Genomic DNA, 57,671 nt, shown 5'->3' with positions numbered 1-57,671 from the left:
TGCATCCGTGGCAGGCTGCCTATTTGCTGGAGCAGTCGTGGTGCCAGCGTCTGGTTGAAAAAGGCGCCCTGCGGGATCTTGGCGAGGCGGGCGCACAGTGGCTGCCTACCAGCTCTTCCCGCTCGCTGTACAGCGAAACCAATAGCGACATGATTAAGTTTTCCCTCAGCGTGCGGCTGACCAACTCCGTGCGCACGCTGTCGGTCAAAGAAGTTAAGCGCGGCATGCGCCTGGCGCGGCTGGCGAAAACGGCACGCTGGCAGGAACTCCAGGCGCGCTACCCGACCATGCGCGTGATGCAGGAAGACGGCTGGGCCGGGCTGCGCGATGAAAGCGGCGTCATTCAGGAAGAGAGCCTGATGGCCCTGCGCGTCAACCTGCTGTTTGATACGCCAGATACCCAAACCAACGTGCTGGTGAGCCTGACCCAGGCGGCACCGGACGGCGGCGACAGCCTGCTGGCGGCAGCGGTGCGCCGTCTGAGCCAGCGTCTGGATCTCCCGCTCGCCCAGGCCGCGCGCTGCTGGCTGGACGCCTACTGCGACCGCGTATTGCTTCCGCTGTTCAGCGCCGAGGCGGACTACGGTCTGGTCCTGCTGGCGCACCAGCAAAATATCCTCGTTGAGATGCAGCAGGATTTCCCCGTTGGGCTGATCTACCGCGATTGTCAGGGCAGCGCCTGGACCGAAGGGGCCGACGCGTGGCTGAAAGAGGCAGGTGAAACCGAGGTGGAAAACCGCTTCGGTGAGAGCCAGCTGCTGCGCTACTTCCCTTATTACCTGCTGCTGAACTCTACCCTTGCCGTCACCGCCGCGCTCGCCGCTGCCGGCTTCGACAGCGAAGAGAACCTGATGCCCCGCGTGCGTGACGCGCTGGCCAAACTGCGCATGACGGCGAAGCAGACCCGCTGCCTTGATTATGTGCTCGACAGCCCGACCTGGAACTGCAAAGGCAACTTCTTCTGCTACCTGCACGATCGCAACGAAAACACCATCGTCGATCCGGCGGTGATCTATTTCGACTTTAGCAACCCGTTTTATAAGGAGAAGGCGTGATGGCAAACGCGAATATCGTCCATTCCGGCTACGGCTTTCGCTGTACGGCCACGGAACAAAACCTGCCGCTGACGCTGGGTCTTGACGGCAGCGCGGTCCTTGCGCGTCTGGCCGGGCTCCCGGACGGCTGGCTGGTGGACGCCCTCGACCAGCTGTTTGTTGCCGCACCCGCCCTGACCGGCATTACCCTGTCGTGGGCCGCCTGGCAGGATGAACCTCAGGCGCAGGCGCTGTTTAGCCTCGCAAACGGGGATTATCTGGCGCGCGAAATATTCTGGCAGCTGCCGCTGTGGCTGAAAGGCGAACGTCCGCAGACGAGCGGCGGAATGCAGTTTGATGAAAGCCGTCAGCTGTACTTCCCGCTGCGCCCTCATCGTCCGCAGGGCGAAGTGTATCGCCGTTACGATCCGCAGATTAAGCGCACCCTGAGCTTCCGCGTGGCGGACGTGGCGCTGGACGGCGAGCGTTTTACCCGCTGGATGAACACCCCACGCGTGAACGCCTTCTGGGAGATGGCGGGCCCGCAGGCCGAGCAGGAAAACTACCTGCGCCGTCAGCTCGACTCGACCTATTGTTACCCGGTGATCGGCTGTTTTGACGACCAGCCGTTCGGCTATTTTGAACTCTACTGGGCGGCGGAAGACCGCATTGGCCGCCACTACCGCTGGCAGCCGTTTGACCGCGGGCTACATATGCTGGTGGGCGAAGAGAACTGGCGCGGGGCGCAGTATATCCGCAGCTGGCTGCGTGGCCTCAGCCACTATCTGTATCTCGATGAACCGCGTACGGCGCGCATTGTGGCGGAACCGCGCTTCGACAACCAGCGTCTGTTCCGCCATCTGGCGCCCGCCGGTTTTGACACGGTGAAAGAGTTCGACTTCCCGCACAAACGCTCCCGACTCATCATGAGCGAGCGGCACCGCTTCTTCCATGAGGTGGAACTGTGAACGCGCTCTGGCAGAAAGTGAACCGCGAGATGGTGGCGAAGATCCTCGCTGAACTGGAATATGAACGCACCCTGCGCGCCGAGCCGGTTTCGGCGGACTACTGGCGCATCAGTATGGGCAACGCGACCTGGCAGTTTAGCGCCACGCGTGGGATCTGGGGCTGGCTGCATATTGACCCTGATACCCTGACCACCGCCAGCGGCGCGGCGGTCGAAGCGGAAAACGCGCTGCTGCAACTGGCCACCGTGCTGGAGATGAGCGACGCGCAAACGGCGGAGCACATGGAAGATCTCTACGCCACGCTGCGGGGCGACATGCAGCTGTTGCAGGCGCGTGACACGCTGGATGCCGATGCGCTGATCCACCTCGACCCGGACGAACTACAGTGCCTGATGCGCGGTCACCCGAAGTTTATTTTCAACAAGGGACGCCGCGGCTGGGGGCTGGATGCCCTGCGCCTGTACGCGCCGGAATATCGCGGGCGTTTTCGTCTGCACTGGGTCGCCGTGCAACGCGATCGTCTGGTCTGGAGCAGTGACGCCGATTGCGATATCAACACCCTGCTCGCCAGCGCCATGGACGATGCCGAGCGCAACCGATTCGACGCCCGTTGGCAGGAACTGGATCTGGACGACAGCTGGCTGCCGGTGCCGCTGCATCCGTGGCAGTGGCAGCAAAAAATTGCCATTCATTTCCTGGCACAGCTCGCGCGCGGTGAGATGGTGGAGCTGGGAGAGTTCGGCGATGAGTATCTGGCGCAGCAGTCCCTGCGCACGCTGACCAACGCCAGCCGTCCCGCGCCGTATGACATCAAGCTGCCGCTGACCATCTACAACACTTCCTGCTACCGCGGTATTCCGGGCAAGTATATTGCCGCCGGTCCGCTGGCCTCGCGCTGGCTACAGCAGCAGTTCGCCAGCGATGCCACGCTGATTCACTCCGGGGCGCAGGTGCTTGGCGAACCCGCAGCCGGATATCTGTCGCATCCGGGTTATGCCGCATTGCCTGAGGCGCCGTACCGCTATCAGGAGATGCTGGGGGTGATCTGGCGCGAGAACCCATCCTGCTATTTACAGGATGGCGAACAGGCGGTGCTGATGGCCGCGCTGATGGAAACCGATAACGACGGGCGCCCGCTGATTGACGCATGGATCAAACGCTCGGGGTTAACCGCTGACGCATGGCTGGAAAAGCTGTTTGAGGCGACGGTGATCCCCTTCTATCACCTGCTCTGCCGCTACGGGGTGGCGCTCATCGCCCACGGCCAGAACGTCACGCTGGTGATGAAAGATTACGTCCCACAGCGCATTCTGCTGAAGGATTTCCAGGGCGACATGCGCCTGGTGGACGAGGATTTCCCGCAGGCGCAGAGCCTGCCGGAGCAGGTAAAAGCCGTCACCGCACGCCTCAGTGCGGATTACATCATCCACGACCTGCAAACCGGCAACTTTGTCACGGTGCTGCGCTTTATTTCCCGTCTCACTCTGCAATGCGGCGTGAGCGAAACCCGCTTCTATCAGATCCTGGCGCAGGTGTTACGTCGCTATATGGCCGCCCATCCGGATCTTGCGGCGCGCTTCGCGAAGTTCGACCTGTTTAAGCCGCAGATTATTCGCGTGATCCTCAACCCGGTCAAACTGACCTTCTCTGAACACGACGGCGGCAGCCGCATGCTGCCGAACTACGTCTGCGATCTTGATAACCCTCTTTTTCTGGTCTCCCAGGAGTCAGCGCAATGAAAACCTATGATTTCATCGGCATTGGTATCGGTCCGTTCAACCTCAGTATTGCCGCGCTAGCAGAGGGGCTGGACGGTTTTAGCTCGCTGTTTCTTGAACGCAAGCCGCACTTCTCCTGGCACCCGGGAATGATGGTACCGGACTGCCACATGCAGACCAGCTTCCTTAAGGATCTGGTCAGCGCCGTGGAGCCAACCAACCGCCACAGCTTCCTGAACTACCTGGTACAGCGCAAAAAGTTCTACCGTTTCCTCACTACCGAGCAGCGCACCGTCTCGCGCGAGGAGTTTGCCGACTACCTGTGCTGGGCGGCGGATAACCTGACTAATCTGGCCTTCAGCCAGCAGGTGCAGCAGGTCAGCTTTGATGAGCAAAACGGTCTGTTTGAGGTCGTGACCCAGCGGGATCGCTTCCTGGCGCGCCACGTCTGCGTGGGGATTGGGAAGCAGATCAATCTGCCAGACTGCGTCACCGCGCAGGACGACACCTGCTTCCATGCCAGCGAAATGATGCTGCGCACGCCGGATTTAGCAGGCAAGCGCGTCACCGTCGTCGGCGGCGGCCAGAGCGGTGCGGATCTGTTTTTGAATATCTTCCGTGGGGAATGGGGCCAGCCGCTGAGCCTCAACTGGATCTCGCGTCGCAACAACTACAACGCGCTGGATGAAGCCGCGTTTGCTAACGAGTATTTCACGCCGGAGTATGTGGACAGCTTCTCCACCCTCGGTGACGACGCCCGTCGCCAGATGTTGCAGGAGCAGAAGATGACCTCCGACGGGATCACCACGGAGTCGCTGCTGGCCATCTATCGTGCCATGTATCACCGCTTCGAAGTGCTGCGGGAAAAACCCTGGGCGCACCTGATGCCGTCCCGCTCGGTGACGGCGCTGACGCGCCAGGAGAACGGGCAGCGCCTGAGCATCCAGCATCACCTGGACGGCGGTCGCGAACAGCTGGAGAGCGACGTGGTGATTTTCGCCACCGGCTACCGCGCCGTGCAGCCAGCGTTTCTCGCCCCGCTCTCATCCCGACTGCGTCTGGATGAGGATGAAGCCTTCTGCATCAACAACGATTTTACCCTTGAATGGGACGGCCCGCAGAGCAACCGCCTGTTTGCCGTCAATGCCGGGATGCACCGTCTCGGTATTGCCGAACCCCAGCTCAGCCTGATGGCCTGGCGCGCGGCGCGAATTCTGAATCGCGCTCACGATGACGAGCCGTTTGAACTGGCAACCACCCCCGGCGTGATCCACTGGCGGAGCACCACCAGCCCGGAGAGCAGCCAGGTTTTTAAATCATTAATGAAGACCACCGAGTACTGACACACACATTCAGGATCAACATAACAATGAAACGTTCTCATCTTTGGGTTTTAAATCCGTGCTTACTTGCCATGCTTTCTACCTCTGCGTGGGCGGAAGAACAAAAGGAAGAAGATATTGTGGTCTCTGCCAGCCGGGCACATCGCAGCGTGGCAGAGATGGCGCAAACCACCTGGGTTATAGAGCGGGCGGAAATTGAGCAGCAGGTTCAGGGCGGGAAAGAGATTAAAGAGGTGCTGGCCCAGCTGATCCCCGGCATGGACGTCAGCAGCCAGGGACGTACCAACTACGGCATGAACCTGCGCGGTCGCTCCATGATGGTGATGGTGGACGGCGTACGTCTGAACTCGTCCCGCAGCGACAGCCGCCAGCTCGACTCTATCGATCCGTTCAACATTGACCGTATCGAAGTCATTTCCGGCGCCACCTCGCTGTACGGCGGCGGCAGTACCGGCGGGCTGGTGAACATCGTCACCAAAAAAGGCCAGCCGGAGACCGAAGTGGAGTTCCAGACCGGGGCAAAAAGCGGGTTTAACAGCCATAACGACCATGATGAGAACGTCTCCGCAGCCGTGAGCGGCGGCAACGACAACGCCTCTGGACGTCTGTCGGTCTCCTATCAGCGCTACGGCGGCTGGTATGACGGCAACGGCGACGAGGTGATTATCGATAACACCCAGACCGGCTTGCAGTATTCCGACCGTATCGACGTGATGGGAACGGGCACCATCAACATCGACGATCATCAGCAGCTCCAGTTAACCACCCAGTACTACAAGAGCGAATCCGACGGCAAACACGGGCTGTTCCTCGGAGAGAATTTCGCTGCGGTCACGGGCGATGCCAAAGCCTATAACAAAGACAACCTGGACTCTGACCGTATCCCGGGCACAGAGCGTCACCTGATCAACCTGCAGTACTCGAACACTGACTTCTGGGGGCAGGATCTGGTTGCGCAGATTTACTACCGTGATGAGAGCCTGACCTACTACCCGTTCCCGACGCTGAGCAAAGGCGCGGTGACCAGCATTGGCGCGTCCCAGCAGAAAACCGATTTTTACGGCGGCAAGCTGACGCTGAACAGCAAGCCGATGAATGACCTGACCCTCACCTGGGGTGTGGATGCCGATCACGAAACGTTCGACGCCAACCAGCAGTTCTTCGACTTAAGCAAAGCGGCGGCGAGCGGCGGCATGGAGCTGGACAACGCCTACAACGTGGGCCGTTACCCGGGATACAGCATTACCAACCTCGCGCCGTTCCTGCAAGCCAGCTATGACATTGACGCTATCACCCTGAGCGGCGGCGTGCGCTACCAGTACACCGAAAACAAGGTGGACGATTTTGTCGGTTACGCCCAGCAGCAGGCAATCGCCACGGGCAAAGCCACCTCCGCTGACGCGGTGCCGGGCGGGAAAACCGACTACAACAACTTCCTGTTTAACGCCGGGATCCTTGGACGTCTGACCGAACAGCAACAGCTGTGGTTTAACTTCTCCCAGGGCTTCGAAATTCCGGACCTGGCGAAGTACTACGGCTCCGGCACCTATCAGCTGGTCGATGGTCACTATCGCCTGCAAAACAGCGTGAACGTGAACGACTCAACGCTGGATGGTATTAAGGTCAATGCTTACGAGCTGGGCTGGCGCTTCACCGGCGATAACCTGCGTACCCAGGTGGCGGCCTACTACTCGCTCTCGGATAAAACCATCACCATCAACAAGAGCGACATGACCATCAACCTGGAAGACGACAAACGTCGTATCTACGGGATTGAAGGCCAGGTGGATTATTTCTTCACCGACAGCGACTGGAGCACCGGGGCGAACTTTAACGCCATCAAGTCCGAAACGCGTGAAAACGGGAAATGGGAGAAGCTGACGGTCGACAGCGCCAGCCCGTCGAAAGCCAGCGCATGGGTGAACTGGGCGCCGGGCGACTGGGCCCTGCGCGTGCAGAGCACACAAACCTTCGACGTGTCTGACGCCGACGGTAAGAAGATTGATGGCTATAACACCGTTGATTTCCTGGGCAGCTACGCCCTGCCGGTGGGCAAAGTCAGCTTCAGCGTGGAGAACCTGCTGGACAAAGACTACACCACCGCCTGGGGCCAGCGCGCACCGGGGCTGTATAGTCCAACCTACGGTGCACCGGGTCTTTATACTTATAAAGGCCGTGGACGTACGTTTGGTCTGAACTACTCCGTTCTGTTCTGATCCTGCGCGCCGCCTGTCTGCGGGCGGCGCGATTTGCTGTGCAATTTGAAAGCAAATTTGCTATTAAATCATCGGTTTGCTGAAATTGTCGGCAAACGAACAAAAACGGTGTTTTCCCCTTTGACAAGGCGCACGCAGGTCGATAATATGCGCCTCGTTCACACGATTCCTCTGTAGTTCAGTCGGTAGAACGGCGGACTGTTAATCCGTATGTCACTGGTTCGAGTCCAGTCAGAGGAGCCAAATTTGAAAAGCCTGCTTTTAAAGCAGGCTTTTTGCTTTTGTGGGTTCGGTAAATTTGCCGGGTGGCGGCTGCGCCTTACCCGGCCTACTGATTAGCGACTAAATCTGATAATCAATCGCCACTTCTTCCGGTTCCATCACCTGGCGTTTGATCTCATCCACGGACAGCCCTGCATTGCACAACTCGATAAATCGCCACACGTAGTTGCGCTGAAGCTGCCCGCGCTTTAGCCCCAGCCAGACGGTATTCGCGTCGAAAAGATGACGCGTATCCAGGCGCACCAGATTTCCGGCTTCATATTCTCCGCCAGACTGCTCGGCCACCAGGCCAATCCCCAGCCCTAACTCGACGTAGGTTTTGATCACGTCGGAATCCTGTGCGCTCAGCACCACGTCCGGTGTGAGCCCTTTACGCTTGAACGCTTCATCAATGCGCGAGCGTCCGGTAATGCCCTGCCGGTAGGTAATCAGCGGCCATTTGACGATCTCTTCCAGCGTCAACGGCGAAACCTGATTCAGCGGGTGATCGGCGGGTAACAGCAGGCTGTGATGCCAGCGGAACCACGGGAACGCCACCAGCAGCGGGTCGTTGCTCAGCCGTTCACTGGCGATACCAATATCTGCCCCACCGTTATGCAGCAGCACTTCGATTTCCTGCGGCGTGCCCTGGATCAGTTCCAGACGTACGTCCGGGAAGATCTCACGAAATGCTTTGATAACGGTCGGAAGACTGTAGCGCGCCTGCGTATGGGTGGTGGCGATTGTCAGCACACCTGACGCGTCGTTGGTAAAGAGATCTGCCAGCCGACGAACGTTGCTGGCCTCGTTGAGAATGCGCTCAGCGATGGTCAGCAATGCCTTGCCTGGCTCCGTCATGCCCAGCAGGCGCTTGCCGCGACGGATAAAAATCTCAATGCCTAACTCCTCCTCAAGCTCGCGGATATGTCGGCTGACGCCTGACTGGGAGGTGTAAAGCATGTTGGCGACCTCGGTCAGGTTGTAATCCCGCCTGGCCGCCTCACGAATAATTTTAAGTTGCTGGAAATTCACGATTCACTCCGGCGCATCTGACATAAGGCTATTGTTAGAGTCAGCCGGGCTGAAGAACAAATAATAAAAACCAGCATCTTATGCTTATTTGGAATATCAGCTGACCAGTTGCAGCTCGCGATTTTCCAGCGACGGCTTACTGACCAGAGACATCAGGATCTCTTTCACCGCCTGCGCCTGCGGTGACAGGGAGCCGCGCGCGGACATATTCAACGACAGCGGTAAGCTCATGGATGGCGTGGTGATGCGGGCCATCCAGCCATTCGCCGCGCTGCACAGTGAACGTGCGGCAGACTCGGGCAGTACCGTTACCCCCATGCCGCTGGCAATGGCGGCAGTCAGCGTGGAGATGGAATCAATCTCCCCGATAATCTTCGCCGTCAGACGGCGCAGCGAGAACGCTTCGTCAACGCGAACGCGCACGGCGCTGTAGTCGCGCGGCAGGAACAGGTTCATCTCTGCCACGGCGGTTAAATCAATGCTCTGGCCGGGGCAATCACGGGTCCCGACCAGATAAAGATCTTCCTTCAGCAGCGGCTGGCTGGTGATCCCGGCAACCGGTGAGCGATCGTACAGCACCGCCATATCCAGCTGACCGTTGAGCAGTTTGTCATTGAGCACGGAACCACTGTTCTCATGCAGATAAACCAGCACTTCCGGTAGCTCCGCGCGCACCGCCTGAAGCAGCGGCATGGTTACCGACGATGCGGCCGTTCCCGGCGCCAGGCCGATGGAGACATTCCCGCTCAGGGTCTGACCTACGTTGTGCACGGCCAGTTGCGCCTGTTCGCACTGACGCAGGATCGTACGGGCATGGGTATATAAAATTTTTCCCGCTTCGGTAGGCGTTACGCCGCGCTTGGTGCGGATCAACAGTTGCTGGTCCATTTCGCCTTCCAGAGTCGCGACCTGCTGGCTCAGCGCAGGCTGCGCGATATGCAGCACTTCAGCCGCCTGGGTCAGGCTGCCGATATCGACGATTTTTACGAAGTATTTCAGTCGTCTTAAGTTCATGTTGCCCCCTGTTCGAAAATAGCGTGCCGGTAACGGCTGTGTTGTTAAACAGGTTTTGCAATATGGATGCCAGGTTTTGGCAGCGAATAAATATCTTTGCTAAGCGGCTGAAAATAAGGAAAGCCAATCGCTGGTGCCTGTTTTCAGACAGTGACAACGGATTCCGATCTGCCCCATTCGGGGTATATCTGCACAATAATGGTGCATTCCGTTGGCAAAAACGTCAGTTTGCTGTTTTTGTCAGCAAACAGTCTAAAGTCGGCGATCCATCCTTTGACAAGGCGTACGCAGGTCGATAATATGCGCCCCGTTCACACGATTCCTCTGTAGTTCAGTCGGTAGAACGGCGGACTGTTAATCCGTATGTCACTGGTTCGAGTCCAGTCAGAGGAGCCAAATTTGAAAAGCCTGCTTTTAAAGCAGGCTTTTTGCTTTTCTGCGTTTGGTAAGTTTGTCGGGTGGCGCTCTGCTTACCCGACCTACGGTCCTGTAGGCCCGGTAAGCGCAACGCCACCGGGCATTGCAAGCCTCACCGGCATCCCCGACCGCCGTTCCAGCTCAGCGCCCGCCCCTTCACTTATCAGCTGCGTCCTTTGCGCGGCCGAAATGGGCAGCGGCACTTTTCGGGTTGATTCAAATTCCGCGCGATTGCGTGAAAGCGGCTCGTGAACCTCTACCCAGCGGCTACCATCCGGCTCGGTGGTCACTTTTACGGGCTGATCGATAAGCTGTACCCGCGTCCCCACCGAAACGTTATCGAACAGGTATTTGATATCGTTATTACGCAGGCGAATGCAGCCCTGGCTGACGCGCAGGCCAATGCCGAAATTTGAGTTGGTACCGTGGATCGCGTACAGCCTGCCGATATAAAGGGCATACAGCCCCATCGGGTTATCCGGCCCGGCGGGCACGAACGCGGGCAACGTTTTCCCCTCTTTCGCGTAAGCGCGTCGCGTGTTTGGTGTGGGTGACCAGGTTGGGCCTTCCTGCTTGCGCTCAACGGCGGTTACCCAGTTACGCGGCGTTTCGCGCCCGGCCTGACCAATGCCAATAGGCAGCACCTCAACCGTGTTGCTGCCGGGTGGATAATAGTAAAGACGCATTTCCGCGACGTTCACCACAATCCCTTCACGCACGGTTGGCGGCAGAATAAGCTGCTGCGGCACCACCAGCGCTGTACCGGCACGTGGTAAAAACGGATCTACCCCCGGGTTAGCTTCCAGCATATTGCTTAACCCTTGCCCGTGCTGCGCTGCAAACGCTTCGAGCGGCAGGGTATTGCCTTCAGGTACGGTGACAGTTATCGGCGCTCCCACCAGGCGGCTCCCCTCGGGAGGGAGTGGGTAGGTTACAGCAGATGCAGCGGGAACCAGTATACAAAGCGTAAAAACGAACGCGGCAAATCGAATCATAGTGTTCTGTACTCGGTCAAAGAGAAAGCCTGCCGGTGGGCAGGCTTAGCCTACTCATTCAGTTATCCTTTCGTCGTGCGCCATCTCCGGGTAAGGACTTTTTCCGCTTCAACAATCATGAACATTGCGAACCCGATCAGGAAGGTAATGATCCAGTAGCGGAACGGCAGCGCTTCGGTACCGAACAACATCTGCATAAACGGCGCATAGACGATCAGAAGCTGAAGGGCCAGAAGTACGCCGCTCACGATCCATATGCCCTTGTTAGCCAGCAGACCTTTACTCAGGGAGAAGCCGTCGGTGACGCGGCAGTTGAGCATGTAAAACCACTGGGCGGTGACCAGCGTTTGCAGCAACACGGTGCGGATGAACTCCGGCGAGTAACCGCGCGGTTGCAGCCAGGCCTCCAGCACAAAGGCGCTGATGGCAATCATCAGGCCGACAAACACCACACGCCAGATGGCGTAACCGTCCATCACGTGCAGGTTAGACTTACGCGGCGGCCGGTTCATGATGTCCTTCTCACCCGCTTCAAACGCCAGACCAAACGACAGCGTTGCCGAGGTTGCCATGTTCATCCACAGGATCAGTACCGGTGTTAACGGGATCAGGTTCCCCGCCAGCAGGGCAATAATGATCAGCAGGGCCTGGGCGATATTGCTCGGGATAACGAACAGAATGGTCTTTTTCAGGTTGTCGTAGACCCGACGCCCTTCATGGACCGCCCGGGCAATGGTGGCAAAGTTATCATCCGTTAACACCATATCGGCGGCTTCTTTGGTGACTTCAGTACCTTTGATCCCCATCGCGATGCCGACATCCGCCCGCTTCAGCGCAGGCGCATCGTTCACGCCGTCCCCGGTCATCCCGACCACTTCCTGCTTACTTTGCAGCGCCTGCACCAGACGGAATTTATCTTCCGGGCTGGTTCGGGCAAAGATATCGTATTTTTGCGCCGCCTCGCTCAGCTGGTGGTCGTCCATCGCCTCCAGTTCGCGCCCGGTAATGGCGCTCGCCGCGTTGCCAATACCCAGCATCTGACCAATGCTCATCGCCGTTTGTGGATGATCCCCGGTAATCATTTTCACGCGAATGCCCGCCTGCAAGCAGTCGGCAATGGCCGAAATGGCTTCCGGGCGCGGGGGATCCATCATGCCCGCAATGCCGAGCAGTATGACCCCCTCTTGCAGATCCGCATGCGTCAGCTCGCGCTGCCCGCTGGCGGCCGGTTTCCAGGCCGCAGCCACCATGCGCAATCCTTCGCGCGCATACTCTTCAATCTTCTCTTCCCAATAGTGCAGGTTGAACGGCTCCAGCCCGTTTTGAGTCTGCTGGTGCTGGCAAAGACGGAAAAGGACGTCCGGCGCACCGGTGATTAACATCACCTCTTCGTCGCCCAGGCGATAAAGGGTGGACATGTATTTATATTGCGAATCGAATGGGATTTTACTGCGCAATTCGGCGTCAATTGCCGGAAGCGGGATTTTTGCCGCCAGCACCTTCAGCGCGCCTTCGGTAGGCCCGCCGGTGATTTTCCACAGCCCCTGCTCATCTTTGATCAGCTGGCTGTCATTACAGAGATCGACGGTGCGCAGATAGCGCTCCAGCACAGACCCCTGGGTCACGGTTACCGGTGTTGGATCGTCAACAGGGTGAATATTGCCCACCGGCTCGTAGCTGTCTCCCTCCACGCGGTAGGTGGTGTCCGCGGTAATCACCGCTTTTACCGTCATCTCATTCATGGTCAGGGTGCCGGTTTTATCCGAGCAGATCACCGTCATCGCCCCCAGCGTTTCCACGGTAGGCAGCTTGCGAATAATCGCCTTGCGACGCGCCATCGCCTGCACGCCCAGCGAGAGGATGATAGAGATAATGGCCGGTAAACCTTCCGGCACCGCCGCCACCGCAAGGCTAATCAGCGACAGCACCAGCTCTGAAACGGGCATATCACGGAAGATAAGACTGAAAACGAACAGCGCCAGCATCATCACCAGAATGGTGATAAAAATGGTCTTGCCGAGCTTGTCCATTTGCACCATCAACGGGGTACGGTGTTTTTCAATGTCTGACATCATCTGGTTGATATGGCCGAGTTCGGTCTCCCCCCCGGTCGCCACCACCAGCCCTTTTCCCCCGCCGGAGCTGACGGTGGTGCCAGAATAAAGCAGGTTGTAACGGTCGCCTAACGGCAACTCCCCGTGGAGCGCATCGCTGCTTTTCTCCACTACCGTGGATTCGCCGGTAAGAATAGCTTCTTCCACCCGCAGGTTGTGCGCCTCTATTACGCGAAGGTCGGCAGGAATGCGATCCCCGGCGCGTATCACCACGATATCTCCCGGCACCAGCGCTGTCGTCGGGATAGTTTCATGGTTGCCCTGCCGGATGACCACAGCCTCGCTGGAGAGCATATTACGAATGCTTTGCAGCGATTTCTCCGCATTGCTCTCCTGAATATGTCCAATCAGGGCGTTGATGATGGCCACCCCAAGAATGACAAACATATCCACCCAGTGTCCCATTATCAGCTTCAGCAGCGCCGCCGCCAGTAGGACGTAAATAAGGACATCGTTGAAATGGGCCAGAAAGCGCAGCCAGCCAGGTTTACCCGGTTTTTGCGGTAAGGCATTTTCACCGTATTTTTCCAGTCTGGCGGTGGCTTCTGCACTGGTAAGTCCGTCCAGGCTGGATTGGATATTTGTCAGGGTTTCATCAACGGTCTGTTGATAATACGGATGGTGAGGCTTTTCTGTTATCATCGTTCCTTCCTCGGGTTCTTTTCAGAAATCACCTTGCTTTCATGTCATTAACGAATAACGAAAACAGGAACATGTGCATAACGAACGATACTCGCCGCCTCTGACCCTAATAAATGGGTTTGAATATTGGGATTGCGCGACCCCACAATAATCGCGCCGACGTTAAGTTCATCCGCCAGTTTGATTACCTCATCACGTATATTCCCGCTGCGAACATGTAGATGGACATTTGCTTCCGGCAGGCTGATTTTTTTTACCAGCGCGGCCAGTTTTTCTTTAGCATTATTAATCATATATTCATCCATCTTTCTCGCGTCTGCAATAAAACCGCGGGTCAGTTCCGCCGAGAACTTTGGCATAACGTACAGCAGATGGACATTACCCGATGCGCTTTGCGCCAGGAATTGGGCATGCTGTAGCGCTTTATCAGACAACGCTGTTTCGTATACATCCACCGGCACCAGAATCGTTTTATACATATCAAGCGTCCTTTTTATAACCAACACAACAGTGAGTGAATCAGGAGAGATCGCATCAAACCTATGGGTACAGGCGTGAATGCCTTTTACGGAAAAAAGGAATGGATGCTATTAAACGTAGCACAGGAATATCAGGATGTTATTCAAAGGGGATACGCTATCGTATCGCTTGTTTCGCCTGAGTATGTCACGCCACTAATAATGGTTATTTAACATTTATTTATTCACCGACTATGCTCATAGTCAGACATGCAACACGTTCATTCTCATTATCCCGCGCCACCTTCAACCTCATGGAGGAATGCATGTACGGTTTAAGCCTGATTCGCCTTGGTTTGTTTATTGCGCTTGCCATTATCGCCAGCACAGCAATCGGTTTATTTACCTATGTGGTCGTCTCGGCCCTGGCGGAATAGTGCCACCCCAGCATTGATGACGAAATAAATAAAACAATTATTATCAGGGGAATACTGTGAAGCGCTACCTCTCTCTTCTGCCTGCTGTTTTATTGCTGCTGACGGCGTGCGACCCCAAACCCGACCGCGCCGCGCCCCTGCCAAAAATGGTAAAAGTCGCAGAGGTGGTGAAGGCCGGCAACGCGCAGCAGCGCGTATTTCCCGCGCGTATCGAATCCGGCGACGCCACCGATCTCGCGTTCAAACGTGCCGGGCAGATTGAGACCCTGGACATTCGCCAGGGTGCCGTTGTCAAACAGGGGCAAAGGCTCGCCAGTCTTAACGATCGCGAAGCCCGGCAGCGTCTGAACGACAGGCAAACGGCGGCGACCCTGGCTCAGCGGCAATTCGACCGCTTCCAGACCCTGGCAGGACGCCAGGCCGTGTCGAAGGCCGAGATGGATGTCCAGCGCGCAAACCGCGATTCTGCAAACGCCGCGCTACAGATTGCTCGCGAGGAATTAAGCCAGATGACGCTCGTCGCCCCCTTTAGCGGGACAGCGGCCAGCGTACATGTGCGAAATCATCAGGTCGTCTCAGCCGGCCAGCCCGTCGTCACCCTGACCCGTACCGACCTGCTGGACGTGGTGTTCAGCCTTCCAGAGAACCTGTTTAACACCTTCGATATCCGCAATGCGCAGTACAAACCGGTAGTGAGGATCAACGCCCTGCCCGGTCGCGAGTTTACCGCTGTGTACAAAGAGCACTCAGGCAGTAGCGACAGCAACACATTGACCTGGCAGGTGATTTTAACCATGCCCCGCCCGGATGATTTTCCCGTCGTGGGCGGCGTCAGCGGAACGGTCACCATCAATTTAACCAACCTACCGGCGGGCGTGGGCAGTGAGGCGCTGGTGGTGCCGGTTGAAGCGGTCTTTAACCCGGATAACCGCCCGCGCAATGAGCCATACGTCTGGGTGGTGACGGGCGAAGGCGATACGTTGCACCTGGAAGATCGTAAGGTCAGTGTCGGGCAAGTCAGCGCTGAGGGGGTCGTCATCGTCGGTGGGCTTAAGGCGGGTGAACGCGTGGTGGCCGCAGGCGTTGGGGAGTTACATCCCAACCAGCCGGTACGTATCTGGACGCGTGAACGGGGACTGTAATGGATATCTCTCGTCAGTTTATCAGCAACCCGGTTCGCGTCTGGCTGACTATTCTGCTGCTGGGCGTAGGTGGCATTATTGCCCTGTTGAACATCGGCAGACTGGAAGATCCGGCGTTTACCATCAAAACGGCGGTGGTAATCACTCATTATCCGGGCGCGTCGGCGCAGCAGGTTGAGGAAGAGGTCACCCTGCCACTGGAAAACGCGCTTCAGCAGTTACCTTACCTGGATAACGTCAGCTCCATCTCCTCCAGCGGCCTGTCGCAGATCACGGTCAATATAGCCTCGCGCTACCACTCAAATGCGCTGCCGCAAATCTGGGATGAACTGCGTCGCCGGGTGGGAGATGCCGCCCGACAGTTTCCACCGGGGGTAGTGACCCCGTTTGTGAATGACGATTTTGGCGATGTGTTCGGCTTTTTCTTTGCCATTTCCGGCGATGAATTCAGCAATCCGGAACTGGTCCGGTATGCCGAGCAGCTGCGCCGGGAGTTGGTCCTCGTGCCGGGCGTGGGCAAAGTGGCCATCGGCGGAGCCCTCACCCAGCAGATTAACGTGGACATTTCTCTGAGCAAAATGGCCGCGCGCGGGATTACGCTTAACCAGCTTTCTGCCCAGCTCAGCAGGCTGAACGTGGTTTCCAGCGCGGGAGAGATCCCCTCCGGTACTGAGTCAATTCGTCTGCATCCTACCGGAGAATTCGAAAGTATTGACGAGCTGTCCGATCTCATAGTGACCCCGCCCGGCGTTGGGGCGGCTACCCGCTTACGGGATATTGCCACCCTGTCACGTGGGCTGGATGCGTCCCCTGCCAGCATCTACCATGCCAACGGCAGAAAAGCCGTCACCATGGGCGTCTCCTTTATCCCCGGCGTTAACGTGATCGACGTGGGACATGCCCTGGAGGCGAAGCTTGAGCAGATGTCAGCCGAGAAACCGGCAGGTATCCATATCGACCTGTTTTACGATCAGGCGGCGGAGGTCGGGCATTCCGTCAACGGATTTATCATTAATTTCCTGATGGCGCTGGCGATTGTCGTCGGTGTGTTGCTGATCTTTATGGGCTTACGCAGCGGGCTCATTATCGCCTTTTCCCTCGCGCTCAACGTGCTGGGCACGCTGCTGATCATGTATCTCTGGGGCATAGAACTACAGCGTATTTCACTGGGGGCGCTGATCATCGCCCTCAGTATGCTGGTCGATAACGCCATCGTGGTTGTCGAAGGGGTACTGATAGCCCGGCAGCAGGGCTCGCCTCTGCTTAACGCCATTAACGCTATTATTCGCCGCTCTGCGCTGCCGCTGCTGGGTGCGACGGTCATCGCCATCCTGGCTTTTGCGCCCGTCGGGCTGTCGCAGGACTCCACCGGCGAATACTGTAAGTCGCTGTTTCAGGTGCTGTTGATTTCGCTGATGCTGAGCTGGTTCTCAGCCCTCACCATTACGCCGGTGCTGATTAAATGGTGGCTGTTTAAACATGACGCTGCACCGCCAGACGCCGACAAAACGGATCCCTACGACAAACGCATCTATCGGATCTATCAGGCGGTGCTCAACGCGCTGTTACGGCGTAAAGCGCCAACGCTGATGGTGATGGCCGCACTGCTGGCTGCCGCCATCTGGGGCTTTGGCTCGGTGCGGCAGAACTTCTTCCCCTCATCCAGTACGCCAATTTTCTTTGTCGACCTCTGGCTTCCTTACGGGACCGACATTAACTGGACCGAGAAGATGACCGGTGATATCGAGAAAACCATTAACGGTCAGCCTGGCGTGGAAACTACGGTCTCGACGATTGGTCAGGGAAGTATGCGATTTATTTTGACCTACAGCGGACAGCGGCAGTACAGCAACTATGCACAAATCATGGTGAGAATGGACGACCAGCGTAACATCCCCGCCCTGACCCGCCACGTTGATGAGTACATCGCACGGAACTACCCGCAGGTTAATGCCAGCACGAAACGGGTGATGTTTGGCCCCTCCGGTGACAGCGCCATTGAAATACGTATTAAGGGCCCCGATCCGGACAGGCTGCGTCTGATCGCCAGCCAGGTAGACAACATTCTTACGCGCGATCCGGCGACGGACAGCGTCAGGAACGACTGGCAAAACCGCAGCAAAGTGATCCGCCCGCAGTACGTCACCGCGCTGGGACGTGAGCTTGGCGTGGATAAGCAGGACGTCGATAACGCCCTGGAGATGAATTTCTCCGGCAGCCGGGCGGGACTGTACAGAGAAGGAAGCGACCTGTTACCCGTGGTGGTGCGCCCGCCGGAAAGTGAACGGCTGGACGCCAATCACCTGAATAACGTCCTGGTATGGAGCCAGACCCGTCAGCAGTATATTCCGCTGAGCAACGTCGTCAGCGGCTTCGCGCTGGAGTGGGAAGATCCGCTGATCCTGCGTCGCGACCGCTCGCGCGTGCTGACCGTGCAGACCGACCCTGACCCGCTAAGCCAGCAAACGTCCGGCGATATTCTCGCCCGCGTGAAGCCGCAAATAGATGCCCTGCCTCTGCCCCACGGCTACAGCATCGAATGGGGCGGGGACGCGGAGAACTCCAGCGAAGCGCAGCAGGGGCTATTTACCACGCTGCCGCTCGGGTATCTGGTGATGTTTGTGATCACGGTGCTGATGTTCAGTTCGGTGAAAAACGCCGTCGCTATCTGGCTGACCGTGCCGCTGGCGCTGATCGGCGTTACGCCCGGTTTTTTACTTACCGGGATCCCCTTTGGCTTTATGGCACTGATTGGCCTGCTGAGCCTGAGCGGGATGCTGATCCGCAACGGCATTGTGCTGGTGGAAGAGATAGAGCAGCAGAAAGCGCAGCAGGATCAGCACAGTGCGATCGTTTACGCCGCCACGTCGCGCCTGCGTCCCATCCTGCTCACCGCCTTTACGACCGTGCTTGGCCTCGCCCCCCTGCTGCTGGATGTGTTCTTCCAGAGCATGGCCGTTGTGATTATGTTTGGGCTTGGGTTTGCTACAATCCTGACGCTGCTGGTACTCCCCGTAATTTACGCGTGTTTTCATCGTAAGGACGAAGCTGAACAACAATGAATGCGACAGGGCTGAACATCATCAAGACGCTGGGCTGTATGACGGCGGTCACCTTCTTCACCATCTACAACACCTGGGACCATTACGATTATGACTATCACTGGATCCTCGGTTTTTTAACCTTCATTTCGACCATCGCCACGCCGTTGTTTTTTGTGGTTGCAGGGTATCTGGATGGGCAATCCCGACACGGCACGCGCTGGCAGCTGGATAAGATCAAAAGCCTGGTGATCGTCTTTCTGTTCTGAGTAACCATTTACTACCTGTGGGAGCCCTATCAGCGCGGATATCTTATCCAGCCCTGGTTCGTGTTCGCATTTGTCGTGATTTACACTTTTCATCCGGCGGTGGAGTGGCTCAGCCAGCGGCGAACGCTGTTTTGCGGGGTGATTGTCACCCTGCTGCTTTTCTCATACGGGTACGATTTGCTGTCAGCCCTCTATCCTGATGTCCACGTGCTTTCATTGTCGCCGCAGTATCGCCTGTGGACGTGGCTGCTGTTTTATCTGACGGGGCAGCTCTTTTGCGATCCGCAGATTGCGGCGTGGATCGGCCGCAAAAATGTGGTCAGGGCAGCGGTGATTGCCATACCGTTTATCTATCTCTTCACGTGGTTTTACGAACGGCATTTCTTTTTTGCGCTATTTAAAGCGGACAGAAACGCCTTTATCCTCACCGGATCGCAAATCTACATCCTGATTATTGCCCTGGTTATTGCGGCCAACGGCGTACGTTTTCGCCGCAATGCGGAGTTTAAAGAGTCCGTGCTGGCCGCCATTAGCAAAACGATGACCGGGGTCTATATCATGCACTACTCGGTGTTTCACCTGCTGACGGCGCTCATTCCGGTAACGTCCCTGAGCACCAAACTTGCTCTGATTGTGCTCACCTTTGTTACGTCGGTCCTGTTTTCGCTGCTGATTCTGTCCAACGCAGTGGCCAAAAAAGTGATCACACTTTAAAAGCCCAGGCGCAGCCAGGCAAACAGCACGTTGCCGTTGTTGTAGGTTCCGGGAATATAGGTGAACTGTACGGTGACGCGCTTATATCCGGCAGAAAAAAGCGGGAAGATAAACGGCAGCGGGACATAGTTAGCAAAGTCGTCGCGCGCGGTGATCCCCGCGGCGGCCCCCAGCCCCAGACGGAAATCTTTTGCGTTATCCAGATACCAGCCCTTTTCCCAGCCGTAGCCCATCGCGGGCTGCCACTCGTTATGTGAATCTTTAAACATCATGGCAAAGAGTGCGCTCCAGTTGCCCTCGTCGTTGTAGCGAGAAACGCCCAGTCCGCCGCCCCACGGCATTTCGTTGTAGTTATCCGTTTTCTCTTTGTCATACATAAAGCGGGCATGCCAGCTCAGAAACGGCAGGTAGAGATCGTAACGATCCGGCTGCTCCCAGGTCTGGGAAATATCGTCTGTTACCGCATCCCACCAGCGGTGGATGCGCTGTTCGCCGTAGACTTTTGCCTCCGCATGCAGCGGCGAAGCCACCAAAAACAGGACTACCCAGAGTGCAGGAAAGAGGCGTTGCATCGTTATTCCCTCAGCTTACGTCACACAGCGATCATTATTACTGTAAACCATTCAGCCCTAACCGGAGCCAAACAGGCTGATTTATATTGGGACCCGATAAGATGAAATTTATTGATTCTGCGCTTTCAGGAAAGATAAAAACGTTTTCTCAGGCCGTCTGTCGCGGTAGTCTCATACGTTCCGTCAATATGACGGCTGCAACGTGAGTGACCTTTTCTTATACCAATAATTAAAAATCAGTACAGACAGGACAACTATGGACTCCACCCTCATCTCCGCTCGCCGCAACGAGGAGACACCTTCGCTTAACCGCGCCCGCCGCGCCGCTTTAGGTAGCTTCGCAGGCGCCGTCGTCGACTGGTATGACTTTCTGCTCTACGGTATTACCGCTGCGCTGGTCTTTAACCGTGAATTCTTTCCTCAGATCAGCCCCGCCATGGGCACGCTTGCTGCGTTTGCCACCTTCGGCGTCGGTTTTCTGTTTCGTCCGCTGGGCGGGATAATTTTCGGCCACTTCGGCGATCGCCTTGGCCGTAAGCGCATGCTGATGCTCACCGTCTGGATGATGGGCATTGCCACCGCGCTGATCGGTATTTTGCCCTCCTTTGCATCGATTGGCTGGTGGGCCCCGGTGTTGCTGGTGACGCTTCGCGCCATTCAGGGCTTTGCCGTCGGCGGTGAATGGGGCGGCGCGGCACTGCTGTCCGTGGAAAGCGCGCCGAAGAACAAGAAAGCGTTCTACAGCAGCGGCGTGCAGGTAGGTTATGGCGTGGGTCTGCTGCTCTCCACGGGCCTGGTGTCGCTCATAAGCCAGCTCACGACAGACGAGCAGTTCCTGAGCTGGGGCTGGCGTATTCCGTTTATCTTCAGCATTGTGCTGGTCGTGGTGGCCCTGTGGATCCGTAACGGCATGGAAGAGTCGGCTGAGTTTGAGCAGCAGCAACGCGAAAAACCGGTCGCGAAAAAACGGCTGCCGGTGATGGAAGCGCTGGTGCAGCACCCTGGCGCTTTTCTGAAAATTATCGCCCTGCGCCTGTGCGAACTGCTGACGATGTATATCGTCACCGCCTTCGCCCTCAACTACTCCACTCAAAACCTCGGCCTGCCGCGGGAATTGTTCCTGAACATTGGCCTGGTGGTGGGCGGGATCAGCTGCCTGACCATCCCCTGCTTCGCCTGGCTGGCGGATCGCTTTGGTCGTCGACGGGTATACATCACGGGCGCGCTCATCGGCACACTCAGCGCCTGGCCGTTCTTTATGGCGCTGGAGGCCCAGTCGGTCTTCTGGATTGTCTTCTTCGCGATCATGCTTGCGAACATCGCTCACGATATGGTGGTCTGCGTGCAGCAGCCGATGTTTACCGAGCTGTTTGGCGCAAGCTACCGCTACAGCGGCGCGGGCGTGGGATATCAGGTGGCGAGCGTGGTCGGCGGCGGGTTTACGCCGTTTATCGCCGCCGCGCTGGTGACGTTCTCCGGCGGGAACTGGCATAGCGTGGCGATTTATCTGCTGGCAGGTTGCCTGCTTTCTGCTGCCACCGCCCTGTTGATGAAGGAAACCGCGCACAGCTGATCTCCTCACTTTTGTTTCACAGGCGTGTGACATACTATCGGGTATAGCCGCACACCTGTGGAACAAGGAGACAGACATGAATAATAAGGGCTCCAGCCTGACCCCGGCTCAGGCGCTGGAAAAACTCGACGCGCTGTATGAACAGTCCGTCAATGCACTGCGCAGCGCCATCAGTGACTATATCGAAACAGGGAAACTTCCCGATGAAAAGGCCAGAACCCAGGGCCTTTTTGTTTATCCATCGCTCTCTGTCACCTGGGACGGCAGCGCCAGCAGCAATCCGAAAACCCGCGCCTATGCGCGTTTCACCCACTCCGGCTGTTACAGCACGACCATCACGCGACCTGCGCTGTTCCGCCCCTATCTGGAAGAGCAGCTTACCCTGCTGTATCAGGATTACGGCGCGCATATCAGCGTTGAACCGTCCCTGCACGAGATCCCTTACCCGTACGTGATAGACGGCTCAGCGCTGACGCTGGATCGCTCCATGAGCGCGGGGCTGACCCGCCATTTCCCGACCACTGAGCTGTCGCAGATTGGCGATGAGACGGCGGACGGGATCTATCACCCGGCAGAGTTTTCACCGCTGTCGCACTTTGATGCCCGCCGTGTCGATTTTTCGCTGGCACGCCTGCGCCACTACACCGGCACCCCAGCCGAACATTTCCAGCCGTTCGTACTGTTTACCAACTACACCCGCTATGTAGACGAATTTGTCCGCTGGGGCTGTAGCCAGATCCTTGACCCGGACAGCCCTTACATCGCTCTCTCCTGCGCGGGCGGGATCTGGATCACCGCAGAAACCGAAGCACCGGAAGAGGCCATCTCCGACCTGGCGTGGAAAAAGCACCAAATGCCCGCCTGGCACCTGGTCACCGCCGACGGTCAGGGCATTACGTTGATTAACATCGGCGTTGGCCCATCGAATGCGAAAACCATCTGCGACCATCTGGCGGTACTGCGCCCGGACGTCTGGCTGATGATCGGCCACTGCGGCGGCCTGCGTGAAAGCCAGCTGATTGGTGATTATGTCCTCGCCCACGCTTATCTGCGTGACGACCATGTCCTTGACGCGGTTCTGCCGCCGGACATTCCTATCCCGAGTATCGCTGAAGTACAGCGCGCCCTGTACGACGCCACCAAAGAGGTGAGCGGCATGCCGGGTGAAGAGGTGAAGCAGCGCCTGCGTACCGGTACGGTCGTCACCACCGACGATCGTAACTGGGAGCTTCGCTATTCCGCCTCCGCCCTGCGTTTCAATCTCAGCCGTGCGGTCGCGATCGATATGGAAAGCGCCACCATTGCTGCGCAGGGCTACCGCTTCCGCGTCCCGTACGGCACGCTGCTGTGCGTGTCCGATAAACCGCTGCACGGCGAGATCAAACTGCCGGGTCAGGCGAACCGTTTCTACGAAGGGGCGATCTCAGAGCACCTTCAGATTGGTATTCGCGCCATCGATTTACTGCGTGCAGAGGGCGACAAACTGCATTCCCGCAAGCTGCGCACCTTCAATGAGCCACCGTTTAGGTGATACTAAGGACACAATATGCACACCACATCACCGCTTACGGCCCTGCGCCAGTGGCTACAGGACAATCAGCTCGACGGGATGATTGTGCCGCGCGCCGATGCCTGGCAGAGCGAATCTTGCGCACCGTATGATGCAAAGCTGGCCTGGCTGACGGGCTTTGACGGCTCGGCGGGGCTTGCGCTGGTACTGAAAGACAGAGCGCTGCTGTTTGTTGACGGACGCTATCAGGTTCAGGCCCGCGTACAGGTCAATCTCGACGAGGTGGAGATCCACCATCTGCACAACGAGCCGCTGGCCGAGTGGCTGGCGAAAAACGTTGCGGCCGGCACGCGCATCGGCTTTGATACGCTGCTGATGACCAATGCAGAGTTTACGCGGCTCTCGGCCACGCCGTGCGAACTGGTACCGCTCGCGCGCTCTCCGTTCGATACCCTCTGGGTTGACCGCCCTGCCGCCCCCGCAGGGCTTATCCGCGAGATGCCTGTAGACATCAGCGGCGAAAGCAGCGCCGCCAAACGCCAGCGCGCCGCCGCCGTGCTTGCAGAGCACCGCGCGGATTATCTGGCCGTTACCCTGCCGGACAATATCGCCTGGCTGCTGAACGTGCGGGGCTCAGATATCCCCTTTTGTCCGGTGCCTCTGTCGTTTGCCCTGCTGAGCCGCGAGGGTGCGGTGGAATGGTTTGTGGATGATAGCAAGCTGAATGCGCTGCCGGATGCCGTGCGGAACGCCTTCACGATTGCGCCTCAGGAGGCCTTTATCCCGCGCTGTAGGCAGCTTGCGCAGGGTAAGCGGGTCATGATCGATCCCGATTCCGCACCGGTGGCGTTACGCTTTGCGGTTGAACCTCAGGGGGAAATTATCTGGCAGACCGACCCGATCACCCTGATGAAAGCTACGAAAAACCCGGTGGAGCTGGAGGGCTATCGTGAATGCCATCACCAGGACGGTGCGGCATGGGTGAATTTCCTGGCCTGGCTGAGCCGGGAAGTACCTCAGCGGGCCGCGTCGGGAATGCCGCTGACCGAGCTTGACGTGCAGTCGAAACAGCTTGCGTTCCGCCTGCAACAGCCTGGCTTTGTCGAGCCGAGTTTCGCCACCATTTCCGCTTCCGCGAGTAACGCGGCGATGTGCCATTACCACTCAAGCGAGGCCAGCAACAAGCCCATCGGCCACGACCACTTTTACCTGAATGATTCCGGGGGGCAGTACCGCAACGGCACCACAGACGCGACGCGTACCCTGGCCTGGGGAAAGGTCGATCCACAGCAGCGTTTGCACTACACCGCAGTGCTTAAAGGCTTCCTCTCGCTGATTACCCTTCAGTTCCCGTCCGGTACTCAGGGGCACCAGCTGGATGCCTTTGCGCGCCGTCCGCTGTGGGAGTTGGGACTGGATTACGACCACGGCACCGGGCATGGCGTAGGGCATCAGCTTCTGATCCACGAGAACCCGCACCGTTTTGCGCAAAAGGTCAACCCGTGGCCGCTGGTGGCGGGCAATATTATGACCATTGAGCCGGGTTACTACCTGGGCGATAGCCACGGTATTCGCATTGAAAACCAGGTGGAGATTGTCGAAAGCCGTCCGGGATTTTGTAAGTTTGCCTCGCTGACGCTGATCCCAATCGATTTAAGCCAGGTGGAGCTGCATCTGTTGAGCGAGTCAGAAAAACAGTGGCTGGATGAGTACCACCAGCAGGTACGAGAGGCGCTTTCACCCCGGGTGGACAGCGATGCGCGGCCGTGGCTGGTGGAGGCAACGGCGCCAATACGTGTGAACCGGTAGTGCGGCTTTTGCCGGGTGGTGGCTTCGCCTTACCCGGCCTACGATTCGATGTTTTTGTAGGTCGGGTAAGCGGAGCGCCACCCGACAATTTTACTGAACGCAGAAAAGCAAAAAGCCTGCTTTAAAAGCAGGCTTTTCAAATTTGGCTCCTCTGACTGGACTCGAACCAGTGACATACGGATTAACAGTCCGCCGTTCTACCGACTGAACTACAGAGGAATCGTGTGAACGGGGCGCATATTATCGATGCGCCCTGAGGATGTCAAAGGGTGAATGCAGATTTTCAATCGTTTGCCGATTTATTCTCCACTTCGCACATTTGTCAGGCACTTGCCGTTTCCGAAACCTCCTGCTCCGGTTTTTTTCGCGGATATTTCCACAGCCAGCGTCCGCTCACCATGCGCCAGTAGAACAGCGCCCCGCGCACGGCCCAGTCAAGGAACATCCCCAGCCAGACGCCGACAACGCCCATACCTAACATTACCCCCAGCGTGTAGCCCGCCACGACGCGGCAGCCCCACATGCCGAGCATGGAGACCCACATCGCAAACCGGGCATCGCGCGCCCCTTTCAGCCCGGCAGGAAGTACCCAGGACGCGGCCCAAATTGGCATAAACGCCGCGTTGAGCCAAATCAGCACCTTCACGACCTCTTTCACGTCATTTTCGTGCGTATAGAACGAGGCCATCAGCCCGGCTAAAGGCGCAGTTCCCCACGCAATCGCCGTCAGTCCAATGGTTGAAAGCCAGAAGACATGCCGAAGCTGCCGTTCCGCCTGCCCTATCTGCCCCTTTCCGAGGCGTCTGCCGGTGATGATCGTCGACGCCGATCCCAGTGCGTTTCCGGGCAGGTTAATGAGCGAGGCGATGGAAAAAGCAATAAAGTTGCCGGCGATGACGTCTGTTCCCATCCCGGCAACAAACATCTGCGTCAGCAGTTTCCCACCGTTAAACAACACGGATTCGATGCTGGCCGGAATCCCGATCCCCATCACTTCCCAGATAATGGCGAAGTTAAGCGGACGGAAATAGCTTTTAAGCGTCAGGCGCAGCGATGGCGTAATTCCCGCCATCAGTACGCCGATTATCGCCGCCGCACCAATATAGCGGGAAATGGTCAGCCCTAATCCCGCGCCGACAAAGCCCAGCCCCTCCCAGGAAAAGACGCCGTAAATCAAAACGCTGCTGATAATGATGTTCAGGATGTTCATGCCGCCGTTTATTAACAGCGGAATTTTGGTATTCCCTGCGCCACGAAGCGCACCGCTACCAATCAGCGCGATGGCAGCCGCCGGATAGCTCAGCACCGTCATTTCCAGATAGGTGAGCGCCAGGTCCTTCACTTCACCTGTCGCTTCACCCGCGACGATGTCGATAATTTCTTTGCCGTAATAATGGATAACCGCCGCCAGGATGATCGAAAAGAGGGTCATGATCATCAGCGACTGTCTGGCCGCCTCCCGGGCGCGTTTTGGATCGAGTTTTCCAAGACTAAACGCCACCACTACCGTTGTACCGAGATCGATAGCGGCAAAGAAGGACATCACAACCATGTTGAAACTGTCCGCCAGCCCTACTCCGGCCATGGCTTCTTTACCGAGCCAGCTCACCAGGAAGGTGCTTAACACCCCCATCAACAGGACGCAGGTATTCTCCAGGAAAATAGGCACAGCAAGGGGGGTGATTTCACGCCAGAACAGAACTCGATAACTCTTACGTTTTGCATACCAGGGCGTGCGCATAATCGCCTGGCGCAGGGGTGCGGTGACGTTCAAAATGGGCCTTAACGAGAAAGTTGAAACTCCATTTCAAATGATGGGGCAGAAATGCGTATCCTGCAAAGTATTTTCCATAAAATTATGTTTGGATTTACAACAAAATGACGACAGAATCATCAAACAATCACTTTTGCCTGAGATCAGGTTTGACAAAAGTTTTTTCGCCGCTAAGATAAGCCTCCACAACGATTCCTCTGTAGTTCAGTCGGTAGAACGGCGGACTGTTAATCCGTATGTCACTGGTTCGAGTCCAGTCAGAGGAGCCAAATTAAAAAAGCCTGCTTTTAGAGCAGGCTTTTTGCTTTTCTGCGCCACGTAAATTGTCGGGTGGCGCTACGCTTACCCGACCTACGGTCTTGCAGGCCCGGTAAGCGCAGCGCCACCGGGCAACAGAGTGTGCGATTACTCGCCTTTAGCGTCGACGTTTTTGATTTCGCCCATCACTTTCAGCTTTTTGGAGATGTCGCGACGCTCTTTGGACAGCTCAGCGTTTTTGATGATGTAGTCATCAACGCGATCTTCATAATCGCTCTTCATGCTGGCGATGATGCCCTGAATGGCTTCAACGCTCATACCTGGCTTGATGTAGTCGCTCAGGTTGTCCAGCAGCAGGACACGTTTCTGGTTGTCACGGATCTTCTTCTCTACGTCCTGGATTTCGCGCTGTAGCTTGTTTTTGCGGCGGAACAGGCGGACGAACTCCAGAACATCCTGGAACGAAGGCTTGGTAGTTTCCATTTTTACACCCCTGATAATGTGAGATTCGGATTCGTTAAAGCAACCGTTTTAACAGACAGCGGCTGCGAATGACAATGAGTATATCGTTTAAAACCATCATAACCCTAATTGTTGCTGAATCGAAGCAGCAGGCATCACATACGCTTTTTATTTGCGCAGTGCCCGGCAAATCAGCTGCGATAACAACTCCAGCTGTCGCGCCAGCTCCATACTCAGCCAGACATAGCCGTGGATGGGCGTTTCCGACACATTGTCGCCCTGACGCTCATTCATCAGCTGTTTGAGCTCGATGACGATGTCATTCAGCCGCTCGCTGTTCGCCCGTATCGGCTGTGGGTTACCTTCGTAAAGTGCATGAGCGATGGTCAGCAGGGTTTGTTGCGTCATCTGCTGCGTCTCTTTCAGCGTATGCGCGTTGAGCATCAGAAGATGGCTGGGGCGTGAGGCCCAGTGGGCATTGATTTGCAGTTCAAGCATACAGACCAGATTACGGCTGACCGTTTGAATGGCTTCAAAAATGGCTTTCTGGATATGCGTCTCTTTGCTTGCCGGGGTAATTAACCCGCGCATTTTGACCACATCATTAAGGATTTTTTGCAGGTGCTTTTCCAGCCGCGGACGCTCAATCAGATTCGGCGAAAACCCGGCCTGGTAAACCCGGTTAAATGCCGTGACGTAGTTTGCCATCTGAATGCGCCAGTGCAGGAAGGCGCGCTGCGGCCAGATGCCGGTAAACATCATGGCGAGCAACGAGCCGAGGATCACGTCCCCGCTTCGCCACAATGCGGTGGTCATATCGCCCGCCGGTGCGCCGACCACTACCGCGAGCGTAATGCCAATCAGCAGCGCCTGATACGGTTTCTTGCCGAGGGCCAGCCATCCGCAAAGAAACATCGCCACCGCGCACCACAGCAACATGAACGGAAATGAAATTAGCTCCAGCTTCAGGACGATAAGCCCAAGCGCCGAGCCTAAAACGGTACCGCCTATGCGTTCGAAAGCGCGAGGGACCACGTTCCCCCAGAATGAGATCGGCCCCATCACCACCACCAGCGTGATCAGCGGCCACGTTCCTTCCGGGATATCCAGCAAACGAACCAGTACGAAGGTCAGCACAAACGCCAGCGCAATGCGGCAACCGTGCACCACGCGATAATGTTTGTATAACCGAATTTCAAAAGGGGTTAATGACTTGTCGGGGCGCACACCCGTCTCCAGCTCTACGGCAAACCACAATTGTACTGTGTTTTCAGCCGGGTGGATCGCGCCCGGCTGAAAAACCCTGCGTTTCGCAGGATTATCCCACTTTGTGCTCTACCGGTACAAACATCTCAATATCCCAGTAGCCGTCAGCATTGCCATCGTTCAGATAGCGTTCGAAGCAGGGTTTTGGCGCAATCAGGAATTTGCTGTCTTCCAGCAGGGAGTTGAAGAACTGATACCACGGGGTAGCGAAATCATGATTTTCGACGCGCGCGGCGGCAATAGCATACTCTCCGGCAGCAATTTCGGTCAGCATTACCCCTTCGCTGTTATCAGGGATAGTGAAATCGTCCGCTACCGTTACGGCGGTAACGCAGCGAAGCTTTTCCGCCGGCACGTCATCCGGATTGTCATAATAAACGGCCACCCACTCCTGCGGCTGAATATGACGTCCATCTACCCACATAACCAGCTGTTCAAATCCCTGCTTGACCGTCTTTTCCCACGGCCCCACGAGATGAAAGCCAGCGATCGTACGTTTCTGTTGCTGCCTGATGCTGTAGTCCATGCTGCCTCCGTTTATTACTGTATATATATACACTATAAAGCAGAATCGAGATTATCGGCAAACCAGGAGTGTTTATTATGTGAGCAGACTCGCAACACTGCCAGTCTGCCCGAAAAGGTTAGAGTTTATGATGCAGATAATCGCCGAGGCGGGAGAAAAGGCCGCCCTTTTCAACGCGCTCCAGCGTAACCAATGGCCAGTGCGCTACCACCTTGTCACGATCGTACAGCTGGATCTCCCCTACCCGCTGATGCGCGGCGATCGGCGCTTCCAGCTCTTTTTTATCCATTACATATTTCGCCTTGATGTTCGGCACTTCCGTTTTGGGTAATGCCAGCCAGAAATCCTGATCCGTGCCCAGCGCGATCTGCTCTTTATCGCCATACCAGATGCGTTCGGTTCCCACTTTTTTGCCGTTATGCAGGATCTGCACCGTATCGAAATTTTGCTGTCCCCAGTGGAGCAGCTTGCGCGCCTGATCTTCACGTCCTTTCGGGCTGTCTGCCCCCATCACCACCGCAATCAGTCGACGCTGACCATCCACCGCAGAGGCGATCAGGTTAAAGCCCGCGCCCGAGGTGTGTCCCGTTTTCAGACCATCCACGTTCATGGTCTTATCCCACAGCAGGCCGTTGCGGTTCTGCTGAGTGATGCCGTTCCAGGTCAGACTCTTCTCGCTGTACATGTGGTAGAACTCAGGCTCGCCGTGGATGATGGCCCGGGAAAGTACGGCGAGATCGTAAGCGGAGCTGTGCTGACCCGGTGCATCCAGCCCGTGTACGGTTTCGAAGTGGGTATCGCGCAGGTTCAGCTTTTCAACGTAGTCATTCATCATCCTGACGAACTGCGGCTGACCGCCCGCCACGTGATCCGCCAGCGCCACGCAGGCGTCATTGCCGGAATCAACAATCAGGCCGCGGCTGAGATCGCGCACAGAAACCCGATCGCCCTGCTTCAGAAACATCAGAGACGAACCGTCAAAGACCGGATTGCCTTTTGCCCAGGCGTCACGTCCGACCGTCACAATGTCATCGGGGCTGATGCGGTGGCTATCAATGGCACGATCGACAACGTACCCCGTCATCAGTTTGGTCAGGCTCGCCGGATTACGCTTCTGATGTTCGTTGCCCGCCGTTAAGATTTGACCCGTGGTGTAATCCATCAATACCCAGGATCCTGCCTGGATGGCAGGCGGCTGAGGTGAAAAATCCAGCGGCTCGGCAGCCAGCGCGGATGAAATACTCGAAGCGAGTAAAGAAACAGCAATAAACAGACGGCGTTTCAACGGTATATCCTCAGGTCAGTAAAAATCGATGACCTTTTTACGGGAGTTCTGATGTCGTTACCTGCCTTAATTGCAAAAAAATGTGACAGCACGCAGATTTTTTCGGAACAAATCTCGCAAATTTCTTGCCTGAGGGTGCTTTTTATTCGGACTGCTCACCCCAATCGTTTACCATAGAGACGTCAATTTTTAACAGGATGAGATTACTGGTGTCTGACTCTGCCGCGCGCCCGACTTTTTTGTTCCACGATTACGAAACCTTTGGTACCCATCCGGCGCTGGACCGACCGGCGCAGTTTGCGGCTATCCGAACCGATGACGAATTTAACGTTATCGGCGAACCCGAGGTGTTTTACTGCAAGCCCGCCGATGACTATCTGCCGCAGCCAGGCGCGGTGATGGTGACGGGCATCACGCCTCAGGAAGCGCGGGATAAAGGTGTTAGCGAAGCAGAATTTGCCCGTCGCATCCACGACCTGTTCACGGTGCCCAATACCTGCGTGGTGGGTTACAACAACATCCGTTTTGACGATGAAGTGACGCGCAATATCTTCTACCGCAACTTCTACGATCCCTATGCCTGGAGCTGGCAGAACCGCAATTCGCGCTGGGATTTGCTGGATATTATGCGCGCCTGCTATGCGCTGCGCCCGGAGGGAATTAACTGGCCGGAGAACGACGACGGCTTGCCGAGCTTCAGGCTCGAGCACCTGACGCGGGCCAACGGCATCGAGCACAGCAACGCCCACGACGCGATGGCAGACGTCTACGCGACCATCGCTATGGCGAAGCTCGTAAAAACCGCGCAGCCGCGCCTGTTTGAGTATCTGCTGAGCCATCGCAGCAAGCAAAAGCTGATGACGCTGATTGACGTGCCGCAGATGAAACCGCTGGTGCACATTTCAGGGATGTTTGGCGCGTGGCGCGGGAACACAAGCTGGGTGGCGCCGCTTGCCTGGCATCCGGACAACCGTAACTCCGTCATCATGGTGGATCTTGCCGGGGATATCTCGCCGCTGCTTGAGCTCGACAGCGACACCTTACGTGAACGGCTTTATACGCCGAAAGAGGCGCTGGGTGACCTGCCAGCCGTACCGGTAAAACTGGTGCACATCAATAAATGCCCGGTGCTTGCGCAGGCCAACACGCTGCGTCCGGAAGACGCCGACCGGCTGGGGATTAATCGTCAGCACTGCCTCGATAACCTGAAAGTGCTGCGCGACAACCCGCAGGTGCGCGAGAAAGTCGTCGCCATTTTTGCCGAAGCAGAGCCGTTCGTGCCGTCTGAGAATGTGGATGCGCAGCTTTATAACGGCTTCTTCAGCGATGCCGATCGCGCGGCGATGAACATCGTGCTGCAAACCGACCCGCGTAACCTGCCTGCGCTGGATATCACCTTCGCAGATAAGCGTATTGAGAAGCTGATGTTTAACTACCGTGCGCGCAACTATCCCGGCTCGCTGGATGAAGCAGAGCAGGAGCGCTGGTTACAGCATCGGCGCAACGTGTTTACACCGGAGTTTCTTAATAGCTATGCCCAGGAGCTGGAGATGCTTTACGGCCAGTATGAAGGGGATGCTGAGAAACAGGCGCTGCTGAAAGCGCTGTTCCAGTACGCGCAAGAGATTGTCTGAGTAGCGGGTACAAAAAAGCCGGAGGCGATGTCTCCGGCTTTTTTTTGCCGGGTGGCGCTAACGCTTACCCGGCCTACAAAACTGTAGGTCGGGTTGAGCATAGCCGCCACCCGACACAGTCTTACGCGACGTCTTCGTACTGAGGAACCGGGTTGCGGAAGCTCTTCGTTACGCAAGCCAGGTAAATCAGACCGATTGCACCCCAGATCAGACCCAGAACCATTGAGCTCTCTTCCAGGTTGATCCACAGGGCGCCCACCGTCAGGGCACCACACACTGGCAGCACCAGATAGTTGATGTGGTCCTTCAGCGTCTTGTTGCGCTTCTCACGGATCCAGAACTGCGAAATCACGGAGAGGTTAACGAAGGTGAACGCCACCAGCGCACCAAAGTTAATCAGCGCAGTGGCCGTTACCAGGTCGAACTTGATTGCCAGCAGGGCAATTGCGCCCACCAGCAGCACGTTCCACGCCGGGGTACGCCATTTCGGATGCACGTAACCAAAGAAGCGAGTTGGGAACACACCGTCACGGCCCATCACGTACATCAGACGAGAAACGCCCGCGTGCGCTGCCATACCGGATGCCAGTACGGTGACGCTGGAGAAGATCAGCACACCCCACTGGAAGGTTTTACCCGCCACGTACAGCATGATTTCAGGCTGCGATGCATCCGGATCTTTAAAGCGAGAGATATCCGGGAAGTACAGCTGTAAGAAATAAGACGCACCGATGAAGATCAGGCCGCCAATCAGCGCGGTCAGGAAAATCGCTTTCGGGATCACGCGCTCAGCGTCTTTGGTCTCTTCAGACAGAGAAGAGATACCGTCGAAGCCCAGGAACGAGAAGCACAGGATAGTCGCCCCGGTGATCATCGGCACAACGTGCGCACCTTCAGACCAGAACGGACGGGTGCTGGTCAGCGTACCTGCGCCTTCACCGTGGGAAACGCCGTAGATGATCAGCCCAACGATAACCGCAACAATCCCCATCTGAAGGATCACGATCAGGGTGTTGAAGTTAGCCACGGTCTTGATGCTGCGCAGGTTAGAGATGGTCATAAAGGCCACCAGCGCCACAACGAAGATCCACGACGGTACGGAAGGTACCAGCGCTTCGAAGTAAATTTTTGCCAGCAGAATGTTGATCATCGGCATGAACAGGTAGTCCAGCAGTGATGACCAGCCCACCATAAAGCCAACAGCCGGGCTAATGGATTTCTGAGCATAGGTGTACGCAGAGCCTGCGGACGGGAAACGGCGAACCAGTTTACCGTAGCTCAGCGCTGTAAAGAGAATGGCGACCAGTGCAAAGGCGTACGCCGTTGCAACGTGACCGTCAGTAAGGCCTGATACGATACCGAATGTATCGAACAGCGTCATCGGTTGCATATAGGCAAGGCCCATCATAACAACCGGAATCAACGTAAGCGTTTTACGTAATTCCACGCGAGAGGTGTTTGGAGTTGCGTTATGCGACATAGTTATTCTCCTTTACGGTGATAACCGCCACGTAAGCGAAAAATTGCCCCATTTCTTTCTTCCTCAGCGACAACAACTGTCGGATTTTAGTAAATATCTATCCGGTACGAAGCCCGGCCTCTTGGTTTTTAGTTTCGTTTCGTACATGCAAAAAAAAATAACCGACGCCTTTTATATCGTCGATTATTCATTTGTTTGCAGCGGCGGCATTTTGCCCTATTCCAGATACAAAAGGCAATACATTGAGAAACCTGCCCATAAATTAATTTTACTAACTGGTTGATTTCCCATCATCTGCCTGAGTGTAAACTGTCGCGATAGCACTATTTGCTAAAATTTCGTCTCGCCACCAGGCGCTGGCAAGCCCGGCGGTCTGTTCATTCCAGCCCACCCATACCGATTCGTTACTGCTCTGCGCTAAAACCTGTTTTTCCACCAGCGCGCCGCTTTCAATAAAGCGCTGTGCTAAATAACGGGGAAGGTAGCCGCACCCCAGGCCGCTTATTTGCAGTTCCAGCTTGGTTTTAAAATCAAAAACGGTGATGGCCTCCTGCTCATCCAGAAGCTGCGATGAAATGCCGCACTCGGGGCGGGAGCTGTCTCCCACCACAATGGCGCGATGGTTTTTAATGACGCGTCTTGAAACAGGCTCCGGTTCATTCGCCAGCGGGTGGTGAGGCGCAACGGCAAAGATCTGCTCCAGAACGCCCAGCCGGGCGAAACCAAATTCACTCAGTTGAGGAGGCTCATGCAGCGCTCCAACGATGATATCCGCCCTGCCCTGCGTTAAGGCATCCCACGAGCCGCCCAGCACGCCGTTGATAAAAACCAGCCGCGTGACGCTATGGCGCTGATAGAACGCCTCAATAAGCGGGGTAAGCAGCGAAAAAGGGAAAGTATCATCAACCCCAATCACCAGCTCATTTTCCCAGCCCTGATGAAGTTTGACGGCCTGTTTTTCCAGCTCGCGAACCGTATGCAGCACGTCACGCCCTTTTTCCAGCAGCATCTGCCCAGTACGGGTGAAACGCGCGCGATGGCCAGTGCGGTCAAGAATTTGAATATTAAGATCGCTCTCGAGCTTTTGCACGGTGTAGCTCAGAGCCGAAGGGGTTTTATAGAGCTTCGCCGAGGCGGCGGCAAAGCTCCCCTCTTTTTCCAGCGCATCCAGAATAACAAGAACATCCAGCAACGGTTTCATCTTCGCCCCCTTGCGGTGTGCGATGGCCTCCGCCGGCGCAATTATTCCATGGGCATAACCAGCGGATCGGGATACTGATATTCAAATCCCAGTTCATGGCAAATACGATTGCCATCAATAATTTTGCCTTTGCGCTCCCCCTGCGCCTCACTGAACACCGGCGGCGCCAGACCCAGCTGGCGCGCCATCAGCGGATAAAAGGTGCTGCGTGGCGGATGCGAAGGCGCACATATATTATAGATGTGCCCCCCTTTCGGAGCCTGTAAAAGCAGCTCTATCGCACCGATAACATCTTCTAGGTGTACAAGGTTAACGCCGTGCTGACCATCCGGCGCGGATTTACCGGCAAAGAAGCGTCCCGGATGACGCCCCGGCCCCACCAGCCCGGCGAGGCGTAAAATATCCACCTGCGTGCCAGGCAGATTGTGCAGCCAGTCTTCCAGCTCTTTCAGTACCCGTCCGCTGGCGGTTACCGGACGGCGCTCGGTGTTTTCTTTCGCCGTACCGTCGATATCGCCATAGACGGAGGTCGAGCTGGTGAAAATGATACGCGGAATATGGTGCGCCAGGGCGCTGTCGACAATCTCCTGCACCGCCTGCAGGTAAAACGTCTCGCCCGGCCCGCTGCGCCGCGCCGGTAAGGTAATGACCAGCGCGTCCACATTCATCAGTTCATCCAGCTCGTCGGTATCGCAGATAAGCTCGGGTTCGAGACGCAGCTCGACACCATCAATGCCGCACATGCGCGCCGCCTCAACCCCGTCCCGCGTGGTCTTACTCCCTGTCACCTGCCAGCCTTTCGCGGCTAATGACATCGCCAGTGGCATTCCTAACCACCCTAATCCGACAATCGCGACCTTTTTCATGACATTCTCCGCTTAACGACGCCTGTTATAAGGCTACGCCAGCCTTATGGAACGCACAATTCATACCATCAATATGAAATGAATTAATGATCAAAAAAAGCCCTTGCTTTATGGCGTACAACTGGTTTAGGTTAAAAGACATCAAATGCATAAGCATTCAACGAGAATTTATATGACACGCGTTCCTTTTAAAAACCACCATCATCACCATCATCCTGACTAGTCTTTCAGGCGATGTGTGCTGGAAGACGTTTGGATCTTCCAGTGGTGCATGAACGCATGAAAAAGCCCCCGGAAGATCTTCTTCCGGGGGCTTTTTTTTGGACCGCATTCAGACAGATTAAAACAGGTTAACGAGGAACACAGAATGTTAGATAACTCACGTTTACGCATAGCTATTCAAAAATCAGGCCGTTTAAGCGATGATTCACGCGAACTACTGGCCCGCTGCGGGATTAAAATCAACCTGCACACCCAGCGCCTGATCGCCCTGGCTGAAAATATGCCGATCGACATTCTGCGCGTACGTGATGACGATATTCCGGGCCTGGTGATGGATGGCGTCGTTGACCTCGGCATCATCGGCGAAAACGTACTGGAAGAAGAGTTATTAACCCGCCGCGCGCAGGGCGAAGATCCGCGCTACTTTACCCTGCGTCGTCTGGACTTCGGCGGCTGCCGCCTGTCGCTGGCCACGCCGGTTGATGAAGCCTGGGATGGCCCGGCCGCGCTGAACGGCAAACGTATCGCCACCTCTTACCCTCACCTGCTGAAGCGTTACCTCGATCAAAAAGGCGTGCAGTTTAAATCTTGTCTGCTGAACGGCTCTGTTGAAGTGGCGCCGCGTGCGGGCCTGGCCGATGCCATCTGTGACCTCGTCTCCACCGGCGCCACGCTCGAAGCGAACGGCCTGCGCGAAGTGGAGGTGATCTACCGCTCCAAAGCCTGCCTGATTCAGCGCGACGGCGAGATGGCGGAGGCTAAACAGCAGCTCATCGACAAGCTGCTGACCCGTATTCAGGGCGTCATTCAGGCGCGCGAATCCAAATACATCATGATGCATGCGCCGACCGAGCGCCTGGACGAAGTGATTGCCCTGCTGCCGGGCGCTGAGCGTCCAACCATTCTGCCGCTGGCGGGCGACCAGCAGCGCGTGGCGATGCACATGGTCAGCAGCGAAACCCTGTTCTGGGAAACCATGGAAAAACTGAAGGCGCTGGGCGCAAGCTCCATTCTGGTGCTGCCAATTGAGAAGATGATGGAGTAACGACCATGAGCTTTAACACAATCATCGACTGGAATACCTGTAGCGACGCGCAACAGCGTGAGCTGCTGATGCGCCCGGCAATTTCCGCCTCAGAGAGCATCACCCGCACCGTGGCGGAGATCCTCGATAACGTCAAAGCCCGCGGAGACGACGCGCTGCGTGAGTACAGCGCGAAGTTTGATAAAACTGAGGTCGACGCGTTACAGGTCACCGCACAGGAGATCGCCGGGGCGGAAAGCCGCCTTGGGGATGAGATCAAACAGGCGATGGCCGTCGCGGTGAAAAATATTGATACCTTCCACACCGCGCAGAAATTGCAGGCGGTGGATGTGGAAACCCTGCCCGGCGTGCGCTGCCAGCAGGTGACGCGCCCGGTGGCGTCCGTTGGCCTCTATATTCCTGGCGGCTCTGCCCCGCTGTTTTCGACCGTCCTGATGCTGGCCACTCCGGCACGTATTGCCGGTTGTCAGAAGGTGGTGCTCTGCTCTCCGCCACCGATCGCCGATGAGATCCTGTATGCGGCGAAGCTGTGCGGCGTGCAGGCGATCTATAAAGTGGGCGGCGCGCAGGCGATTTCCGCCCTGGCGTTCGGGACGGAGTCTGTTCCCAAAGTCGACAAAATCTTTGGCCCGGGTAACGCATACGTTACCGAAGCGAAGCGCCAGGTCAGTCAGCGTCTGGACGGCGCGGCGATTGATATGCCTGCCGGTCCGTCTGAAGTGCTGGTGATTGCCGACAGCGGCGCTACACCGGATTTCGTGGCCTCTGACCTGCTCTCGCAGGCCGAGCACGGCCCTGACTCGCAGGTGATTTTACTGACGCCAGATGCCGATATGGCAAAACGCGTGGGCGAGGCCGTTGAGCGTCAGCTGGCCGACCTGCCGCGTGCGGAAACGGCGCGTCAGGCGCTATCGGCCAGCCGACTGATTGTGGCTCGCGATATCGACCAGTGCATCGCCATCTCCAACCAGTACGGTCCTGAGCACCTGATTATTCAGACCCGTAACGCGCGCGATCTGGTCGACAGCATAACCAGCGCAGGCTCGGTGTTCCTCGGGGACTGGTCACCGGAATCCGCCGGGGATTACGCCTCCGGCACCAACCACGTGCTGCCCACGTATGGCTATACCTCAACCTGCTCCAGCCTGGGGCTGGCGGATTTCCAGAAGCGCATGACCGTGCAGGAACTCTCTCGCGAGGGATTTGCCTCGCTGGCGTCGACCATCGAAACCCTGGCCGCCGCCGAGCGCCTGACTGCCCACAAAAATGCCGTGACGCTGCGCGTTGCCGCCCTGAAGGAGCAAGCATGAACATTGAAGAATTAGCCCGCGAAAATGTCCGTCGCCTGACGCCCTATCAGTCTGCGCGTCGTCTGGGCGGGAACGGCGACGTCTGGCTGAATGCCAACGAATATCCCACGGCGGTGGCCTTTGAGCTCTCGCAGCAGACGCTGAACCGCTACCCGGAGTGTCAGCCGAAAGCGGTGATCGAGAACTATGCGCAGTATGCAGGCGTGAAGCCTGAGCAGGTACTGGTCAGCCGTGGGGCGGATGAAGGGATTGAGCTGCTGATCCGCGCCTTCTGCGAGCCGGGTAAAGACGCGGTGATGTACTGCCAGCCCACCTACGGGATGTACAGCGTCAGCGCCGAAACCTTTGGCGTGGCCTGCCGCAACGTACAGGCGCTCGACAACTGGCAGCTGGATTTGCAGGGCATTGCCGATAACCTCGACGGCGTGAAGGTGGTGTTTGTCTGTAGCCCGAACAACCCGACCGGGCAGATTATCAATCCCCAGGATATCCGCACCCTGCTGGAAATGACGCGCGGCAAAGCGCTGGTCGTGGCTGACGAAGCCTATATTGAGTTTTGTCCGCAGGCCACGCTTGCTGGCTGGCTTGAAGAGTATCCGCATCTCGTTGTGCTGCGAACCCTGTCGAAAGCCTTCGCCCTCGCCGGCCTTCGCTGTGGATTTACGCTGGCGAATAAAGCGATTATCGACCTGCTGCTGAAAGTCATCGCCCCGTATCCGCTCTCGACGCCGGTTGCCGATATTGCGGCACAGGCGCTGGCCCCGCAGGGCATCAGTGCGATGCGCGAGCGTGTGGCGCAGATCCTGGAAGAGCGTCAGTATCTTGTCGATGCCCTTAAAACGATTCCGTGCGTGGAGCAGGTGTTCGACTCGGAAACCAACTACATCCTGGTGCGCTTCACCGCCTCAAGCGCGATATTTAAATCGTTGTGGGATCAGGGCATTATCTTACGAGACCAGAATAAACAACCTACCCTGAGCGGCTGCCTGCGTATTACCGTCGGCACCCGCGCGGAGAGCCAGCGCGTGATTGACGCCCTGAAAGCGGAGAAAGTATGAGTCAGAAGTATCTCTTTATCGATCGTGACGGCACCATCATCTCGGAGCCACCCAGCGATTTTCAGGTCGATCGTATCGACAAGCTGGCGTTTGAACCCGACGTGATCCCGGTGCTGCTGAAGCTTCAGAAAGCAGGCTATAAGCTGGTGATGATCACCAACCAGGACGGTCTGGGCACAGACAGCTTCCCGCAGGTGGACTTTGACGGCCCGCACAACCTGATGATGCAGGTGCTGACCTCGCAGGGCATCGCCTTCGACGAGGTGCTGATCTGCCCGCACATGCCTGCCGACGAGTGCGACTGCCGCAAGCCAAAAGTGAAGCTTGTTGAACGTTATCTGGCGGAAGAGGCGCTGGATAAAGCGAACAGCTATGTGATTGGCGATCGCGTCACGGATATCACGCTGGCCGAAAATATGGGCATTGCAGGCCTGCGCTATAACCGCGACACGCTAAACTGGGCGATGATTAGCGAGCAGCTCACCAGACGCGACCGCTATTCTCACGTTGAACGCAACACCAAAGAGACGCAGATCGACGTGAAGGTCTGGCTCGATCGCGAAGGCGGCAGCAAGATCCACACCGGCGTCGGTTTCTTCGACCATATGCTGGATCAAATCGCCACTCACGGCGGCTTCCGCATGGAGATCGCCGTTAAGGGCGACCTGTATATCGACGATCACCACACCGTGGAAGATACCGGCCTGGCGCTGGGCGAAGCCCTGAAGCTGGCGCTCGGCGACAAGCGCGGCATCAACCGCTTCGGCTTTGTTCTGCCGATGGACGAGTGCCTGGCGCGCTGCGCGATGGATATCTCCGGGCGTCCGCACCTGGAATATAAAGCCGACTTTACCTACCAGCGCGTGGGCGATCTCAGCACCGAGATGGTGGAACACTTCTTCCGCTCGCTTTCTTACACCATGGGCCTGACGCTGCACCTGAAAACCAAAGGCAAAAACGATCACCACCGCGTCGAGAGCCTGTTCAAAGCCTTTGGCCGTACCCTGCGCCAGGCGATCCGCGTGGAAGGTGACGCCCTGCCCTCGTCGAAAGGAGTGCTGTAATGAACGTGGTGATTCTGGACACCGGATGCGCCAACCTGAACTCCGTACAGTCGGCGATTATGCGCCACGGCTACGAGCCGGTGGTGAGCCGCGACCCGGATGTGGTGCTGCGCGCGGATAAACTCTTTCTGCCGGGCGTAGGCACCGCCCAGGCGGCGATGGATCAGATCCACGAGCGCGAGCTGGTTGATCTCATCAAAGCCTGTACTCAACCGGTGCTGGGCATTTGCCTCGGCATGCAGCTGCTTGGCCGCCGCAGCGAAGAGAGCAACGGCGTCGATCTGCTGGGCATTATAGAAGAAGACGTGCCGAAAATGACCGACCACGGCCTGCCGCTGCCGCATATGGGCTGGAACCGCGTTTATCCGAAGGCGGGCAACAGGCTGTTCCAGGGAATCGAAGACGGCGCGTACTTCTATTTCGTTCACAGCTACGCCATGCCCGTGAATACCTACACCATCGCCCAGTGCAATTACGGCGAGGCGTTCACCGCCGCCGTGCAGAAAGATAACTTTTACGGCGTGCAGTTTCACCCGGAACGCTCCGGCGCCGCCGGCGCGCAACTGCTGAAAAATTTCCTGGAGATGTGATGATAATTCCCGCTTTAGATTTGATTGACGGCACGGTTGTTCGTCTCCACCAGGGCGATTACGGGCAGCAGCGCGACTACGGCAACGACCCGCTGCTGCGGTTACAGGCTTACGCCGCGGAGGGCGCTGAGGTGTTGCACCTGGTCGATCTGACCGGCGCGAAAGATCCGGCGAAGCGCCAGATCCCGCTGCTTAAAACACTGGTGGCTGGCGTGGACGTCCCGGTGCAGGTGGGCGGCGGCGTGCGTACGGAAGCCGATGTTGCCGCCTTACTGGACGCGGGCGTGGCGCGCGTGGTAGTGGGTTCGACCGCTGTGAAAGATCCTGAGACGGTCAAGGGCTGGTTCCGCCGCTTCGGTGCGGATGCGCTGGTGCTGGCGCTGGATGTGCGCATTGACGAACAGGGTAACAAGCAGGTCGCGGTCAGCGGCTGGCAGGAAAACTCCGGCGTGACGCTGGAAGAGCTGGTTGAGATGTATCTCCCCGTGGGGCTAAAGCATGTGCTGTGCACGGATATTTCACGCGATGGTACGCTCGCAGGCTCTAACGTCTCGCTGTATGAAGAGGTTTGCGCGCGTTATCCGCAGGTGGCGTTCCAGTCCTCTGGCGGTATCGGCGACCTGGCGGATATCGCCGCTCTGCGCGGAACCGGTGTACGCGGCGTGATCGTGGGTCGCGCGCTGCTGGAAGGCAAATTTACGGTGAAGGAGGCGATTCAATGCTGGCAAAACGGATAATTCCCTGCCTGGACGTGCGTGATGGTCAGGTTGTAAAAGGCGTGCAGTTCCGCAACCACGAGATCATTGGCGATATCGTTCCCCTGGCTAAACGCTATGCCGAAGAAGGCGCAGACGAACTGGTATTTTACGATATCACCGCCTCCAGCGATGGCCGCGTGGTGGACAAAAGCTGGGTGGCGCGCGTGGCAGAGGTGATTGATATACCCTTCTGCGTGGCGGGCGGGATCAAATCTGCTGACGATGCGGCGAAGATTCTCTCTTTCGGAGCGGATAAAATTTCGATTAACTCCCCTGCCCTGGCCGACCCGGAGCTGATTACGCGTCTGGCGGATCGCTTTGGCGTGCAGTGCATTGTCGTGGGGATCGACACCTGGTTTGATGCCGCAACGGGAAAATATCACGTCAACCAGTACACCGGCGATGAAAGCCGCACGCGCGTCACCCAATGGGAGACGCTGGACTGGGTGCAGGAAGTGCAAAAACGCGGTGCGGGTGAAATCGTGCTGAACATGATGAACCAGGACGGCGTTCGTAACGGTTACGACCTCGAGCAGCTGAAAAAAGTGCGCGCGGTCTGCCAGGTTCCGCTGATTGCTTCCGGCGGCGCGGGCACCATGGAACACTTCCTTGAAGCCTTCCGCGATGCGAACGTGGACGGCGCGCTGGCCGCTTCCGTGTTCCACAAACAGATTATCAATATTGGTGAGTTAAAAACGTACCTGGCCGACCAGGGCGTGGAGATCAGGGTATGTTAACAGAGCAACAACAGGCGCAGCTGGACTGGGAAAAAACTGACGGATTACTGCCGGTGGTTGTACAGCATGCCGTTTCAGGCGAAGTGCTGATGCTGGGATACATGAACCAGGAGGCACTGGCAAAAACGCTCGACAGCGGCAAGGTGACGTTTTTCTCGCGCACCAAGCAGCGCCTGTGGACGAAAGGGGAAACCTCAGGTCACTTCCTGAATGTGGTCAGCATTACGCCAGACTGCGACAACGACACCCTGCTGGTGCTGGTCAACCCGATTGGGCCTACCTGCCACAAAGGCACCAGCAGCTGCTTCGGCGAGGCGAGCCACCAGTGGCTGTTCCTCTATCAGCTGGAACAGCTGCTGGCAGAGCGTAAATCAGCGGATCCCGAGAGCTCGTACACGGCGAAACTGTACGCCAGCGGCACCAAGCGTATTGCGCAGAAGGTGGGTGAGGAAGGCGTTGAAACGGCGCTGGCGGCCACCGTGCATGACCGTGAGGAGCTGACGAACGAAGCGTCGGATTTGATGTATCACCTGCTGGTGCTGCTTCAGGATCAGGAGCTGGATTTAACGACGGTGATTGAGAATTTGCGGAAACGACATAAATAAAAAAAGACCGGGGAGACCCGGTCTTTTTTTGTGTGTAAATCAGGCTCTTGGCTTGTAGTTTCTCAGCGCGTTACGGCCGAGGACGACAGCAGAACCGATGATCCCGCCGAGGAGAACGGCAAGGATGAGGGTAATGGCCTTTTTAGGGCTGTCACGACGGATAGGCAGATTAGGTTTCATGACGTAACGATAGACGTGAATAGTGTCTGGGTTAACGTTGAGGTTCTGAATATCCAGTAAGTTTTGTTTGGTCTGGTAGTAAGCGCCTGAAAAGACCAGCGGACGTGACGCTTCGTTATCAATCATTGACTTGAGCGCTACGGTACCCAGCAGGAACATGGTTTCCTGAGTGACATCCTGCGTTTGCTGGAGCTGTGGAGTACTAATCTTAGCTGCTTCCGCATTCTTGTAAGCTTCAGAGATCTGTTTGATACGCAGATCTTTCTGCTCCTGTGCTACTTTCTCCTGGTTCTGAAGGGAGTCGTTCAGGGTTGTGATCTGCTGCTTGAGGTTATCTCTGAGGTCAAGCGTCAGTTCTTTAGCCGTCTGCTCATCAACCTGCTGAATATACTGAGCTAATTGCTTTTGAGCTGTATCAGCGGATTCGCCCTGATAGCTTACGGTTAAAGGTAAACTTTGCCCTTTTACGGTAGGCTCAATAGTCAGTTTTTCCGGATCTTCCTGATTCTCCAGCGCCTGTGCTAATGCCGAGAAAGAGGAATTAAAACGACCAATAGCACGATTCTGAATATCCAGCATGGAAGGCGCTGCGCCACCATAGAGGATATTCAACGCATTGGAATAGGTGGCGATTTGTGCCGCATCAGGCTGGGCTATGATGGCAGAAGATGTCCATTTTTCTTTAGCTACAGTGATGTAAACAACGGCGAGAACAATGAAAGCAGCAACGAATGCCCCAATCACCCACTTTCCACGCCACAGCTGTAGCACTAAATCCAGTAAATCAATTTGCTCCGGGTCATTGTTGCGTGTGACCAGGTTGTTGTTGTTTTGCGTCATACTATCCCTAACAGATGAAAAAGGGCAAAAATAATCTTGTTTCCTTAGTGTATCTGTTGCTGGCGATTTTTCTATAAGAATCCGATGAGTTATATCGGAAAGATGGGTTATGTAAGTGAAGTGCGACGCGCTATCATAGACGGATTCTGATGTCCTGGGACATCAACAAGAACACTGTGAATGAGGGAAGCTATGAAATTTTTGGTTACTGGCGCGGCGGGCTTTATCGGTTCTCATGTCAGCAAGCGCCTGCTTGATGCAGGGCATGAAGTTGTTGGTATTGATAATCTGAATGATTACTATGACCCAAACCTTAAGCTCGCCCGTCTCGATCTGCTCAAATCCGAGAATTTCACCTTCCACAAGCTGGACTTAGCGGACCGCGAGGGCATGGCCGCGCTCTTCGCTGAGGAGAAGTTTGACCGCGTGATCCATCTTGCCGCACAGGCGGGCGTGCGTTACTCGCTGGAGAACCCGCATGCCTACGCAGATGCGAACCTGGTAGGTCACCTGAACGTGCTGGAGGGCTGTCGCCACAACAAGGTTCAGCATCTTCTGTATGCTTCATCCAGCTCTGTATACGGCCTCAACCGTAAGATGCCGTTTTCTACTGACGACTCCGTAGACCATCCAGTATCGCTGTATGCCGCAACCAAAAAAGCCAATGAGCTGATGTCGCATACCTATTCGCATTTGTACAACCTGCCGACCACTGGCCTGCGCTTCTTTACCGTCTATGGCCCCTGGGGACGCCCGGACATGGCGCTGTTTAAATTCACCAAAGCCATGATTGAAGGCAACAGCATCGACGTCTACAACTACGGCAAGATGAAGCGCGACTTCACCTATATCGATGATATTGCGGAGGCGATTATTCGCCTACAGGACGTCATTCCTCAGGCCGATGCCGACTGGACAGTCGAAACCGGTTCGCCAGCAACCAGCTCTGCCCCGTATCGCGTGTATAACATCGGCAACAGTTCACCTGTCGAACTGATGGATTACATCACTGCGCTTGAAGAGGCGCTGGGCAAAGAAGCGGTGAAAAATATGATGCCGATCCAGCCGGGGGACGTGCTGGAGACCAGTGCGGACACCAAAGCTCTGTATGACGTTATTGGGTTTAAACCACAAACCTCAGTCAAAGAAGGCGTGAAAAACTTCGTCGACTGGTACCGCAACTTCTATAACGTTTAAAAACAAAAAACCCGGCAGATTGCCGGGTTTTTTTATATCACGATTTTGATTAGTCACTGCCGAACAAATCGCGGGTATAGACTTTATCTTTCACGTCCGCCAGCTCTTCCGCCATACGGTTGGAGATAATCACGTCCGCCTCTTTCTTAAACGCATCCAGATCGCGGATCACACGTGAATGGAAGAACTCGTCTTCCTGCATGGCCGGTTCATAAATAATGACCTGCACGCCCTTCGCCTTAATACGCTTCATGATCCCCTGAATGGAAGAAGCGCGGAAGTTATCGGAACCGCTCTTCATGATCAGGCGATACACGCCCACCACTTTCGGCTGACGCGCGAGAATAGAATCTGAGATGAAGTCTTTACGCGTGCGGTTGGCATCCACAATAGCGGAAATTAGGTTGTTCGGCACTGCCTGATAGTTTGCCAGCAGCTGCTTGGTATCTTTTGGCAGACAGTAGCCGCCGTAACCGAATGACGGGTTGTTGTAATGGTTACCGATACGTGGGTCGAGACATACGCCCTCGATGATCTGACGGGTATTCAGACCTAAACTCTCGGCATAGCTGTCCAGCTCGTTGAAGTAAGCCACGCGCATGGCCAGATATGTGTTAGCGAAAAGCTTAATCGCTTCTGCCTCGGTGGAATCGGTGAACAGCACCGGCACGTCTTTTTTAATGGCGCCTTCCTGGAGCAAGGCAGCAAAACGCTCTGCACGCTCGGAACGCTCGCCAATCACGATACGGGATGGGTGCAGGTTATCGTATAACGCCCTGCCCTCGCGTAGAAATTCCGGCGAGAAGAAGACATTATCAATACCCAACTCTTCTTTAATCGATTTGGTGAAACCCACTGGAATTGTCGACTTGATGATCATCACTGCGTTCGGGTTGATTGCCGTAACGTCTTTAATCACCGCTTCAACGGTAGAGGTATTGAAGTAGTTAGTTTTGGGATCGTAGTCGGTTGGCGTGGCGATGATGACGAAATCCGCATCGCGGTAAGCGTCTTCTTTGTCCGTGGTAGCGCGGAAGTTCAGCGGTTTGGTCGCCAGGTACTCTTCAATCTCTTTATCGACGATCGGGGACTTCTTCTGGTTAAGCATGTCCACTTTTGCCTGCACGATATCCAATGCAACCACTTCATGGTTTTGTGCAATCAGGATACCGTTTGAGAGACCAACATAGCCTGTTCCGGAGATAGTTATTTTCATTCGTTTAACTTCTTCAAGTTTGAGTTTCTGGAGGCGTAAGCACACCACCGCAATAAACAACTGTTGAGGTTTTTACCTCTTAAGTTGAGGGACTGTCAAGACGAATGCCTTGCTTCAGAAAGGGATAAACGTAGTGATTTATGCGGCAATAAAAGGAGTGGGCTGGGGAAAGTAAGTCAACATGGGCCTGAAAGCGATAAAAAAAGCCCGGTGAGACTCACCGGGCCATGCTATCAGACTGAGTTAAATCAGATTAATCCAGCCATTCGGTGTGGAACACACCTTCTTTATCCGTACGCTTATAGGTATGCGCACCGAAGTAGTCACGCTGTGCCTGAATCAGGTTCGCTGGCAGAACGGCAGCACGATAGCTGTCGTAGTACGCCACCGCAGCGGAGAAGGTAGGAACCGGGATACCATTCTGCACCGCGTACGCAACAACATCACGCAGTGCCTGCTGATATTCGTCAGCAATCTGCTTGAAGTAAGGTGCCAGCAGAAGGTTTGCGATACCTGCATTTTCTGCATAGGCATCGGTGATTTTTTGCAGGAACTGTGCGCGAATGATACAGCCAGCACGGAAGATCTTCGCAATCTCACCGTAGTTCAGGTCCCAGTTGTTCTCGTCAGATGCCGCGCGAAGCTGGGAGAAGCCCTGCGCATAAGAAACGATTTTACCCAGGTAGAGAGCACGGCGGACTTTCTCAACGAACTCTGCTTTATCACCGGCTGGTTTGGCCTGAGGACCAGACAGCACTTTAGACGCTGCAACACGCTGCTCTTTCAGAGAAGAGATATAACGTGCAAATACGGATTCGGTGATCAGGGATAATGGCTCACCCAGATCCAGAGAGCTTTGGCTGGTCCATTTACCGGTACCTTTGTTCGCAGCTTCATCCAGAATCACATCAACCAGGTATTTACCTACTTCATCTTTCTTGGTGAAGATATCTTTGGTGATGTCGATCAGGTAGCTGTTCAGCTCGCCTTTGTTCCACTCGGTAAAGGTCTCTGCGAGCTCCTCGTTAGAGAGGTTCAGGCCGCCTTTCAGAAGAGAGTAGGCTTCAGCAATCAGCTGCATATCGCCGTATTCAATGCCGTTGTGGACCATTTTCACGTAATGACCAGCGCCATCAGGACCGATATAGGTCACGCACGGCTCGCCGTCTTCAGCTACGGCTGCGATTTTAGTCAGAATAGGCGCAACCAGTTCGTACGCTTCTTTCTGACCGCCAGGCATGATTGATGGGCCTTTCAGAGCGCCCTCTTCACCGCCGGATACGCCGGTACCAATGAAGTTGAAGCCTTCAGCAGACAGTTCACGGTTACGACGAATGGTGTCGTGGAAGAAGGTGTTGCCGCCATCAATAATGATGTCGCCTTTATCCAGATAGGGTTTCAGGGAATCGATAGCAGCGTCGGTACCTGCGCCCGCTTTCACCATTAACAGGATACGACGAGGTGTTTCCAGAGACTCAACGAACTCTTTAACCGTATAGAAAGGAACCAGTTTCTTGCCTGGATTCTCAGCGATGACTTCTTCAGTCTTATCACGGGAGCGGTTGAAAACGGAAACGGTATAACCACGGCTTTCGATGTTGAGCGCCAGGTTGCGCCCCATCACTGCCATACCGACAACGCCGATCTGTTGCTTGGACATTACATACTCCTGTCTTGGGGATAATCACTGCCATACGATGCAGTTTGAATGTATATATGATGTTAACTCAAGCCAGTTACTTATGGATAGCCTTTGGTGCGCTAACGGTAGCGAGATAATCAAACCGAGTGCCGATTAATCAAAATAGATAGAATCGGCAAACGTTTTGCCTAAACTGTCTTTAGATGAAAGCAGAGGTAACTTACCATCAATAAGCGGCCACTTGATTCCCACAGAATCATCATTCCACAATAGGGAATGTTCAGACAAAGGGTTATAATAATCAGTGCACTTATAGACAAACTCAGCGCTTTCAGACAAGACGTAAAAACCGTGAGCAAATCCCTCAGGGATCCAAAGTTGACGTTTGTTTTCAGCGGAAAGCATAATACCTGTCCAGCGCCCAAACGTGGCTGATGATTTTCGCATATCAACAGCAACATCAAAGACTTCTCCGCTGACAACACGTACCAATTTTCCTTGTGGATTTTGAGTCTGGTAATGTAAACCTCTCAAAATATTCCTTGCAGATTTTGAGTGGTTATCCTGTACGAAGTTACGTTCGCATACCAATTCACAAAATTTCTTTTGTTGCCAGGTTTCCATAAAGAAACCCCGTTCATCACCAAAAGTGACCGGCTCGATAATTTTTACATCAGGAATTTCAGTATCAATGACTTTCATTATTAACTCTTTATTTCCCCAAAACTTCTATTACCACACGTTCAACACCTTGTTTCCAGTCTGGAAGTGTCACATTAAACACACGCTGGAATTTCTGATTTGAGAGGCGCGAATTCAACGGACGAGTAGCAGGTGTAGGATACTCACTGGTAGAAATGCCGTTAACTTCCTGGATAAGAAGAGGCTCACCCTGAGCTTTAGCCGTTTCGAAAACAAAATTTGCATAATCAAACCAGGTCGTTTCCCCGCTTGCGACTAAATGGTATTTACCAACAACAGATTTATTATTCTGCTCTTCTCGAATTGCCAGTGCAGTACAATCAGCCAATAATTCAGCACTTGTCGGAGCGCCATGCTGGTCGTTGATAACGGACAACCTCTCTTTCTCACGAGCTAAACGCAGCATGGTTTTCGCAAAATTATTACCACGAGTGGCATAAACCCAGCTGGTGCGGAATATGAGATGTCGGGGATTAAGGCGCGTAATTTCCAACTCGCCTGCTAATTTAGTCTCACCGTAGACATTTAACGGTGCTGGCGCCTCATCTTCCAGCCGATAATGTTCGCCCTCACCATCAAACACATAATCTGTAGAGTAATGAATTAGGAGCGCACCTAATTTCGCTGACTCCTCAGCGAGAACCGCAACCCCTTTCTGATTGAGCAACTCAGACAGGTTACGTTCTTGTTCGGCTCTGTCCACAGCGGTATGCGCTGCTGCGTTAACGATAACGTCAGGTTTCACCAATCGTACGGTTTGTGCGATGCCAGGGAGGTCAGTCAAGTCACCACATAAATGCTTGTCGAAATAATCTACTGCGATGACTTCTCCAAGAGTGGAAAGAGAACGTTGTAATTCCCATCCAACCTGCCCGTTTTTTCCTACAAGTAAAATTTTCATTGGCATGCCGGTTTATTGTCCAATCAACATTTTCAAATATTGACCATAAGATGTTTTCTGAAGCAGATCGGCCTGAACAGCTATTTCGTCCGAATTGAGCCATTTATTACGGAATGCAATTTCTTCAAGGCATGCCACTTTCATACCCTGCCGTTTTTCAATGGTATGAATGAACTGAGAAGCTTCAATCAAGCTATCATGAGTACCTGTATCGAGCCAGGCAAATCCACGACCTAATAACTCCACCTCAAGCTCACCCCGGTCAAGATACATCTGATTTAGAGTTGTGATTTCAAGCTCACCGCGAGCAGAGGGCTTAATTTCCTTAACCATGTCGACAACATTATTGTCATAGAAATAGAGTCCAGTGACTGCCCAGTTTGATTTAGGCTTGAGGGGTTTTTCCTCAATAGATAATGCTTTGAAATGTTCATCGAACTCGACAACACCAAAGCGCTCCGGATCCTGAACCTGGTAACCAAACACAGTTGCCCCTGACGTTTTCTTTGCCGCCGCATTCAACTTCATACCGAAACTTTGACCAAAGAAAATATTATCACCCAACACTAATGCGCAAGGCTCGTCGCCAATAAACTTTTCACCGATAGTAAATGCCTGTGCCAGGCCATCTGGTGAGGGCTGCACGGCGTAGGTGAAATTAACACCAAACTGCGAGCCATCTTTCATTAAGCGCTGGAAAGCAGGCATATCTTCAGGTGTGGTGATAATGAGGATATCCCGAATACCGGCAAGCATGAGTACCGATACTGGGTAAAAAATCATAGGCTTGTCATATATAGGGAGCAGTTGCTTAGACACACCTTGTGTAATCGGGTACAGGCGTGTACCTGAACCGCCAGCTAAAACAATTCCTTTCATAACGCTATACCTCGATTATTTGTTCAGGCCAAGACGTTCACCAGCGTAAGAGCCATCAAGAACACGCTGCCACCAACCTTCATTATTAAGATACCATTGAATAGTTTTTTCGATCCCGCTTTCAAAGGTTTCTAGAGGCTCCCAGCCGAGATCATTTTTCATTTTAGTTGCATCAATGGCATAACGAAGATCATGTCCAGGACGATCGGCAACAAAAGTTATAAGCTCTGCAAAATTGACAATACCGTTTGGTTTTTTATCGATGATTTTATCAAGAATTGCGCAAATAGTTTTTACAACATCAATATTTTTACGTTCATTATGACCACCAATGCAATATGTATCACCGATCTTGCCCTCTGTAGCCACTTTGTACAGTGCGCGGGCGTGATCATCAACATACAGCCAATCGCGGATCTGCTCGCCGTTCCCATAGACCGGGAGCGGTTTTCCCGACAAAGCATTAAGAATAATGAGTGGAATTAACTTCTCTGGAAAATGGTAGGGGCCATAGTTGTTAGAACAGTTGGTAATCACCGTTGGTAAACCATAGGTACGATTCCAGGCGCGAACTAAATGATCGCTACCCGCCTTAGAGGCCGAGTAAGGGCTACTTGGCGCATAAGGTGTTTCTTCAGTGAATAATCCGTCAGCATCGTGAAGATCGCCAAAAACTTCATCAGTAGAGATGTGATGGAAGCGGTAAACCTTCTTCCTATCATCATCAAGTGATGCGTAATACTGACGCGATGCTTCAAGAAGAATGAATGTACCTATTACGTTAGTCTGGATGAAGGCCGCGGGTCCGTCGATAGAACGGTCAACATGACTTTCAGCAGCCAAATGCATCACGATATCAGGCTGGAAGGAATTGAAAATATCCGCAACAGCTTTCGCATTAGTAATATCAGTTAGAGAGAATGAGTATCGCGAATTTTTTTCAACTGGTGCCAGGGACTCAACATTACCTGCATAGGTTAAACAATCAACAACGCATACTGAATCCTGAGTATTATTTATAATATGCCGAACCACGGCTGAACCAATAAAACCAGCACCACCAGTGACAAGAATTTTCATAGTTTTCACTTTCTGTTAGTTATTCAGAGGAGCTCTATACTCAACTGACTCATACAATTCTTTATAAGCTTTTAAAGGATCACTTTTTTTTGAGTATATTATCTATATGCATTGCAAGCATCTCTTCCGTACGGACAAAGTCACATTTTTCTACGAATGTTTTCAATGCATTTTTAGACATTTGAGCAACCAATTCGGGATCCCTATTTAACTTTTCTAGAGCGCGCGTCCATTGAATTAATGAATTATCTTTAATATAAATACCGCACTTCTCTTTCTCAATATCGACATACCAGTAAGGGTTGTATGTAGCAATAACTGGCACGCCTAAAGCGATAGCCTCAATCAATGAAGACAATCCGACACAATAATTGATCTTATCTGTTTTAATAGGGATAATCATACTCTTTGATGCACTTACTTTCTCAAGCAAGTCTGTATATGCCCAGCGACCTTTATTTATCCTAATGTCGCCATTTACATTTGCATAGCTATCAGGCAAATTTAAATCGCTGGTATAGATATCAATTGTAACGTCGCTATTTTTTACCGATGACATTACAGACGGCAGATCCCTATTTTCACGCCCTGTCGAAATTATATTCTCGTTATGTAATCCATTAATAAAAGGTGCATAGAAAGTTGCATCCCCTCCCCATGGTATAAAGTGACATTGATGAGAATGAAGTCCCCTTGAGGCCTTGATTTCATCGCGTGACTTTTCCGAAAGAAAGAAAATCGCATCAATTTTTCTTACATAACACTTTAAAAATGGCAGAAGCAATGAATGTATTACTTTCTTTAATCGAGACACTGGAGGGGCGAAAACATCGAGATGCATCCAACCCGCAAACTTTGTTTTAAATAAAAAAAAACGTGCCAGAATATAAAAAAGCATCGTTTTTCTTTTAATAAAAGGCATAAAGAACAAATCTGGTTTGAACTTCCAAAATGAAATAAGATCATTAAGTAAATTCCCCCGACCGACCATTACCTCAAAGCCCATCTTTTCTAATTTGGATACGCCGTACACGAACTGCGCAGGGATCTCATTTTTTTTATAACGGCTAAAAGCAGCGCCGTTATCATTAACAAAAACAAAGGCTTTCATTAAAACTCCGTATTAGAGGCCATATCCAATGTGCTTAATTCAGTAAGCGCCTTTTCTCAACAGAACCACATTGACGGTTTTGAAGAGAATGACGATATCATTCCACAAAGACCAGTTTTTGACATACCAGGAGTCAAAATAAACACGCGTGGTGTAGTCAACATCGTTACGTCCACTCACCTGCCACAGGCCAGTCATGCCTGGCTTTACCATCAGATAATATTCAACGTCATCGGCATAGCGTTCCAGCTCTTCGTGGATGACCGGACGCGGGCCGACCAGGCTCATCTCACCTTTAAGTACGTTAAATAACTGAGGTAACTCATCAAGACTCGTTTTACGAATGAAGTGACCAATGGCAGTAATACGCGGATCGTTTTTCAACTTAAAATCTTTTTCCCATTCAGCACGAGCTTCAGGATCTTTCTCAAGTAATTCTGCAAGGATCTCTTTTGAATTGATATTCATAGAGCGAAACTTATAACAGTCAAATTTCTCACCACGGCGCCCAATTCTCGTATGAGCATAGATAGCCGGCCCACCATCACGGGAAACTTTATACCACAGGTAAACCAGCAGTGGCGATGTAACAAGAAGAATGCCTAAGGTGCAGACGATATCGAAGGTACGCTTAATAAAGCGCGAGGTCAGTTTAGACAGATTATTGTGAACCTGAAGAAGTAATACTTCGTGGCTAAATATAAATGACATACTAGTGCCGTATAAAGGAAATCCTCTCAGAGAAGGAATAATTATAACGTTACGGCACTTATGTTTCGCAAGGAATCGTAACCAGTTTTCAAATTTATCCTTTTCGTCAAAATCGCACGCGACTACGAACTGAGTTGAAAACGAATTATAATGAGTAAGCAATGTCTCTTCATCTTTAACGATCGGACACTCTTCCATAATATCGGCTGTCGCATCAAAATCACAAAACGCATCAATTTTGAAACCAGACACCTCATGGCTTTGTAAAGCATAATAGGCTTCACGCGCATTTCGTCCGGTACCTAAAATAACGGTGCGCTTTTTCCAGTAGCCAAATTTGTTAAGAATGATTTTTGTAAATTCACGCGATAACGGAACCATAATGATGGCATATAGCCAACAGTAGGCCCAAATATAGCGAGAAAAGTGCCATTTAGAAAATGCCACTAATGCAAGATCGAAGATCGAAAAGATGACAATAGTACGCAGTGTTTCTTTAAGTTCAGACCAGAAGGGTTTCTTTTGTGCATAATGACGTAAGCGGACGCCAAACCAAAAAACACACATTACTGTCAGAATAAAGTGTGACAACACCCTCACATCAATTTGTAGAATTGGCATAAAGGTATTCAGGTCGCCAATAAAAAACATAACGGTTAAAAAGGAAAGCCCCAAAGAAACATTAAGCCAAAATAAATCCGATGCAATTAAGGCCCCACGGCAAATAAATTCTTTCTTTTGATCTTTAAATACGCTGATTTTCATTGTTTAAATCCTGACATAAATCGGCTGATTTATGCCGTGGTCATTATTTTTCCGGATGAGTATAACTGTTCTGTACTCGCGCAGCCTGAGTATTGATCAGCGACTCAGAGTATTGAGCCCAGGCACTATCGACATACTGACTAATCTCGTCACGGAAACGCTGCTCTGAAAATGTTAAAGCATGTTCGCGACAGTCTTCTGGCTTAATTTCATCGGCGTATTTTTCAAAGGTATTCACTGCTTCGCATATGGCGTCTGCGGTTTGTTCAAAGAAGAACAGCCCAGTCGGTTTATCGCTACCAAGGGGTTTTACCGTTTCGAGGCACCCGCCTTTACCGAAAGTAATGACCGGCGTACCGCTTGCTTGTGCTTCTACAGGCGAGATACCAAAATCCTCTTCTGCAGCAAATACGTAAGCTTTAGCACGCTTCATATAGTCGACCATTGCAGCGTCATCCTGATAGCCGAGTAGCGTGATATTATCCATCGCCAGCTGTTTGATCTTATCCATCTCAGAACCATCACCGATAACCACTAACTTTTTATCAGGCATTTTGGCAAACGCACTAACAATAAGATCAACACGCTTATAAGGCACCATGCGACAAGCAGCCAGATAGAAATCCTCTTTTTTGTCACTGAATTCGAACTTATCCGTATTCACCGGCGGATAGATGACGTCTGCTTGTCTGCCATAAACCTTGTTAATGCGGCGCGCAATAAACCGTGAGTTACCAATAAAATGATTAACGCCCGCAGCGGTACGGTAATCCCAAATACGAATCTTATGCAGGAGATACTTAGCAAGCCACCCTTTCAGACCTTTGTTCAGGCCGGATTCCCGCAGATACTGGTGCTGGAAATCCCACGCGTAACGGATAGGAGAATGGACATACGACACATGAATTTGGTCAGGGCCAGTGATCACCCCTTTGGAAACAGCATGACTACTTGAAATAACTACGTCATAAGCAGACATATCAAGCTGTTCGATAGCCAACGGCATCAACGGCAGATAAGACTGGAATTTTTTTGCTGCAAATGGCAAACGCTGAATAAATGTTGTAGTGACTTTTTTATTATTAAGAAAATGTTTTTCTTTTGGCTTTAAGAAATCACATACAGCGAAAATATCCGCATCGGGATAACAACGTAAAATTTGCTCAACCACTTTTTCAGAACCCGCATAGGAACTGAACCACTCATGAACGATTGCTACTTTCATTGCGCTTCTCATCAATTAGCTTAAACATTTTTTCAGTGCGTGACTGGTAAGTATATTCTCGGGCAAGCTCCTGACATTTCTCCACAGAAATCCGATCGCCAGAGGTAATATCTTCCAGAGCTGAAATAAACTCAACGGGGGTGTGGGCAACGCGAAAATAGTCTTTAAAGTCACACAAGGACGCTAAATCGACACTCACCACTGCCTTCCCTGCCGCCAGATACTCAAAGAACTTCATAGGGAACATTGAAGCAGTATATTCATTCAAATTATTAGGCAGCAAAGTTGCGGCAAAGCCCTTCAGGTAACCAGGCAACTGCTGGTACGCCCTTGGCCCAATTAAATGAATATTTTTGTGACGGGTAAGTTGAGTCGCATCAGTGTTCGGATCTCCCTCGCCAACATCGCCAATCATCACTAGCGACCACTCAGGATGAGCTTCTGCAATCGCTTCCAGGAGAGAGAAATTCACCTTATAGCCGCTTATAGCGCCAATAAAGCCAATTCTTGGCTCCGGGATCGCGTTCAGGTCGGCAGGAACGGGCAGTTGATCATCCAACGCTTTTGAAAAGTGATTATAGTCAGCTACGTTAGAGAAGTAATAGACCTCATCGCTCCAATGCTTTCTTGACTTCAGAAGCGTCAGAGAAGTGACAAAGGTAATGTCTGCGCGACGTACAAGCTCTTCCTCTGCATCCTGAAGAATCTCTACCGGCATTCCAGGCTGAGCTTTAATTTCGTCGACACAATGATAAACAACATAACCGAAATCACCCGGCTCCAGAAAACGCGTGGTCAACGGGTTATAGGTCCATAGCGTTTCGTCTTTGAATTTTAAACGCCAGCACCAGAATTTGAGCGCGCTGCTCAAAATCAGTTTATTAAGCTTACGCACAATAGCGTAGTTATTAAATGGGATGGAAATTGGTGACCATACCCAGACATTGTCGCGCACTTTTCGAGGTGCTTTAATCGCTTTAAGAACCCGGCGGAAGATACGCGAAAGGTCTTTCTTATTTACACTAGGTCGGCGCAGTCCCAGAGACTCTATGTAAAGAACACGGTGTCCACGGTTTGCCAGCTCTAAGGCAACATGCTGTTTATTTGTCCAGAATGGGTTGTCCCAGTCTGCCGTGGATAAGACGACGATGTCTTTTATATCTTTATTTTTGTTCATAAAAATACGCTATCTCAGTCCCTTTTTTTGGAAAATCCCTTTAATACCATTTCGGTACAATGGGAATAACATTGCCCATAACAGACTAAACATCACAAATATTGCGCCATTAATCAAGAGTCGGAAAATAACATTATCAGGTTGAATAATGTAATGCCCAAGAGTCAAGATAATAGATGTATAAAGAATTAACCCCAAAGAAATTTTAATTAACACAGGAAAAAGATCTTTTGCAATTCTTAAGTAACACGCGCTAAGGATAAACATCATTAAACTGTATATCGAATTCCCTAGCCCTAACCCAAATGCACCCCACATTTTATACGTCGCCAGGTTGACAACCGCATTACTCAGCAATGCAACCATCATCACAACCAATACTTTCTTATTATTGAGATGTGCGCTCAATGCCTTAATGAATATATAACCTATCACCTGAGCCCAAAGGCCTATGCACATTCCTTGAATAATATCAGTTGTTACCGTTACGGAGTGCTGATCAAATGCACCACGCATAAACAGTAGAATAACGATGTCTTTTGCATAGAAAAAAATGAAAAAAGACATGTTTATAACAAGCAGTGCCAGCCAATTATAAATAAACCTTATCTTATCTCGAACAACT

The 57,671-nt window shown here is 53.9% G+C and carries 47 protein-coding genes, 4 tRNA genes, 2 pseudogenes and 1 other annotated feature (2 of these 54 cut by a window edge); of the genes and pseudogenes, 25 read left to right on the top strand and 28 right to left on the bottom strand.

Annotated features, from left to right (window positions below; genetic code table 11):
* The 6 genes from ACOT0L_RS00970 to ACOT0L_RS00945 form a co-directional block, all read left to right on the top strand.
* On the top strand, nt 1-1,055 hold the 3' portion of the coding sequence (locus tag ACOT0L_RS00970; protein ID WP_126503801.1) for an IucA/IucC family protein. It extends 688 nt beyond the left edge of the window; only the last 1,055 of its 1,743 coding nucleotides appear in the window; the start codon falls outside the window, past its left edge; its stop codon occupies nt 1,053-1,055.
* Nucleotides 1,055-2,002 carry a GNAT family N-acetyltransferase gene (locus tag ACOT0L_RS00965; RefSeq protein WP_421637243.1) on the top strand — a complete coding sequence of 316 codons (948 nt, stop codon included), beginning with the start codon at nt 1,055-1,057 and terminating at the stop codon, nt 2,000-2,002. Before ACOT0L_RS00970 ends, ACOT0L_RS00965 begins: the two co-directional genes overlap by 1 nt.
* Nucleotides 1,999-3,741 carry an IucA/IucC family protein gene (gene iucC, locus ACOT0L_RS00960; RefSeq protein ID WP_126503805.1) on the top strand — a complete coding sequence of 581 codons (1,743 nt, stop codon included), beginning with the start codon at nt 1,999-2,001 and terminating at the stop codon, nt 3,739-3,741. Before ACOT0L_RS00965 ends, iucC begins: the two co-directional genes overlap by 4 nt.
* The gene (locus ACOT0L_RS00955; RefSeq protein WP_023306541.1) at nt 3,738-5,063 is read left to right on the top strand and encodes a lysine N(6)-hydroxylase/L-ornithine N(5)-oxygenase family protein; all 1,326 of its coding nucleotides are present in this window, start codon (nt 3,738-3,740) and stop codon (nt 5,061-5,063) included. Before iucC ends, ACOT0L_RS00955 begins: the two co-directional genes overlap by 4 nt.
* 26 nt (nt 5,064-5,089) lie before the next feature.
* Nucleotides 5,090-7,279, top strand: coding sequence for a TonB-dependent siderophore receptor (locus ACOT0L_RS00950; protein ID WP_126503807.1), 2,190 nt, complete (start codon nt 5,090-5,092; stop codon nt 7,277-7,279).
* A gap of 167 nt (nt 7,280-7,446) precedes the next feature.
* A tRNA-Asn gene (locus ACOT0L_RS00945) sits at nt 7,447-7,522 on the top strand.
* Between the two features lie 99 nt (nt 7,523-7,621).
* Here ACOT0L_RS00945 and cbl read toward each other — a convergent pair.
* Nucleotides 7,622-8,572: an HTH-type transcriptional regulator Cbl gene (gene cbl, locus ACOT0L_RS00940; RefSeq protein ID WP_003859532.1), complete on the bottom strand. Its 951-nt coding sequence runs from the start codon at nt 8,570-8,572 to the stop codon at nt 7,622-7,624.
* 96 nt (nt 8,573-8,668) lie between these two features.
* On the bottom strand, nt 8,669-9,586 hold the full coding sequence (gene nac, locus ACOT0L_RS00935) for a nitrogen assimilation transcriptional regulator NAC (RefSeq protein ID WP_022648585.1): 918 nt from the start codon (nt 9,584-9,586) through the stop codon (nt 8,669-8,671).
* Between the two features lie 320 nt (nt 9,587-9,906).
* On the opposite strand from nac, the gene ACOT0L_RS00930 reads away from it, so the two are divergent.
* Nucleotides 9,907-9,982: transfer RNA gene (locus ACOT0L_RS00930), tRNA-Asn, on the top strand.
* Between the two features lie 83 nt (nt 9,983-10,065).
* Here ACOT0L_RS00930 and ldtA read toward each other — a convergent pair.
* The 3 genes from ldtA to ACOT0L_RS00915 form a co-directional block, all read right to left on the bottom strand.
* Nucleotides 10,066-10,998 (bottom strand): L,D-transpeptidase, encoded by a 933-nt coding sequence (gene ldtA / locus ACOT0L_RS00925; protein WP_126490801.1) that lies wholly within the window; start codon nt 10,996-10,998, stop codon nt 10,066-10,068.
* A 62-nt stretch (nt 10,999-11,060) separates the two neighbouring features.
* Nucleotides 11,061-13,754, bottom strand: coding sequence for a cation-transporting P-type ATPase (locus ACOT0L_RS00920; RefSeq protein ID WP_126504388.1), 2,694 nt, complete (start codon nt 13,752-13,754; stop codon nt 11,061-11,063).
* A 47-nt stretch (nt 13,755-13,801) separates the two neighbouring features.
* On the bottom strand, nt 13,802-14,233 hold the full coding sequence (locus ACOT0L_RS00915; protein WP_023300514.1) for a universal stress protein: 432 nt from the start codon (nt 14,231-14,233) through the stop codon (nt 13,802-13,804).
* Between the two features lie 472 nt (nt 14,234-14,705).
* On the opposite strand from ACOT0L_RS00915, the gene ACOT0L_RS00910 reads away from it, so the two are divergent.
* The 3 genes and pseudogenes from ACOT0L_RS00910 (at nt 14,706) to ACOT0L_RS00900 (ending at nt 19,815) form a co-directional block, all read left to right on the top strand.
* Nucleotides 14,706-15,791: an efflux RND transporter periplasmic adaptor subunit gene (locus ACOT0L_RS00910; protein WP_185817728.1), complete on the top strand. Its 1,086-nt coding sequence runs from the start codon at nt 14,706-14,708 to the stop codon at nt 15,789-15,791.
* Nucleotides 15,791-18,853, top strand: coding sequence for an efflux RND transporter permease subunit (locus ACOT0L_RS00905; protein ID WP_126504386.1), 3,063 nt, complete (start codon nt 15,791-15,793; stop codon nt 18,851-18,853). Before ACOT0L_RS00910 ends, ACOT0L_RS00905 begins: the two co-directional genes overlap by 1 nt.
* Nucleotides 18,850-19,815, top strand: a pseudogene (locus tag ACOT0L_RS00900) (acyltransferase). Before ACOT0L_RS00905 ends, ACOT0L_RS00900 begins: the two are co-directional and overlap by 4 nt.
* Here the strand turns inward: ACOT0L_RS00900 and pagP are convergent.
* The gene (gene pagP, locus ACOT0L_RS00895; RefSeq protein WP_126504384.1) at nt 19,812-20,387 is read right to left on the bottom strand and encodes a lipid IV(A) palmitoyltransferase PagP; all 576 of its coding nucleotides are present in this window, start codon (nt 20,385-20,387) and stop codon (nt 19,812-19,814) included. The pseudogene ACOT0L_RS00900 and the gene pagP overlap by 4 nt on opposite strands.
* A gap of 256 nt (nt 20,388-20,643) precedes the next feature.
* On the opposite strand from pagP, the gene shiA reads away from it, so the two are divergent.
* From shiA to ACOT0L_RS00880, 3 genes are all read left to right on the top strand, one after another.
* Nucleotides 20,644-21,960: a shikimate transporter gene (gene shiA / locus ACOT0L_RS00890; RefSeq protein ID WP_022648594.1), complete on the top strand. Its 1,317-nt coding sequence runs from the start codon at nt 20,644-20,646 to the stop codon at nt 21,958-21,960.
* Between the two features lie 76 nt (nt 21,961-22,036).
* Nucleotides 22,037-23,491 (top strand): AMP nucleosidase, encoded by a 1,455-nt coding sequence (locus ACOT0L_RS00885; protein WP_022648595.1) that lies wholly within the window; start codon nt 22,037-22,039, stop codon nt 23,489-23,491.
* 15 nt (nt 23,492-23,506) lie between these two features.
* On the top strand, nt 23,507-25,279 hold the full coding sequence (locus ACOT0L_RS00880) for an aminopeptidase P family protein (RefSeq protein ID WP_126504382.1): 1,773 nt from the start codon (nt 23,507-23,509) through the stop codon (nt 25,277-25,279).
* Nucleotides 25,280-25,422: 143 nt separating this feature from the next.
* On the opposite strand, the gene ACOT0L_RS00875 is transcribed toward ACOT0L_RS00880, so the two are convergent.
* Both ACOT0L_RS00875 and emmdR read right to left on the bottom strand, forming a co-directional pair.
* A tRNA-Asn gene (locus tag ACOT0L_RS00875) sits at nt 25,423-25,498 on the bottom strand.
* A 103-nt stretch (nt 25,499-25,601) separates the two neighbouring features.
* Nucleotides 25,602-27,085 (bottom strand): annotated as a pseudogene (gene emmdR / locus ACOT0L_RS00870) (multidrug efflux MATE transporter EmmdR).
* 161 nt (nt 27,086-27,246) lie between these two features.
* Here emmdR and ACOT0L_RS00865 point away from each other — a divergent pair.
* Nucleotides 27,247-27,322, top strand: a tRNA-Asn gene (locus tag ACOT0L_RS00865).
* Nucleotides 27,323-27,458: 136 nt separating this feature from the next.
* Here ACOT0L_RS00865 and ACOT0L_RS00860 read toward each other — a convergent pair.
* The 4 genes from ACOT0L_RS00860 to dacD all read right to left on the bottom strand — a co-directional run bounded on the left by ACOT0L_RS00860 (nt 27,459) and on the right by dacD (nt 30,856).
* Nucleotides 27,459-27,794, bottom strand: coding sequence for a DUF496 family protein (locus tag ACOT0L_RS00860; RefSeq protein ID WP_000450410.1), 336 nt, complete (start codon nt 27,792-27,794; stop codon nt 27,459-27,461).
* Between the two features lie 147 nt (nt 27,795-27,941).
* Nucleotides 27,942-29,000 carry an FUSC family protein gene (locus ACOT0L_RS00855; protein ID WP_126503247.1) on the bottom strand — a complete coding sequence of 353 codons (1,059 nt, stop codon included), beginning with the start codon at nt 28,998-29,000 and terminating at the stop codon, nt 27,942-27,944.
* Nucleotides 29,001-29,091: 91 nt separating this feature from the next.
* The gene (sbmC, locus tag ACOT0L_RS00850) at nt 29,092-29,565 is read right to left on the bottom strand and encodes a DNA gyrase inhibitor SbmC (protein ID WP_126503249.1); all 474 of its coding nucleotides are present in this window, start codon (nt 29,563-29,565) and stop codon (nt 29,092-29,094) included.
* Between the two features lie 118 nt (nt 29,566-29,683).
* Nucleotides 29,684-30,856, bottom strand: coding sequence for a serine-type D-Ala-D-Ala carboxypeptidase DacD (dacD, locus tag ACOT0L_RS00845; RefSeq protein WP_148103177.1), 1,173 nt, complete (start codon nt 30,854-30,856; stop codon nt 29,684-29,686).
* Nucleotides 30,857-31,047: 191 nt separating this feature from the next.
* Here dacD and sbcB point away from each other — a divergent pair, with 191 nt between their 5' ends.
* Entirely contained in the window at nt 31,048-32,484 is a 1,437-nt protein-coding gene (sbcB, locus tag ACOT0L_RS00840) for an exodeoxyribonuclease I (RefSeq protein WP_400211646.1), read from the top strand.
* A gap of 121 nt (nt 32,485-32,605) precedes the next feature.
* Here the strand turns inward: sbcB and ACOT0L_RS00835 are convergent, their stop codons facing one another.
* The 4 genes from ACOT0L_RS00835 to ACOT0L_RS00820 form a co-directional block, all read right to left on the bottom strand.
* Nucleotides 32,606-33,964, bottom strand: coding sequence for an APC family permease (locus tag ACOT0L_RS00835; RefSeq protein ID WP_022648602.1), 1,359 nt, complete (start codon nt 33,962-33,964; stop codon nt 32,606-32,608).
* Complete coding sequence (gene yoeI / locus ACOT0L_RS00830; protein WP_099458931.1) at nt 33,954-34,016, bottom strand: membrane protein YoeI; 63 nt, start codon at nt 34,014-34,016, stop codon at nt 33,954-33,956. The genes ACOT0L_RS00835 and yoeI overlap by 11 nt, the downstream gene beginning before the upstream one ends.
* A 219-nt stretch (nt 34,017-34,235) precedes the next feature.
* On the bottom strand, nt 34,236-35,165 hold the full coding sequence (locus ACOT0L_RS00825; RefSeq protein WP_022648603.1) for a LysR substrate-binding domain-containing protein: 930 nt from the start codon (nt 35,163-35,165) through the stop codon (nt 34,236-34,238).
* Nucleotides 35,166-35,206: 41 nt separating this feature from the next.
* On the bottom strand, nt 35,207-36,031 hold the full coding sequence (locus ACOT0L_RS00820; protein ID WP_006811206.1) for an SDR family oxidoreductase: 825 nt from the start codon (nt 36,029-36,031) through the stop codon (nt 35,207-35,209).
* A gap of 172 nt (nt 36,032-36,203) precedes the next feature.
* Here ACOT0L_RS00820 and hisL point away from each other — a divergent pair, with 172 nt between their 5' ends.
* The 9 genes from hisL to hisIE all read left to right on the top strand — a co-directional run bounded on the left by hisL (nt 36,204) and on the right by hisIE (nt 43,420).
* Nucleotides 36,204-36,254 carry a his operon leader peptide gene (hisL, locus tag ACOT0L_RS00815; protein WP_099516347.1) on the top strand — a complete coding sequence of 17 codons (51 nt, stop codon included), beginning with the start codon at nt 36,204-36,206 and terminating at the stop codon, nt 36,252-36,254.
* Nucleotides 36,230-36,353 (top strand) — a sequence feature (His leader region). (Overlaps the previous gene by 25 nt.)
* 45 nt (nt 36,354-36,398) lie before the next feature.
* Nucleotides 36,399-37,298, top strand: a complete 900-nt coding sequence (hisG, locus tag ACOT0L_RS00810; RefSeq protein ID WP_032623983.1) for an ATP phosphoribosyltransferase — start codon at nt 36,399-36,401, stop codon at nt 37,296-37,298.
* Between the two features lie 5 nt (nt 37,299-37,303).
* The gene (gene hisD / locus ACOT0L_RS00805) at nt 37,304-38,608 is read left to right on the top strand and encodes a histidinol dehydrogenase (RefSeq protein ID WP_023300525.1); all 1,305 of its coding nucleotides are present in this window, start codon (nt 37,304-37,306) and stop codon (nt 38,606-38,608) included.
* A complete protein-coding gene (gene hisC, locus ACOT0L_RS00800) occupies nt 38,605-39,666 on the top strand; it encodes a histidinol-phosphate transaminase (RefSeq protein ID WP_058677951.1) in 1,062 nt (353 codons plus the stop codon). Before hisD ends, hisC begins: the two co-directional genes overlap by 4 nt.
* Complete coding sequence (gene hisB, locus ACOT0L_RS00795) at nt 39,663-40,730, top strand: bifunctional histidinol-phosphatase/imidazoleglycerol-phosphate dehydratase HisB (protein WP_126503255.1); 1,068 nt, start codon at nt 39,663-39,665, stop codon at nt 40,728-40,730. Before hisC ends, hisB begins: the two co-directional genes overlap by 4 nt.
* Complete coding sequence (hisH, locus tag ACOT0L_RS00790) at nt 40,730-41,320, top strand: imidazole glycerol phosphate synthase subunit HisH (RefSeq protein ID WP_003859485.1); 591 nt, start codon at nt 40,730-40,732, stop codon at nt 41,318-41,320. The genes hisB and hisH overlap by 1 nt, the downstream gene beginning before the upstream one ends.
* Complete coding sequence (gene hisA / locus ACOT0L_RS00785) at nt 41,320-42,057, top strand: 1-(5-phosphoribosyl)-5-[(5-phosphoribosylamino)methylideneamino]imidazole-4-carboxamide isomerase (protein WP_126503257.1); 738 nt, start codon at nt 41,320-41,322, stop codon at nt 42,055-42,057. Before hisH ends, hisA begins: the two co-directional genes overlap by 1 nt.
* A complete protein-coding gene (gene hisF, locus ACOT0L_RS00780) occupies nt 42,039-42,815 on the top strand; it encodes an imidazole glycerol phosphate synthase subunit HisF (protein ID WP_017383296.1) in 777 nt (258 codons plus the stop codon). The genes hisA and hisF overlap by 19 nt, the downstream gene beginning before the upstream one ends.
* Nucleotides 42,809-43,420 (top strand): bifunctional phosphoribosyl-AMP cyclohydrolase/phosphoribosyl-ATP diphosphatase HisIE, encoded by a 612-nt coding sequence (gene hisIE, locus ACOT0L_RS00775; protein ID WP_023306558.1) that lies wholly within the window; start codon nt 42,809-42,811, stop codon nt 43,418-43,420. The genes hisF and hisIE overlap by 7 nt, the downstream gene beginning before the upstream one ends.
* Before the next feature lie 39 nt (nt 43,421-43,459).
* Here hisIE and wzzB read toward each other — a convergent pair whose 3' ends face one another.
* Nucleotides 43,460-44,440: an LPS O-antigen chain length determinant protein WzzB gene (wzzB, locus tag ACOT0L_RS00770; RefSeq protein ID WP_126503259.1), complete on the bottom strand. Its 981-nt coding sequence runs from the start codon at nt 44,438-44,440 to the stop codon at nt 43,460-43,462.
* A 192-nt stretch (nt 44,441-44,632) separates the two neighbouring features.
* Here wzzB and ACOT0L_RS00765 point away from each other — a divergent pair, with 192 nt between their 5' ends.
* Nucleotides 44,633-45,637: an NAD-dependent epimerase gene (locus ACOT0L_RS00765; RefSeq protein ID WP_063137668.1), complete on the top strand. Its 1,005-nt coding sequence runs from the start codon at nt 44,633-44,635 to the stop codon at nt 45,635-45,637.
* A gap of 49 nt (nt 45,638-45,686) precedes the next feature.
* On the opposite strand, the gene ugd is transcribed toward ACOT0L_RS00765, so the two are convergent.
* The 11 genes from ugd to murJ all read right to left on the bottom strand — a co-directional run.
* Nucleotides 45,687-46,853 carry a UDP-glucose 6-dehydrogenase gene (gene ugd / locus ACOT0L_RS00760; protein ID WP_032673946.1) on the bottom strand — a complete coding sequence of 389 codons (1,167 nt, stop codon included), beginning with the start codon at nt 46,851-46,853 and terminating at the stop codon, nt 45,687-45,689.
* 253 nt (nt 46,854-47,106) lie between these two features.
* Nucleotides 47,107-48,513, bottom strand: coding sequence for an NADP-dependent phosphogluconate dehydrogenase (gene gndA, locus ACOT0L_RS00755; protein ID WP_126503261.1), 1,407 nt, complete (start codon nt 48,511-48,513; stop codon nt 47,107-47,109).
* Between the two features lie 135 nt (nt 48,514-48,648).
* Entirely contained in the window at nt 48,649-49,197 is a 549-nt protein-coding gene (gene rfbC, locus ACOT0L_RS00750; RefSeq protein ID WP_126503263.1) for a dTDP-4-dehydrorhamnose 3,5-epimerase, read from the bottom strand.
* A gap of 10 nt (nt 49,198-49,207) precedes the next feature.
* Entirely contained in the window at nt 49,208-50,098 is an 891-nt protein-coding gene (gene rfbD, locus ACOT0L_RS00745; protein WP_126503265.1) for a dTDP-4-dehydrorhamnose reductase, read from the bottom strand.
* A gap of 12 nt (nt 50,099-50,110) precedes the next feature.
* Entirely contained in the window at nt 50,111-50,977 is an 867-nt protein-coding gene (rfbA, locus tag ACOT0L_RS00740) for a glucose-1-phosphate thymidylyltransferase RfbA (protein ID WP_126503267.1), read from the bottom strand.
* A gap of 15 nt (nt 50,978-50,992) precedes the next feature.
* Nucleotides 50,993-52,057 carry a dTDP-glucose 4,6-dehydratase gene (rfbB, locus tag ACOT0L_RS00735; RefSeq protein WP_032103484.1) on the bottom strand — a complete coding sequence of 355 codons (1,065 nt, stop codon included), beginning with the start codon at nt 52,055-52,057 and terminating at the stop codon, nt 50,993-50,995.
* Nucleotides 52,058-52,136: 79 nt separating this feature from the next.
* Entirely contained in the window at nt 52,137-53,168 is a 1,032-nt protein-coding gene (locus ACOT0L_RS00730) for a glycosyltransferase (protein WP_126503269.1), read from the bottom strand.
* A 39-nt stretch (nt 53,169-53,207) separates the two neighbouring features.
* Nucleotides 53,208-54,644 carry an undecaprenyl-phosphate galactose phosphotransferase WbaP gene (wbaP, locus tag ACOT0L_RS00725; RefSeq protein WP_126503271.1) on the bottom strand — a complete coding sequence of 479 codons (1,437 nt, stop codon included), beginning with the start codon at nt 54,642-54,644 and terminating at the stop codon, nt 53,208-53,210.
* A gap of 43 nt (nt 54,645-54,687) precedes the next feature.
* Nucleotides 54,688-55,869 (bottom strand): glycosyltransferase family 4 protein, encoded by a 1,182-nt coding sequence (locus ACOT0L_RS00720; RefSeq protein WP_023295006.1) that lies wholly within the window; start codon nt 55,867-55,869, stop codon nt 54,688-54,690.
* On the bottom strand, nt 55,847-57,046 hold the full coding sequence (locus tag ACOT0L_RS00715; RefSeq protein WP_023295007.1) for a glycosyltransferase: 1,200 nt from the start codon (nt 57,044-57,046) through the stop codon (nt 55,847-55,849). The genes ACOT0L_RS00720 and ACOT0L_RS00715 overlap by 23 nt, the downstream gene beginning before the upstream one ends.
* A gap of 9 nt (nt 57,047-57,055) precedes the next feature.
* Nucleotides 57,056-57,671, bottom strand: partial view of a murein biosynthesis integral membrane protein MurJ gene (gene murJ / locus ACOT0L_RS00710; protein WP_126503273.1) — the 3' portion only. The gene runs 878 nt beyond the window's last position; only the last 616 of its 1,494 coding nucleotides appear in the window; its start codon lies off the right edge, out of view — the gene reads right to left on this strand; the stop codon is at nt 57,056-57,058.

Origin of the sequence: Enterobacter cloacae complex sp. XAL002, assembly GCF_049236805.1 — a bacterium.
GTDB lineage: Bacteria > Pseudomonadota > Gammaproteobacteria > Enterobacterales > Enterobacteriaceae > Enterobacter > Enterobacter intestinihominis.
This window is presented reverse-complemented; position numbering and strand designations above follow the sequence as displayed.

Coding starts and splice junctions, on each gene's coding strand:
- ACOT0L_RS00965 (WP_421637243.1), top strand. CDS start 1,055: ATGGCAAACGCGAATATCGTCCATTCCGGCTACGGCTTTCGCTGTACG.
- ACOT0L_RS00955 (WP_023306541.1), top strand. CDS start 3,738: ATGAAAACCTATGATTTCATCGGCATTGGTATCGGTCCGTTCAACCTC.
- ACOT0L_RS00950 (WP_126503807.1), top strand. CDS start 5,090: ATGAAACGTTCTCATCTTTGGGTTTTAAATCCGTGCTTACTTGCCATG.
- nac (WP_022648585.1), bottom strand. CDS start 9,586: ATGAACTTAAGACGACTGAAATACTTCGTAAAAATCGTCGATATCGGC.
- ldtA (WP_126490801.1), bottom strand. CDS start 10,998: ATGATTCGATTTGCCGCGTTCGTTTTTACGCTTTGTATACTGGTTCCC.
- ACOT0L_RS00920 (WP_126504388.1), bottom strand. CDS start 13,754: ATGATAACAGAAAAGCCTCACCATCCGTATTATCAACAGACCGTTGAT.
- ACOT0L_RS00915 (WP_023300514.1), bottom strand. CDS start 14,233: ATGTATAAAACGATTCTGGTGCCGGTGGATGTATACGAAACAGCGTTG.
- ACOT0L_RS00905 (WP_126504386.1), top strand. CDS start 15,791: ATGGATATCTCTCGTCAGTTTATCAGCAACCCGGTTCGCGTCTGGCTG.
- pagP (WP_126504384.1), bottom strand. CDS start 20,387: ATGCAACGCCTCTTTCCTGCACTCTGGGTAGTCCTGTTTTTGGTGGCT.
- shiA (WP_022648594.1), top strand. CDS start 20,644: ATGGACTCCACCCTCATCTCCGCTCGCCGCAACGAGGAGACACCTTCG.
- ACOT0L_RS00885 (WP_022648595.1), top strand. CDS start 22,037: ATGAATAATAAGGGCTCCAGCCTGACCCCGGCTCAGGCGCTGGAAAAA.
- ACOT0L_RS00880 (WP_126504382.1), top strand. CDS start 23,507: ATGCACACCACATCACCGCTTACGGCCCTGCGCCAGTGGCTACAGGAC.
- ACOT0L_RS00860 (WP_000450410.1), bottom strand. CDS start 27,794: ATGGAAACTACCAAGCCTTCGTTCCAGGATGTTCTGGAGTTCGTCCGC.
- sbmC (WP_126503249.1), bottom strand. CDS start 29,565: ATGGACTACAGCATCAGGCAGCAACAGAAACGTACGATCGCTGGCTTT.
- sbcB (WP_400211646.1), top strand. CDS start 31,048: ATGAGATTACTGGTGTCTGACTCTGCCGCGCGCCCGACTTTTTTGTTC.
- ACOT0L_RS00835 (WP_022648602.1), bottom strand. CDS start 33,964: ATGTCGCATAACGCAACTCCAAACACCTCTCGCGTGGAATTACGTAAA.
- ACOT0L_RS00825 (WP_022648603.1), bottom strand. CDS start 35,165: ATGAAACCGTTGCTGGATGTTCTTGTTATTCTGGATGCGCTGGAAAAA.
- ACOT0L_RS00820 (WP_006811206.1), bottom strand. CDS start 36,031: ATGAAAAAGGTCGCGATTGTCGGATTAGGGTGGTTAGGAATGCCACTG.
- hisG (WP_032623983.1), top strand. CDS start 36,399: ATGTTAGATAACTCACGTTTACGCATAGCTATTCAAAAATCAGGCCGT.
- hisD (WP_023300525.1), top strand. CDS start 37,304: ATGAGCTTTAACACAATCATCGACTGGAATACCTGTAGCGACGCGCAA.
- hisC (WP_058677951.1), top strand. CDS start 38,605: ATGAACATTGAAGAATTAGCCCGCGAAAATGTCCGTCGCCTGACGCCC.
- hisB (WP_126503255.1), top strand. CDS start 39,663: ATGAGTCAGAAGTATCTCTTTATCGATCGTGACGGCACCATCATCTCG.
- hisH (WP_003859485.1), top strand. CDS start 40,730: ATGAACGTGGTGATTCTGGACACCGGATGCGCCAACCTGAACTCCGTA.
- hisA (WP_126503257.1), top strand. CDS start 41,320: ATGATAATTCCCGCTTTAGATTTGATTGACGGCACGGTTGTTCGTCTC.
- hisF (WP_017383296.1), top strand. CDS start 42,039: ATGCTGGCAAAACGGATAATTCCCTGCCTGGACGTGCGTGATGGTCAG.
- hisIE (WP_023306558.1), top strand. CDS start 42,809: ATGTTAACAGAGCAACAACAGGCGCAGCTGGACTGGGAAAAAACTGAC.
- wzzB (WP_126503259.1), bottom strand. CDS start 44,440: ATGACGCAAAACAACAACAACCTGGTCACACGCAACAATGACCCGGAG.
- ACOT0L_RS00765 (WP_063137668.1), top strand. CDS start 44,633: ATGAAATTTTTGGTTACTGGCGCGGCGGGCTTTATCGGTTCTCATGTC.
- ugd (WP_032673946.1), bottom strand. CDS start 46,853: ATGAAAATAACTATCTCCGGAACAGGCTATGTTGGTCTCTCAAACGGT.
- gndA (WP_126503261.1), bottom strand. CDS start 48,513: ATGTCCAAGCAACAGATCGGCGTTGTCGGTATGGCAGTGATGGGGCGC.
- rfbC (WP_126503263.1), bottom strand. CDS start 49,197: ATGAAAGTCATTGATACTGAAATTCCTGATGTAAAAATTATCGAGCCG.
- rfbD (WP_126503265.1), bottom strand. CDS start 50,098: ATGAAAATTTTACTTGTAGGAAAAAACGGGCAGGTTGGATGGGAATTA.
- rfbA (WP_126503267.1), bottom strand. CDS start 50,977: ATGAAAGGAATTGTTTTAGCTGGCGGTTCAGGTACACGCCTGTACCCG.
- rfbB (WP_032103484.1), bottom strand. CDS start 52,057: ATGAAAATTCTTGTCACTGGTGGTGCTGGTTTTATTGGTTCAGCCGTG.
- ACOT0L_RS00730 (WP_126503269.1), bottom strand. CDS start 53,168: ATGAAAGCCTTTGTTTTTGTTAATGATAACGGCGCTGCTTTTAGCCGT.
- wbaP (WP_126503271.1), bottom strand. CDS start 54,644: ATGAAAATCAGCGTATTTAAAGATCAAAAGAAAGAATTTATTTGCCGT.
- ACOT0L_RS00720 (WP_023295006.1), bottom strand. CDS start 55,869: ATGAAAGTAGCAATCGTTCATGAGTGGTTCAGTTCCTATGCGGGTTCT.
- ACOT0L_RS00715 (WP_023295007.1), bottom strand. CDS start 57,046: ATGAACAAAAATAAAGATATAAAAGACATCGTCGTCTTATCCACGGCA.